46 protein-coding genes and 1 tRNA gene (2 of these 47 cut by a window edge) are annotated in these 57671 nt (G+C 37.2%); 28 read left to right on the top strand and 19 right to left on the bottom strand.

What is annotated here, in order from left to right:
* From B4F31_RS01870 to B4F31_RS01830, 9 genes are all read left to right on the top strand, one after another.
* A protein-coding gene (locus B4F31_RS01870) for a ribulokinase (protein ID WP_093303411.1) crosses the window boundary here: on the top strand, window positions 1-1276 show its 3' portion. It extends 416 nt beyond the left edge of the window; 1276 of the gene's 1692 nt are visible here — the last part of the coding sequence; its start codon lies beyond the left edge, outside the window; it ends in the stop codon at window positions 1274-1276.
* A complete protein-coding gene (locus B4F31_RS01865; RefSeq protein ID WP_286760479.1) occupies window positions 1266-1970 on the top strand; it encodes an L-ribulose-5-phosphate 4-epimerase in 705 nt (234 codons plus the stop codon). The genes B4F31_RS01870 and B4F31_RS01865 overlap by 11 nt, the downstream gene beginning before the upstream one ends.
* A gap of 77 nt (window positions 1971-2047) precedes the next feature.
* The gene (gene araA, locus B4F31_RS01860) at window positions 2048-3556 is read left to right on the top strand and encodes an L-arabinose isomerase (protein WP_093303409.1); all 1509 of its coding nucleotides are present in this window, start codon (window positions 2048-2050) and stop codon (window positions 3554-3556) included.
* A 23-nt stretch (window positions 3557-3579) separates the two neighbouring features.
* A complete protein-coding gene (locus B4F31_RS01855; RefSeq protein WP_075325815.1) occupies window positions 3580-4764 on the top strand; it encodes an aldose epimerase family protein in 1185 nt (394 codons plus the stop codon).
* Window positions 4765-4767: 3 nt separating this feature from the next.
* Window positions 4768-6387, top strand: coding sequence for a sodium:solute symporter (locus tag B4F31_RS01850; RefSeq protein ID WP_075325816.1), 1620 nt, complete (start codon window positions 4768-4770; stop codon window positions 6385-6387).
* Between the two features lie 155 nt (window positions 6388-6542).
* Complete coding sequence (locus B4F31_RS01845; protein WP_075325817.1) at window positions 6543-7490, top strand: alpha/beta hydrolase; 948 nt, start codon at window positions 6543-6545, stop codon at window positions 7488-7490.
* A gap of 190 nt (window positions 7491-7680) precedes the next feature.
* Entirely contained in the window at window positions 7681-9258 is a 1578-nt protein-coding gene (locus tag B4F31_RS01840) for an NADP-dependent glyceraldehyde-3-phosphate dehydrogenase (RefSeq protein ID WP_093303406.1), read from the top strand.
* Window positions 9259-9294: 36 nt separating this feature from the next.
* Window positions 9295-10281, top strand: a complete 987-nt coding sequence (locus B4F31_RS01835; RefSeq protein ID WP_075327901.1) for an aldo/keto reductase — start codon at window positions 9295-9297, stop codon at window positions 10279-10281.
* A 262-nt stretch (window positions 10282-10543) separates the two neighbouring features.
* Window positions 10544-11434 carry an SMP-30/gluconolactonase/LRE family protein gene (locus tag B4F31_RS01830; protein ID WP_286760478.1) on the top strand — a complete coding sequence of 297 codons (891 nt, stop codon included), beginning with the start codon at window positions 10544-10546 and terminating at the stop codon, window positions 11432-11434.
* Window positions 11435-11451: 17 nt separating this feature from the next.
* Here B4F31_RS01830 and B4F31_RS01825 read toward each other — a convergent pair whose 3' ends face one another.
* The 6 genes from B4F31_RS01825 to B4F31_RS01800 all read right to left on the bottom strand — a co-directional run bounded on the left by B4F31_RS01825 (window position 11452) and on the right by B4F31_RS01800 (window position 21127).
* The gene (locus B4F31_RS01825) at window positions 11452-12786 is read right to left on the bottom strand and encodes a Gfo/Idh/MocA family protein (protein WP_286760477.1); all 1335 of its coding nucleotides are present in this window, start codon (window positions 12784-12786) and stop codon (window positions 11452-11454) included.
* Window positions 12787-12882: 96 nt separating this feature from the next.
* A complete protein-coding gene (locus B4F31_RS01820) occupies window positions 12883-15735 on the bottom strand; it encodes a glycosyl hydrolase 115 family protein (protein ID WP_286760476.1) in 2853 nt (950 codons plus the stop codon).
* A gap of 2 nt (window positions 15736-15737) precedes the next feature.
* Complete coding sequence (locus tag B4F31_RS01815; RefSeq protein WP_286760475.1) at window positions 15738-16892, bottom strand: endo-1,4-beta-xylanase; 1155 nt, start codon at window positions 16890-16892, stop codon at window positions 15738-15740.
* Window positions 16893-17050: 158 nt separating this feature from the next.
* Entirely contained in the window at window positions 17051-18220 is a 1170-nt protein-coding gene (gene uxuA, locus B4F31_RS01810) for a mannonate dehydratase (RefSeq protein ID WP_349675912.1), read from the bottom strand.
* A 1-nt stretch (window position 18221) separates the two neighbouring features.
* Window positions 18222-18965, bottom strand: a complete 744-nt coding sequence (locus B4F31_RS01805; RefSeq protein WP_208224399.1) for an SDR family NAD(P)-dependent oxidoreductase — start codon at window positions 18963-18965, stop codon at window positions 18222-18224.
* A gap of 17 nt (window positions 18966-18982) precedes the next feature.
* Window positions 18983-21127 (bottom strand): alpha-glucuronidase family glycosyl hydrolase, encoded by a 2145-nt coding sequence (locus B4F31_RS01800; RefSeq protein WP_286760474.1) that lies wholly within the window; start codon window positions 21125-21127, stop codon window positions 18983-18985.
* Between the two features lie 169 nt (window positions 21128-21296).
* Between B4F31_RS01800 and B4F31_RS01795 the strand changes: the two genes are divergently transcribed.
* The 7 genes from B4F31_RS01795 to B4F31_RS01765 all read left to right on the top strand — a co-directional run bounded on the left by B4F31_RS01795 (window position 21297) and on the right by B4F31_RS01765 (window position 29442).
* Entirely contained in the window at window positions 21297-23498 is a 2202-nt protein-coding gene (locus tag B4F31_RS01795; RefSeq protein ID WP_286760473.1) for a glycoside hydrolase family 3 C-terminal domain-containing protein, read from the top strand.
* Window positions 23499-23519: 21 nt separating this feature from the next.
* Complete coding sequence (gene uxaC / locus B4F31_RS01790; RefSeq protein WP_075325825.1) at window positions 23520-24935, top strand: glucuronate isomerase; 1416 nt, start codon at window positions 23520-23522, stop codon at window positions 24933-24935.
* Between the two features lie 3 nt (window positions 24936-24938).
* Entirely contained in the window at window positions 24939-25937 is a 999-nt protein-coding gene (locus B4F31_RS01785; protein WP_075325826.1) for a sugar kinase, read from the top strand.
* 100 nt (window positions 25938-26037) lie between these two features.
* Window positions 26038-26709, top strand: coding sequence for a bifunctional 4-hydroxy-2-oxoglutarate aldolase/2-dehydro-3-deoxy-phosphogluconate aldolase (locus tag B4F31_RS01780; RefSeq protein ID WP_075325827.1), 672 nt, complete (start codon window positions 26038-26040; stop codon window positions 26707-26709).
* Window positions 26706-27686, top strand: coding sequence for a TRAP transporter substrate-binding protein (locus B4F31_RS01775; protein ID WP_075325828.1), 981 nt, complete (start codon window positions 26706-26708; stop codon window positions 27684-27686). Before B4F31_RS01780 ends, B4F31_RS01775 begins: the two co-directional genes overlap by 4 nt.
* Entirely contained in the window at window positions 27679-28155 is a 477-nt protein-coding gene (locus B4F31_RS01770; protein ID WP_075325829.1) for a TRAP transporter small permease, read from the top strand. Before B4F31_RS01775 ends, B4F31_RS01770 begins: the two co-directional genes overlap by 8 nt.
* Window positions 28156-29442 carry a TRAP transporter large permease gene (locus B4F31_RS01765; protein WP_075325830.1) on the top strand — a complete coding sequence of 429 codons (1287 nt, stop codon included), beginning with the start codon at window positions 28156-28158 and terminating at the stop codon, window positions 29440-29442. It begins immediately after the preceding gene.
* 11 nt (window positions 29443-29453) lie between these two features.
* Here the strand turns inward: B4F31_RS01765 and B4F31_RS01760 are convergent, their stop codons facing one another.
* The gene (locus tag B4F31_RS01760) at window positions 29454-30524 is read right to left on the bottom strand and encodes a LacI family DNA-binding transcriptional regulator (RefSeq protein ID WP_093303386.1); all 1071 of its coding nucleotides are present in this window, start codon (window positions 30522-30524) and stop codon (window positions 29454-29456) included.
* Between the two features lie 119 nt (window positions 30525-30643).
* Between B4F31_RS01760 and B4F31_RS01755 the strand changes: the two genes are divergently transcribed.
* Entirely contained in the window at window positions 30644-32302 is a 1659-nt protein-coding gene (locus B4F31_RS01755) for a glycoside hydrolase family 43 protein (RefSeq protein ID WP_286760472.1), read from the top strand.
* Window positions 32303-32459: 157 nt separating this feature from the next.
* On the opposite strand, the gene B4F31_RS01750 is transcribed toward B4F31_RS01755, so the two are convergent.
* From B4F31_RS01750 to B4F31_RS01735, 4 genes are all read right to left on the bottom strand, one after another.
* The gene (locus B4F31_RS01750; protein ID WP_075325833.1) at window positions 32460-33563 is read right to left on the bottom strand and encodes a glycoside hydrolase family 43 protein; all 1104 of its coding nucleotides are present in this window, start codon (window positions 33561-33563) and stop codon (window positions 32460-32462) included.
* 428 nt (window positions 33564-33991) lie between these two features.
* The gene (locus B4F31_RS01745; RefSeq protein ID WP_075325834.1) at window positions 33992-34657 is read right to left on the bottom strand and encodes a response regulator; all 666 of its coding nucleotides are present in this window, start codon (window positions 34655-34657) and stop codon (window positions 33992-33994) included.
* A gap of 8 nt (window positions 34658-34665) precedes the next feature.
* Window positions 34666-36588, bottom strand: a complete 1923-nt coding sequence (locus B4F31_RS01740; protein WP_286760471.1) for a tetratricopeptide repeat-containing sensor histidine kinase — start codon at window positions 36586-36588, stop codon at window positions 34666-34668.
* 524 nt (window positions 36589-37112) lie between these two features.
* Window positions 37113-37185 (bottom strand) — tRNA-Phe (locus tag B4F31_RS01735).
* 107 nt (window positions 37186-37292) lie between these two features.
* Here B4F31_RS01735 and B4F31_RS01730 point away from each other — a divergent pair.
* The 7 genes from B4F31_RS01730 (at window position 37293) to B4F31_RS01700 (ending at window position 44939) form a co-directional block, all read left to right on the top strand.
* Complete coding sequence (locus B4F31_RS01730) at window positions 37293-38024, top strand: type III pantothenate kinase (RefSeq protein ID WP_286760470.1); 732 nt, start codon at window positions 37293-37295, stop codon at window positions 38022-38024.
* Window positions 38021-39274: a hypothetical protein gene (locus tag B4F31_RS01725; protein WP_286760469.1), complete on the top strand. Its 1254-nt coding sequence runs from the start codon at window positions 38021-38023 to the stop codon at window positions 39272-39274. The genes B4F31_RS01730 and B4F31_RS01725 overlap by 4 nt, the downstream gene beginning before the upstream one ends.
* 21 nt (window positions 39275-39295) lie before the next feature.
* Window positions 39296-40669, top strand: coding sequence for a tetratricopeptide repeat protein (locus B4F31_RS01720; protein WP_075325838.1), 1374 nt, complete (start codon window positions 39296-39298; stop codon window positions 40667-40669).
* A 1-nt stretch (window position 40670) separates the two neighbouring features.
* A complete protein-coding gene (lptC, locus tag B4F31_RS01715; RefSeq protein ID WP_075325839.1) occupies window positions 40671-41243 on the top strand; it encodes an LPS export ABC transporter periplasmic protein LptC in 573 nt (190 codons plus the stop codon).
* Window positions 41236-41433: a hypothetical protein gene (locus B4F31_RS01710; RefSeq protein WP_075325840.1), complete on the top strand. Its 198-nt coding sequence runs from the start codon at window positions 41236-41238 to the stop codon at window positions 41431-41433. Before lptC ends, B4F31_RS01710 begins: the two co-directional genes overlap by 8 nt.
* Entirely contained in the window at window positions 41433-42722 is a 1290-nt protein-coding gene (locus B4F31_RS01705) for a hemolysin family protein (RefSeq protein ID WP_075325841.1), read from the top strand. Before B4F31_RS01710 ends, B4F31_RS01705 begins: the two co-directional genes overlap by 1 nt.
* 96 nt (window positions 42723-42818) lie before the next feature.
* The gene (locus tag B4F31_RS01700; RefSeq protein WP_286760468.1) at window positions 42819-44939 is read left to right on the top strand and encodes a peptidylprolyl isomerase; all 2121 of its coding nucleotides are present in this window, start codon (window positions 42819-42821) and stop codon (window positions 44937-44939) included.
* 121 nt (window positions 44940-45060) lie between these two features.
* Here the strand turns inward: B4F31_RS01700 and B4F31_RS01695 are convergent, their stop codons facing one another.
* Complete coding sequence (locus B4F31_RS01695) at window positions 45061-45978, bottom strand: GYDIA family GHMP kinase (protein ID WP_075325843.1); 918 nt, start codon at window positions 45976-45978, stop codon at window positions 45061-45063.
* On the bottom strand, window positions 45975-47294 hold the full coding sequence (locus tag B4F31_RS01690) for a hydroxymethylglutaryl-CoA reductase, degradative (protein ID WP_286760467.1): 1320 nt from the start codon (window positions 47292-47294) through the stop codon (window positions 45975-45977). Before B4F31_RS01690 ends, B4F31_RS01695 begins: the two co-directional genes overlap by 4 nt.
* Window positions 47295-47474: 180 nt before the next feature.
* Here B4F31_RS01690 and B4F31_RS01685 point away from each other — a divergent pair, with 180 nt between their 5' ends.
* From B4F31_RS01685 to B4F31_RS01675, 3 genes are all read left to right on the top strand, one after another.
* The gene (locus tag B4F31_RS01685; protein ID WP_286760466.1) at window positions 47475-49646 is read left to right on the top strand and encodes a S9 family peptidase; all 2172 of its coding nucleotides are present in this window, start codon (window positions 47475-47477) and stop codon (window positions 49644-49646) included.
* 5 nt (window positions 49647-49651) lie between these two features.
* Window positions 49652-51568: a peptide MFS transporter gene (locus B4F31_RS01680; RefSeq protein ID WP_075325846.1), complete on the top strand. Its 1917-nt coding sequence runs from the start codon at window positions 49652-49654 to the stop codon at window positions 51566-51568.
* 75 nt (window positions 51569-51643) lie between these two features.
* The gene (locus B4F31_RS01675) at window positions 51644-52183 is read left to right on the top strand and encodes a thioredoxin family protein (protein ID WP_075325847.1); all 540 of its coding nucleotides are present in this window, start codon (window positions 51644-51646) and stop codon (window positions 52181-52183) included.
* An 80-nt stretch (window positions 52184-52263) separates the two neighbouring features.
* On the opposite strand, the gene B4F31_RS01670 is transcribed toward B4F31_RS01675, so the two are convergent.
* The 6 genes from B4F31_RS01670 to surE all read right to left on the bottom strand — a co-directional run bounded on the left by B4F31_RS01670 (window position 52264) and on the right by surE (window position 57159).
* The gene (locus B4F31_RS01670; RefSeq protein WP_083634142.1) at window positions 52264-52620 is read right to left on the bottom strand and encodes a hypothetical protein; all 357 of its coding nucleotides are present in this window, start codon (window positions 52618-52620) and stop codon (window positions 52264-52266) included.
* Window positions 52583-54310 (bottom strand): ComEC/Rec2 family competence protein, encoded by a 1728-nt coding sequence (locus tag B4F31_RS01665; RefSeq protein WP_286760465.1) that lies wholly within the window; start codon window positions 54308-54310, stop codon window positions 52583-52585. The genes B4F31_RS01670 and B4F31_RS01665 overlap by 38 nt, the downstream gene beginning before the upstream one ends.
* 48 nt (window positions 54311-54358) lie before the next feature.
* Entirely contained in the window at window positions 54359-54898 is a 540-nt protein-coding gene (locus B4F31_RS01660; protein ID WP_093303364.1) for a C40 family peptidase, read from the bottom strand.
* 3 nt (window positions 54899-54901) lie between these two features.
* The gene (lpxB, locus tag B4F31_RS01655; RefSeq protein WP_286760464.1) at window positions 54902-56017 is read right to left on the bottom strand and encodes a lipid-A-disaccharide synthase; all 1116 of its coding nucleotides are present in this window, start codon (window positions 56015-56017) and stop codon (window positions 54902-54904) included.
* Window positions 56018-56102: 85 nt separating this feature from the next.
* A complete protein-coding gene (locus B4F31_RS01650; RefSeq protein ID WP_286760463.1) occupies window positions 56103-56384 on the bottom strand; it encodes a hypothetical protein in 282 nt (93 codons plus the stop codon).
* A complete protein-coding gene (gene surE / locus B4F31_RS01645; protein WP_075325851.1) occupies window positions 56377-57159 on the bottom strand; it encodes a 5'/3'-nucleotidase SurE in 783 nt (260 codons plus the stop codon). The genes B4F31_RS01650 and surE overlap by 8 nt, the downstream gene beginning before the upstream one ends.
* Before the next feature lie 146 nt (window positions 57160-57305).
* On the opposite strand from surE, the gene B4F31_RS01640 reads away from it, so the two are divergent.
* Window positions 57306-57671 carry the 5' portion of a carboxy terminal-processing peptidase gene (locus B4F31_RS01640; protein ID WP_093303519.1) on the top strand. Its footprint extends 1770 nt past the window's final position, so the window shows 366 of its 2136 coding nt (coding positions 1-366); it begins with the start codon at window positions 57306-57308; the stop codon falls past the right edge of the window.

Below are 57671 nucleotides of genomic sequence, written 5' to 3'. Positions count from 1 at the left end.
CGGGGAAGATTTTACCAAATACGAAGGTGGAATTTATTCTTCTGAATGGTTTTGGGCAAAAATTGCGCATGTTATTCGTGAAGATGAAGCCGTGAAAAACGCCGCCTATTCCTGGATGGAGCATTGCGATCTATTGACGTTTATGCTTATTGCAAATCAGGATTTAGCTTCTTTTAAACGAAGCCGTTGCGCTGCAGGTCACAAAGCGATGTGGCATGAAAGCTGGGGCGGGCTTCCTCCTAAAGATTTTCTAAATAAACTGGATCCTTATTTAGGTGAATTACGGGAAAGGCTATACACCGAGACCTATACTTCAGATGAAGTTGCCGGAAATTTAAGTGCAGTCTGGGCCGAAAAGCTTGGACTTTCTACCGATTGTGTAGTCGCGGTTGGAACCTTCGATGCCCATTCCGGGGCGGTTGGTGCAAAAATAGATAAGCATACCTTAGTTCGCGTTATGGGAACTTCTACCTGTGATATTATCGTTTCAGAACAGGAAAATGTTGGAGATAAAACCGTTCGCGGAATCTGCGGACAGGTAGATGGATCGGTAATTCCTAAAATGATCGGCTTGGAAGCCGGACAATCAGCTTTTGGCGATGTTCTCGCCTGGTTTAAAGATGTGCTAAACTGGCCTTTGGAGAATTTGGTTTTCAATTCAGCTATTATTTCCGAAGAACAAAAAGCAAAACTTAGAGATGAAATTGATAAAGATTTCATTAAAAAACTTTCTGAAGCAGCCGAAGAAATTCCGCTTTCAGAAAGTATTCCTATTGCGTTAGACTGGATAAACGGGAGAAGAACTCCAGATGCTAACCAAGAGTTAAAAAGTGCGATTACCAAACTTTCACTGGGTTCAAAAGCACCTCATATTTTTAAAGCGCTTATCAATGCCATTTGCTTTGGTTCCAAACAAATTGTAGATCGTTTTGAAGAAGAAGGAGTAAAAATAAATAGCGTAATTGGTATTGGGGGAGTAGCAAGAAAATCGCCCTTTATTATGCAAACCCTAGCCAACGTTTTAAATATGCCCATAAAAGTTGCTTCTTCAGATGAAGCTCCTGCTCTTGGTGCTGCAGTTTATGCAGCCGTTGCTGCGGGGCTTTATCCAAATGTAATCGAGGCCAGTAAAAAACTGGGCAGTGATTTTGAAGCCGAATATCATCCTGAACCGGAAGCTTTGGAAACTTACGCCGGTTTAATGGAAGAATATAAAGAATTGGGCGCTTTTGTTGAAAATAATATTAACCGAAAATCTACCGTGAATGAGCTCTAAATATAAAGCACTAAAACAGGAATGTTACGAGGCCAATATGGAACTTGATGCCTTAAACCTGGTGATCTATACTTTCGGAAATGTAAGTGCCGTAGATCGTAAAAAAAAGGTTTTTGCAATTAAGCCAAGTGGCGTTCCCTATGAAGAATTAAAACCGGAAGACATTGTAATCCTGGATTTTGATAATACTGTGATTGAAGGTGAAATGCGGCCTTCTTCTGATACCAAAACCCACGCTTTTCTTTATAAAAACTGGGAAAACATTGGTGGGATAGCCCATACTCACGCTACATATTCTGTAGCATGGGCACAGGCGCAATTAGATATTCCTATTTTTGGAACTACACACGCCGATCATCTTACCGCCGATATTCCCTGCGCACCGCCAATGCGTGATGAACTAATAGAAGGGAATTACGAACATAATACCGGGATCCAGATTTTAGATTGTTTTAAAGATAAAAACCTTTCTTATGAAGAAGTACCTATGGTGTTAATTGGTAATCACGGTCCCTTTACCTGGGGAAAAGACGCCGCCAAAGCTGTGTACAATAGTAAGGTGTTGGAAGAGGTGGCAAAAATGGCATTACTTACCAAACAAATTAATCCGGAAGCACCAAGAATGAAGGATTCCTTAATCAAAAAACATTACGAACGTAAACACGGCAAAAATGCCTATTACGGCCAAAATTAATATCTACCCTAATAATCACCTCACAGGCTTCAAAAACCTGTGGGGTTTTTTAAAAAACTAAATAATTCTGAATTCAAATGATAAATATAGAAGCAAAAGAAATATGGTTCGTCACCGGGAGCCAGCATTTATACGGCGATGAAACCTTAAACCAGGTTGCCGCCGATTCAAAGGCAATTGTAAACGGACTTAACGAGTCGAAACATCTTCCGCTGAAAATAGTATGGAAAGACACGGTAAAGACCGCAGATGAGATCACTGATATTTGTCAGGACGCCAATGCCAATAAAAATTGTATTGGAATCGTAGCCTGGATGCATACTTTTTCGCCTGCCAAAATGTGGATTAAGGGGCTAAGCTTACTTAAAAAGCCTCTTTGCCATTTACATACGCAATTTAATGCTGAAATTCCGTGGGGTAAAATTGATATGGATTATATGAATCTTCATCAGTCAGCGCACGGAGACAGGGAATTTGGTTTTATGATGAGCAGAATGCGTAAAAAGCGTAAAGTAATTGTTGGTCACTGGAAAACAGATCGCGTTCAGCAAAAACTTGGGATTTGGTCTCGAGTGGTTTTAGGTTGGGACGAACTGCAGCATCTAAAAGTAGCGCGTATTGGAGATAATATGCGCAATGTAGCCGTTACCGAAGGTGATAAAGTTGCTGCGGAAATGAAATTTGGAATGGCCGTAAACGGTTATGATTCTTCAGAAGTTGTAGCGCATATCGATAAAATTTCAGAAGAAAAAATAAATGAATTACTGAAGAAATATGAAGCTGATTATAACTTAAGCCAGGACCTGAAAGAGGGTGGTTCACAAAGAGATTCTTTGGTGGACGCCGCTAAAATTGAATTAGGATTAAGATCATTTTTAGACGAAGGTGGTTTCAAAGCTTTTACCGATACTTTTGAAAACCTTGGAAAGCTGAAACAACTTCCGGGTATTGCCGTACAACGGCTAATGGCAGATGGTTACGGTTTTGGCGCAGAAGGCGATTGGAAAACCGCAGCGCTTTTACGTGCTATGAAAGTTATGGCTGTTGGATTAGAAGAAGGGACTTCTTTTATGGAAGATTATACCTATCATTTCACCCCACAAAAATCTTATGTTTTAGGCTCGCATATGTTGGAAATTTGTCCTTCAATTGCTGATGCTAAGCCAACCTGTGAAGTTCATCCGCTTGGAATTGGTGGAAAAGAAGATCCGGTAAGACTGGTATTCAACGCTCCAAAGGGCGATGCTTTAAATGCATCGTTAATAGATATGGGCAATAGGTTTAGGTTAATTGTAAACGAAGTGGAAGCGGTAGCGCCGGAAGCCGATTTACCAAATTTACCGGTAGCGCGTGTGCTTTGGGATGCAAAACCCAATCTTGAAGTTGCCGCTACTTCCTGGATTTTAGCCGGGGGAGCACATCACACGGTGTATACACAGGCATTAACCACTGAGTTTTTGGAAGATTTTGCCGATATAGCCGGGATTGAACTACTAGTTATTGATGACAAAACCAGTATTAGGGAATTTAAAGATAAAATAAACGCTAATGAGGCGTATTACCATATGTTTCAACACGGAATGTAATTTCTAACCTAACGCATCTAATTATGAAAATTTCAAAAAATAATCTTTTCGGCTTCGGGATAGTTTTTCTGTCCTTGTTTTTTATTCAGTGTAAAAATAGCGACAAGGAAGCTGAAACTAAAGAAAATGAAATGAATACCGAAAAAAGCCAAAAAACGGAAATGCAAAAAGAAGACTACGGTACCACATCTGATGGTGAAAAAGTAGCGCAATATACGCTCACCAATGAAAATGGAATGGAAGTAAAAATCATCACTTATGGTGGTAGAATTACTTCTTTAAAAGCTCCCAATAAGAACGACGAATTTGAGAATGTGGTTTTAGGATTTGATTCTTTAGAGCAATACACCAAGGACAATCCGTTTTTTGGAGCTTTAATTGGCCGTTTTGGAAATCGCATTGCAAATGGAAAATTCACCTTAGACGGAGAAGAGTATACCCTGGCTCAAAATGACGGGCAAAATCATCTGCATGGTGGTGAAAAAGGTTTTGATAAAGTGGTTTGGACTGTTGATGATGCCAGTGCAAATTCTCTTAGCCTTTCTTATATAAGTGAAGATATGGAAGAAGGTTATCCTGGAACCCTGAAAACTACGGTGGTTTACACTTTAACTGAGGATAACGCCCTGGAAGTAGATTATAATGCTACAACCGATAAGAAAACAGTATTGAATTTAACCCAGCACGCTTATTTTAACCTTTCAGGAGATTTTTCTGAAACTATTTTAGATCATAAAATTGAAATAAATGCTGATGAATTTTTACCGGTAAACGAAACTTTGATCCCAACAGGAGAATTAAAGGATGTGGCAGGAACTCCTTTTGATTTTCGCGAAGCGAAAACCGTGGAACAGCATATTGAAGGAAAAAATGAACAACTGGAACGTGGCCAGGGTTACGATCATTGCTGGGTGTTAAATGAGCAGGATAGTGGAATGCGCTTTGCAGCTTCCGCTTATCACGAGGAAAGTGGTAGAATGCTGGAGGTTCACACCAATGAGCCGGGAATTCAGTTTTATTCTGGGAATTTTCTAGACGGGACACTTCCCCAGGCAGATGGCGAGGGAAACTACGGTCATAGAAGTGGCTTTTGTCTTGAAACGCAACATTACCCAGATTCTCCAAATCAGGAAGGTTTTCCTTCTGTAGTATTGGAGCCGGGAGAGACTTATTCTTCAAAAACCAGTTTTAAATTTTCAGTAAAATAAGTTATGAAAGCATTAGATATTTATGACTGGATTGCGATTAGCCTGTACTTTTTGGTGTTAGCAGGAATTGCCTTTTGGGTAATAAGAAAAAAACAGTCTAATACCGAAGATTATTTTCTTGCTGGGAGGAATGTGGGTTGGTTTGTTGTTGGAGCTTCTATTTTTGCATCCAATATTGGGTCAGAACACGTTGTTGGCCTTGCCGGTGCCGGTGCGGGGAATAAGCTGCCAATGCTTATTTATGAAATACAGGCCTGGGTAGTGCTTATTCTTGGCTGGGTATTTTTACCATTTTACGCCAGGAGTGGTGTTTTTACAATGCCCGAATTTCTCGAAAAACGATTTGATGCCAGGTCAAGATGGGTGTTATCTGTATTTTCTATAATCGCCTATGTACTTACAAAAATTTCGGTAACTATTTATGCGGGAGGTATTGTGGTTTCTGCTTTACTCGGAATCAATTTCTGGACCGGAGCACTTTCTACGGTAATCTTAACCGGTATTTATACCGTTTTAGGCGGAATGCGGGCAGTTGTTTATACGGAAACCCTGCAAGCTATTATTCTTGTGCTTGGTGCTGCCGCCCTTACGTTTATCGGCTTAGATGAAGTAGGAGGTTGGGCAAGTATGAAAGAAACCGTAACGCCCGAATATCTTAATATGTGGCGCTCTGCTTCAGATCCCGATTTTCCCTGGCCATCACTTTTAATTACCAGTACAATTGTTGGTATTTGGTATTGGTGTACAGACCAGTATATTGTACAACGTGCACTTACTGCAAAAAATATTAAAGAAGGAAGACGAGGAACTATTTTTGGCGCTTTACTAAAATTACTTCCGGTATTCTTATTCTTAATTCCGGGTATTATCGCCCTTACGCTTAAGATGCGTGGAGAATTACATTGGGATAGCCCAGATGAAGCTTTTCCTGTTTTGATGAGTAACTTATTACCTTCAGGATTACGCGGACTTGTAGCTGCCGGATTACTTGCTGCATTAATGAGTTCTTTAGCTTCAGTTTTTAATTCTTGTTCTACATTATTTACGGTAGATATTTATAAAAAATTGAGACCAAATACCCCGGAGAAAAAACTGGTGAGAACCGGGCAAATCGCAACTGTGATTATCGTGATCATCGGAATTATTTGGATCCCGATTATGGCGAATATTTCCGGAGTTTTATATGAATATTTACAGAAAGTACAATCATATATCGCACCTCCAATTACCGCTGTATTCTTACTGGGTATTTTCTATAAGCGTATAAACGCACAGGGTGCTTTTGTGACTTTAGTAGTTGGATTTATTGTAGGAGCTCTCAGGATTATCCTGGAATTATTTAAAGATTCCTTAGATCCAGACGGGTTCTTATTCCTGGTAGGAGATATTAACTTTTTAACTTTCGCGGCCTGGTTCTTCCTTTTCTGTGTAGTGCTAATTACCGTGGTAAGTTTCTTAACCAGTATTCCTTCAAAAATTAAAACCGATAATCTTACGTTCCAGACAATTTCTGAAGAAGAAAAGAAAAACAACAAAAACAGCTATAACTGGGTTGATATTGTAGTTTCTATTCTTGTAGTACTATTGGTTATTGGAGTGATGATTTTCTTTAACGGAAGATAACTGCTGAGTAAATAGTAGGCCTAAAATGGAACTTATATAGATATATTAAAATCGACCAGGTTGAGCAGGAAGTATTGGAGATGCGATTAATAATAAGTGAACCTTAAAATGTGAATTATATTTTTTTGAATAACTAACTTTAAAACTAATTTATTATGTCTAACACACCAATTAACTTAGCAAAGTCTGCCATTTGGTCGATTTTATTCCTCGTTGCTGCATCGGGAATGGCGCAAGACGGAACAATCTACCCTCTTGAAACTCCTCAAGAACCTAATGCTATTCCGTTAGAAACAGGTGGGGTTGAAGATCAACCCGCTTCAGAAACCTGGTTTCGCCAGTGGGGAGATCCCATGGCGAGAAATATAACCAAAGCGACTCTTACCCCATTTCTGCCCGATCCTGAAAAAGCCAACGGAACAACTGTAATTGTAGCTCCCGGTGGGGGCTTTAGGTGGCTTTCTTTAGGTAATGAAGGTTGGGAAGTTGCCGAAGCGCTTGCAGAACAGGGAATCACCGCTTTTGTACTAAAATATCGCTTACACCCAACTCCTAAATCTCTGGATGATTTTAGGGCGTCCATGGAAAGACCAGCCACTCCTCCAGCTGAATCTTCAGATGACACGCCGGAAACGCGCCTGGAAAGACCGCGTTCTAACCTTTCTAACCAACTCGAAGATGCCGAGGCTGCTTATGCTATGATCGTTGAGCGGGCTGAAGAATGGGGAGTTGATACAAACAATATAGGTATGATGGGATTTTCGGCCGGTGCCGGTCTTACCATGCATTCAACACTTAATTCCAAAACCATGGATCTGGCATTTATCGCTCCAATTTATGGAGGTTTAAATGAAGTAGAAGTTCCAGAAGATGCTCCTCCTATGTTCAACGTTATTGCTGCCGATGATTTTCTCTTCTACGGAGAATTTGGTTTAATCGAGTCCTGGCATAAGGCCGGAAAACCGGTGGAGTTTCATCTTTATCAAAATGGAGGCCATGGCTTCGGACTTGGAAATCCAGACCGTACCAGTAACCGCTGGTTTGATGCTTTTATTCACTGGTTGAAGGTTAATAAATTTCTTGTATCCAATACTGAAGAATAATGTGAGGTTTTTTTTGTGTAATTTTAAATGCTTGAAGACCTTTTCTTAACCAATTCTGGAGAAGAAAAAAAGTAATAAAACAACTATAACCGGGATGAAACTGTAGCTTTTGTCCCGGTAATTGTTTTTCTAAAAATCAGAAAATATTTTAAAACTAACTCTTATTAAACCAGCTTTTTAAACTTAAATTATGAAAATACCACAGGAATTTCAGATCACAAACTTGCTTCATCAACAACACTACCTTAGTAATGGGGAGTTGATTAAATGGAATGGCCAGACAGATGAGGTTTATTCCACTATTTCTTCCATAGAGAATTACAAACCAACTTTACTGGGTACTATTCCGCATATGGATAAAGATTCTGCGCTAGAAGTTTTAGATTCAGCTTGTAAAGCTTATGCAAAAGGGCAGGGCGATTGGCCTACTATGAAGGTTTCAGAGCGAATTTCCTGTATGCAGAATTTTGTGGCCGAAATGCAAACTAACCGGGAAGAAGTTGTAAAATATTTAATGTGGGAAATTGGTAAATCGCTCCCCGATTCTCGCAAAGAATTTGACCGCACAGTTGAATATATTAATGATACTATTGAAGATTATAAACAATTAGATCGTGATAGTGCGAAATTCTTTAAACGCGATGGTATTCACGCGCATATTCGCCGTGGTCCGCTTGGCGTGGTTTTATGTTTAGGACCGTATAACTATCCTTTAAATGAAACTTTTGCCTTGTTAATTCCCGCCCTTATTATGGGAAATACCGTAATTTTTAAACCGGCAAAAAATGGAGTTCTACTTATTTCTCCACTTCTTGAAGCATTCAAAAACAGTTTTCCACCTGGTGTGGTAAATGTAATTTATGGTCGTGGCAGGGAAGTAGCAGCACCTATAATGGCGGCAGGAAAAATTGATGTGTTAGCGCTTATTGGAAATAGTAAATCGGCTATCGCATTGCAGGATCAGCACCCATATAAAAACCGATTACGACTGGTTTTAGGTTTGGAAGCGAAAAATCCGGCCATTATTTTACCAGATGCCGACTTAGATCTGGCTATAGAAGAATGTATTTCGGGGTCTTTATCCTTTAACGGGCAACGATGTACCGCGCTTAAAATTATTTATGTTCACGAAGATGTCAGGGAGGAATTTAATAAGCGTTTTGCTAAAAAAGTAGATGCATTAAAATTCGGAAATCCCTGGGAAGATGGCGTAAAACTTACTCCTTTGCCTGAAGCCGATAAACCCGATTATATTAAAGAATTAATTGATGATGCCAGGGAAAAAGGTGCTGAAATCTTAAATGAAAAGGGCGGTGAAATTTCAGAAAATTATATCTATCCGGCAGTTCTTTTCCCGGTAAGCAAAAAAATGCGGGTTTACCAGGAAGAACAATTTGGTCCCGTGGTACCAATTAAACCTTTTACAGATATTCAGGAGATTTTAGATGAAATGGCTGATTCCAGCTATGGCCAGCAAGTTAGTTTATTTGGTAAGGATATTCAGGAAATCGCTCCGCTTATAGATACACTGGTAAATTTAGTGTGCCGGGTAAATCTTAATAGTTCCTGCCAGCGTGGGCCAGATGTTTTTCCTTTTACTGGAAGAAAAGATTCCGCGGTAAGTACGCTAAGTGTTCACGATGCCTTAAGATCTTTCTCAATTAGGACTTTTGTAGCTTCAAAAGATAATGATTACAATAATGAGATCTTACAGGAATTATTAAACTCAAAAACTTCCAATTTTGTAAGTACAGATTATATCTTGTAGTGAGGTTTTTGTAAATTGAAAGAAGAAAAAAATTATATGAATTATAGAAAATTAGGAAAAACAGGTTTTGAAATTTCAGAGATTTCCCTCGGAACCTGGCAAATAGGTGGAAAGTGGGGATCCGGTTTTAGTGATAAAACTGCTGAAAAAACCATTAATACCGCCATAGATAAAGGAATTAATTTTATTGATACGGCCGATGTTTACGAAGCCGGTTTAAGCGAAAAAGCTGTAGGCCGCGTGGTTAGATCCAGGTCTGAGCGTGTTTTTGTGGCTACTAAATGTGGAAGACAAATCAACCCGCATACGGCACAGAATTATACGCCTGAAGCACTGACCGCTTATGTAGAAGAAAGTCTTAAAAGAACCGGTTTTGAAGCGCTAGATCTAATCCAGTTGCACTGTCCACCCACCGATGTATATTATCGCCCCGAGATCTTTGAAACCTTTCAAAAATTAAAAGATCAGGGTAAAATATTGCATTTTGGTGTTAGTGTTGAAAAAGTTGAAGAAGCTTTAAAAGCGATTGAATATGATAATGTAGAAACCGTTCAAATTATATTTAATTTATTCAGGCAGCGACCTTCAGAGCTTTTCTTTGAACGAGCTAAAAAGAAGGATATCGGGATTATAGCCCGTGTGCCCCTTGCCAGCGGATTGTTAACCGGAAAGTTTGATAAAGATGCCAGTTTTGATAAAGAAGATCACCGGAATTTTAATCGAAATGGAGAAGCTTTCGATAAAGGAGAAACCTTTTCAGGAATAGACTTCGATCGCGGTCTAAAAGCCGTCGAAGAGCTTAAAAAGTTGTTCCCGGAAGTTCAAAATTTAGCTCCAATAGCTTTACAGTGGATTTTAAAATTCCCGGAAGTTAGTTGTACCATTCCCGGGGCTTCCAAAGAAGAACAATTGCTTTCAAATTTATCAATATATGATAGACCTGAACTTAGCAACGACAAAATTAAAGAAATGAATAAAATTTATGATGAATATCTAAAACAGGAAGTACATCACAGGTGGTAATTTTATTCCTGCAAAGTTTCTAAAACTTTATAGATTTATTTAGAATTTGGAAGGCCAGGGCTGAGGGTTCGTCAAGCTGAACTTGTTTCAGCTTCTAACTTGAAATAATTCTATGAAGCTTAGATTCTGAAATAAATTCAGAATGACGATAAATAACCTTGGAGAAAAGATTTCTACATAAATTTTGCCTTAAAATATAGCAGATTAAATTGCTTTTAAAAGCCTTTCTTTATCTTTAGAGAAAGGCTTTTTTATGGAAACTATGAAATTAAATTTGTTATCGTTTGTAATCCTCGGATTAGGATTTATTTCCTGTAGCTCACAAAAGAATTTGATTAAAGATGGGCAAAAACCCCAGCTTATTTCAAACGAGTTTGAGTTTACTGAGGGGCCAGCTTCAGATGCTGAGGGGAATGTATATTTTACCGATCAGCCGAACAACAGAATCCATAAATGGTCTGCAGAAGATGGTGCTGTTTCGGTTTTTATGGAAAATTCGGGCCGGGCAAACGGACTTTATTTTGATGATGCGGGAAATCTTCTAGCCGCTGCTGATAAAAATTCTGAAATGTGGAAAATTAATCCTGAACAAGAGGTTGAAGTTTTAGTTGATTCTTACCAGGGAAATCGGTTAAACGGTCCCAATGATTTATGGATTGGTCCGGATGGCGGACTTTACTTTACAGATCCTTATTATCAGAGGGATTACTGGGAACGTACCGAAAAGGAAATTGAAGAGGAGCGCGTTTATTATGTGAATCCGCAGGGCGAAATAAATATTGTAGTGGATGATCTGGTACAACCTAACGGAATTATTGGAACTCCTGATGGGAAAACCTTGTACATCGCCGATATAGGTGCTAATAAAACCTATTCTTATAAAATTAATCCTGATGGAAGCCTTTCAGATAAAAAACTTTTCACTGAATTAGGTTCAGATGGAATGACGATAGATAATAAGGGCAATATTTATCTTACCGGTAAGGGCGTGACAGTTTTCGATAAATCTGGAAATAAAATTCAGCATATTCCAATAGATAAAGATTGGACAGCCAATGTGACTTTTGGTGGTAAAAACCAACAAACCCTTTTTATCACTGCTCAACAGGCTCTTTACAGCCTGGAGATGAATGTAAAAGGGGTTCGCTGGTAATTTTGAGACGTGGATTTTTAAACTTTTGGGAGTTTCCAGCCGTTATGATAATTAGCTCTTACCAACGCATCTGCCTCAGCATCTTCGAATGATCCAGATTCAGCATTCCAGTACAGTTTTTTTCCGGTTTTATAGGCGATATTCCCCATATGAGCGGTTATTGCGGCAATACTTCCGGTTTCTACGCCGCAGGTGAGTTTTGAACTATCGTTTACTCGAATAGCTGATACAAAATTTTCGGCGTGATTTTCTAACGCATTTTCTTGTGGAGTAATTAGATCTATTCTTTTAGTTTTGGTCACCCATTCATCATTTTTATTTTCTCCTTCAGGAATAACTTCCCAGCCATCACGGTTTACTACTAAGGTGCCGTTATTTCCAATAAAAGCTATACCCTCGGTTCTTCCGTAGTTTCCGCCATCTATACCCGTGGCGTGCTCCCATAAGAGGTTAAAATCTTCAAATTCATAGACGGTTTGGAGATTGTCCGGGGTTTCAGAAGCATCATTAGGATAAGCAAATTTTCCGCCTGAAGCTAAAATTGATTTTGGTGCTTTTGCTCCCATAGCATAAAGTGCGATGTCTATCTCGTGGACGCCCCAATCGGTCATTAAGCCACCGGCGTAATCCCAAAACCATCTAAAATTAAAATGAAATCTATTTTCGTTAAACGGCCTATCTGGCGCGGGGCCTAACCACATCTGGTAATCTACACCATCCGGTGGAGTAGAATTGGGTTTAACCGGAACCGGATTCATCCAACCCTGGTAAGCCCAGCATTTAACTAATCGAATTTGCCCAAGTTCACCCGATTGCACATATTTTATGGCATCGTCATAATGTTTTCCGCTTCGTTGCCATTGGCCAACCTGAACCATTTTATTATACTTCCTGCCTGCATCAAGCATTACGTTACATTCTTCAATACTGTTAGCCAGAGGTTTTTCTACATATACGTGTTTATCAGCCTGCAGGGCATCTACCATATTTAAACAATGCCAATGGTCTGGCGTGCCTATAATTACCGCATCAATATCTTTGTTTTCTAACATTTTACGATAATCTTTATACTGTGTTGGTGCCTTGCCGCTTATTTCTTTTATCTGGGCAGATCTTTCATCTAAAACACGCTGGTCTATATCTGCCAGGGCTATACAATTTATATTAGGTAATTTTAAATGTGCCTGTATATTGGCCCAGCCCATACCTTTGCAACCAATTACCCCAAAATTAACCGTATCATTTGCTGAAAAAATAGAAATAGGATTTGCTAAAAGTGATCCAGATAAACTTAAACCGGCTGTGGCCAATGCCGTTTGTTGCAAAAATTTTCGTCTTGGGAGGTTGCTCATCTTGTTTTTAGTTAAATGGTTTTACACTGATGAATATACTATTTTTTAATTGGCTGGAATCAGGTTTTTAAAGCTGAAAATCTTCTTCAATTTTGTTTATTTAGCAGTTTTGCTCTCTGGTGGGCCTAAATAAGATTCTCCTATTTCTCCTTTTCTAATAATTATTTTCTGAAGCGCAATTCCAGAATCTATAGCCCAAATTTTCAACGTATGATTTCCTTTTTCTTCTAGATTTAATTCTGAAGTTACCCTGGTAATATTATTCCCTACCGAAGTACCCCAATCATCTTTAGTATCCTGATGCAAATTAATAATCTGCGGTTCTTTATCGTCAATAGAATACGCAAATCTTAACCCTCCCTTATTATGAAAATCGAGTGTAGGAGAAAGCAGGAATTCTATTTTCATATTTCCTGTGCTTAAATTATGAAAATCATATGCCAGGTATGGATTATTTTCTGACCATTCTCCGTGGGTTGGGGTTTTAGCAAAAGCAGTCATTGTTGAGCGTGTTTTTCCTAAATTCGGCACTAAAGTCCATCCTTTTTCGTTATTGCCTTTTTCGCTATAATTGGCAGCTTCTATAGCAATATAATTGTTGCTTTCTACAAAACCTTTTATGTTTCCAGGACTGATGTTATGGATTGGAACTTCAATTTTAACTGATTTTCTGCCCTGCTGAATACTAAAATTTCCTGTAGATTTTCCCTTTGGAACTTTGTTCCAATCAATACTAACTGAAATTCTCTTTTGATCTGAAACTGAACCAGATTCTTCTGAAACCTGAATCCATTTATCGTTTTTCTTTACTTTAAAATCGAAAGTTCCTTTTCCTTTATTAAAGATTTCAACATAATATTTTTGATCTGCTACAAAAGTAAATTCTGGCAGTCTTGCCGTTTCATTTGAAGCGGGCCAGGATTCTTTAGAACCTTCAATTGCAACACCCATTTCAGGTTTTTTAGCAACTTCAATGGTTTTAACCTCTGGCATAACCTGTTCTTCGGGTTGTTGCCAGTAAGTATAGCCAATATGATTTTGCGACATCATATGGTTCCATTTGCCATCGGCGATATTGTGATATTCTTCAGTTAATGCTGAATCTATGTTATATAATTCTTTTACTTTTTCAGCATAAGAATTTGCTATAGCACGACCTTGTTCTGCATACAATTGGTTTTTGGCGGTGTCCACATACAATTCATTTAAATTGGCCGATGCTTTTACCGGAAACAAAACCAATTGAAAATAGGCGTCTTTATATTCGGCAGGAAGTCTCTTGTATATTTCTTCTGCTTTTTTAACTAATTTATTATAATCTTTTACTACGTTTTCCGCTTCATTATAATGGATTAAACTATAAGTCTCCGGACTCAGCATTTCAGGTTTTCTGCGACTATTATACTTAGTGTATGTATCTAAGATTTCATCAATTTCCGAAGCATATTCCTCGCCGAATTGCTTTTTGGCCCAATCTTTCGAATAATCTTTAAGATCATTAGCATCTATAGCTTCCGGATCCCAGGCAAAATCTAAAAAGAAACTAATTGGAAATTCCATTGGTTTTAAATCGCCTACGTTTACCACCCATAATTCGGTAGCGTCGTATTGATACGCAAGATTCATTTGTTCCCAAACCCGCTCAATTTGCGTGGTATTTAGCCATTTATAATTCCGCGGCCCACCTACATAATCAAAATGATAGTAAATTCCGTAGCCGCCTTCCCGGGGTTCATCTTCCGGGTCTGGTAATTTTCGTATGTTTCCCCAATTATCATCAGCAAGGAGTAAAGTAACATCATCGGGAACGCGCATTCCCTGGTCGTAATAATCCTGGACTTCTTTATACAAAGCCCAAACCTGCGGGGTTTCACTTGCCGGTTTCCCGGTAACTTCTTCAATAATTTGGCGCTGATCTGCGACAATAGTTTCCAGTAATTCTATAGCGGTGCCCTCGGTCATTGGTTCGTCCCCGTCACCACGCATTCCTATGGTTACGAGATTTTCGTAATTCTGGTTTCTTTCAAAACCGTCTCTCCAAAAGTCGCGTAAACCTTCAGCATTAGTTTGGTAATCCCATTCACCGTTCCCGTAATTTTCGCGATGCGTGCCCCATTCTTTTTGCGCCCTAACCATAGGCTCGTGATGAGATGTTCCCATTACAATCCCATATTTATCGGCTAAGACCGGATTTTTAGGATCGTCTTCATTAAAAGCTTTTCCCCACATGGCAGGCCATAAATAATTTCCTTTTAAACGCAGAATAAGTTTAAAAACCTGTTCATACATTTTGCTATTTATGCCACCAAATTTTTCCCGGGCCCAATTTCCAAGTCCAGGTTCTTCATCATTTATAAAAATTCCGCGGTATTTAACTTTTGGGGTTCCCGATGTATAGCTTCCTGGTTTTACATATAATTGCTCTACTTTTTTAACCGGAACATCTGCCCACCAGTGCCACGGAGAAACTCCCATTTTTTCTGAAAGATCATACATTCCAAAAATAGTTCCTCGTTTATCGCTGCCAGCAATTACCAAAGCTTTTTCTACTCCCGGCGATGGATTTTTAACCACTTCAATTAAGAAGTTTTCCCATTTTCCTTCTATTTCAGAAACGTCCAACTTAGCGCTGGTAATTAACTCATCAATCAATTTACTTTTTCCAATAGTTCCAATAATTACCGGGTACTTTCCATTGATTTCTTCTGAATAAATTTCAGGCTCATTGCCGGTTACTTTTTTGAAATCTGTTTGTAGATCTTCAGCAACTAAATGAACTCCCTCGTGATCTTCTGAGTCTAAAAATAGCCTTACAGAATTTAATGGAAAAGCCTTTTCAACCTTCTCAAAACTTACATAATCCTTTTGCGCAAAAGCAATTTGGAGAAAGCCGAAACAAAGAAAAAGAGAGCAAACTTTTTGCAAATTGATAATTGATGGTTTTGGCATTTTTAAGGAGTTTTGGTTTCGGGTTGGGTTTCAAATTCAACCACTTTTTCGTATGCTTTTTTACGTTCAAAATTTTCATCGAATAAAAGCGGATAATTCTTTCGTCCCGCAACAGGGTAGGTGTCTAGCCACGAATATCTGTCTGAAATATTCCAGAAAGTCACCCCGGTAATTACGTCTTTGTAATCTCTAAAAACCCTAAAAAACATATCGTAAACTTCAATTTGTTTTTGTTCCAGTTCTGGAGTAAATTCATCTGATTCACCTTCTTTAAGTTCGCGGCGTTCCTTTTCCCAGGGATAAAGTGAAACATCAAGTTCGGTAATTTGAATTTCCAGGCCTAATGCTGAATACAAATCTAGGGCTTCTCTTAATTCTTCTTCTGAAGGTCCGTGAATAGACCAGTGAGCCTGAATTCCCACACCATCAATTGGAGCATTATTTTCCTGGAGATATTTTAATAATTCAATAATCCGGTCTCTTTTTTCAGGAATAATCGCATTGTAATCATTATAAAATAGCTTCACATTTGGATCTGCTTCGTGAGCATATTCAAAGGCTTTTACCAGGAAATCTTTTCCAGCAATTTTAAGCCATTCTGATTCTCGATATACTTTCGTAGAATCATCTGCCACGGCTTCGTTTACAACATCCCAGGCATAAATAATATCTGAATAACGCGGAACAACCGAATCTATATGATTTTTCATTCGTTTTAACAGCTCTTCTTTATTTACTTTGCCGCCATTTTCGTTTTCAAAAATCCAACCGCCGGTTTGTTGATGCCAAACCAGGGCGTGTCCTCTCATTTTTAAATTGTTTTCTTTTGCAAATTCGGCGAGTAGATCGGCGTCTTCCCAATAGAATTTATCTTTTTCGGGATGAATAGGTCCCATTTTCATCACATTTTCTGGCGTGATACTGTTGTATTCCTTTTTGATCAATTCAGCCGATTTTCCTTTGACAGAATTTGGCGCAACCGCCACACCCATTGGGAAATAGTCTTCATAATAATCTTTAAGTCCCATTTCTGAAGAATCTTCTGTTTGAGCTTTAACTTCTTTTTCTTCAGAATCGGTATTAGATTTGCAAGCGGTAAACGCTGCAGCAATTGCCAGAATAAAAACCGATTTTTTAAATATTTTTAGTGAATTCATAGTTTCTAATGTGTATAAACGTTTGTGTAAATCCTACAAGGTTTATAAAACCTTGTAGGTATGTCTTTTATTAAAACCTACGAGTTATAAAAAACCTCGCAGGATAGATATGTTCTCCGAAAATTCAGTTTTGTAGAAATATGGAAGCTTCATAGTAATTATTTAAATGATTCCTGTAATCCTAATTCGAGTCCGCGCAATTCAGCGAGCCCTTTTAACCTACCTATAAAAGAATAGCCGGCATAATAGTTTTTATTGGCTTCTAAAGTATGCAGGTAGCCGTGGTCTGGACGCATTGGGATACTTTGATTCCTTTTTTGCATTGTTTTTATAATGCGTTTCACCACTTCTAACATTGGAACATCACCATCCAGATGGTTAGATTCCATAAATACTCCGGTTACTTTCTTTTTTACATTTCTGAGGTGTAAAAAATGAATTCTTTCTTCAAATTCATCGTAAATCTCAAGAAGATCGTGAGCAGGATTTGCACCTAAAGACCCGGTGCAATAACAGAGTCCGTTGGATTTACTTTTTACGTTTTCAAAGATAAATTTCAGGTCTTCGTGGTTGCTCACTACACGTGGCAAGCCTAATACCGAAAACGGCGGATCGTCTGGATGAATAGCGAGGTTTACATTGCTTTCTTCAGCTGTTGGGGTAACTTTAGATAGAAATTTAACGAGGTTTTTGCGTAATTTTTCATCGTTAATATGTGAATATGATTCCAGGAGATCTTTAATAATTTCGGCTGTAAAATTTTCGGTACTTCCCGGTAATCCTAAAAGAATACTTTTAAAAAGTTCATCTTTTTCTTCAGAAGAAAGATTGTCACCTACTTTTTTGGCTGCGGTAATTTGCTCTTCGGTATAATCTTTTTCTGCATTTTTTCTTTTCAGTAGAAATAAGTCGAAATAGGCAAATTTTAAAGGATCGAATTTTAAAACTGCAGCACCTTCTTCATTTTCATGAAAATGATCTGTGCGAACCCAATCCAGAATTGGCATAAAATTATAAGCGACAACGCGAATACCGCATTTGCCAATATTTTGAAGGCTTACTTTATAATTTTCTATGTATTCTTTATAGTTTCCCGATTCTTTTTTTATGTCTTCATGCACCGGCAGGCTTTCTATCACGCTCCATTCCAGGCCGTGGCTTTCTATGAGATTTTTTCTTTCCAGAATAGCTTCTTTGGTCCAAATCTCACCTACGGGAATTTCGTGTAAAGCGGTAACTATTCCAGTTATACCGGCCTGTTTTAAATCTTTTAGCGATAGTACATCGTTAGGGCCGTACCATCGCATGGTTTGTTGCATTGCAATCATCCTAAAATCCTATTGAATTTCCACCGTCTACCGGTAGAATTGTTCCTGTAACAAATGATGATTCATTAGTAGCAAAATAGTAAACTGCATCAGCAATATCTGAAGGTTGCCCTAATTTACCCATTGGCGTTCTGGATAAAACCTTATTTTTTCTTTCAGGATCGTTGTTTAAAGCTTTTCGAGACATATTAGTCTCAATAAAACCGGGCGCCACCGCGTTTACACGAATTCCAAATTGCGCTAAATCTACAGCCATAGCACGCGTCATCCCATCAACTGCAGTTTTACTGGCAGAATAAGCAATAACTTTAGGAATACCATATTGGGCAGCCATCGAGCTAATATTGATGATACTACCCGAGTTTTGCTTCTTCATTATTTTTGCCACTTCCCGACTAATTGCGAAAAGTCCCAAAACATTGGTGTGTAAAATATTCTGAAATTCTTCATTGGTTACTTCCAGGAATTCTTTTTTCATATTAATCCCGGCATTATTAACCAGAATATCAATACTTTCGGCTTCCTGCCCAATCTTTTCTATCGCTGCGGGAATTTGATCTAAATTATTAAGATCCAGAATAAAGGGTATGGCATTTTCGCCTAATTCTTTACAGGCCTCTTCGGTCTTTTCTTTATTTCTTCCGTTTACGTAAGTTTTAATTCCTTTTTCACAGAATTTTTTGGCTGTTGCAAAACCTAGTCCAGCGTTTGCTCCCGTTACGATTGCTGTTAATTGTTTGGTCATTTTTATAAATTTTTGTGTTACCAGGAAGGATTTATACCTGGTGCATATGGACGTTCTATTGATTTATAATATTCTAAGTTATGTTCTGGTTCAGGTACTCCGGCAGGTAACTCCATTTCAGAGAATTTCTGAAAATAGCTCAGGCATGCATCTCGCCACCATTTTGCTTCTTTTAACTGAATTTCCAGTAACATGGAGGTTTTTTTAAATTCTGTTTCATTTACATATTGTTCCATTTTTTTCCAGGTAGCCTGCATTTCTTCAACCTGTTCTACACCTTTTTGATAATGTAGAGCCATATTATCCCAAAGCGTTTTACCATTATCCATTTTGTAGTCCCAGGGAAGATGATGAAACCACAGTAAGTATTTTTCAGGCGTGGTTTCAGGATTGCTATATTTTTCTTCAATAGGTTTAGCGTATTGGGCAAGTGCATTACTGCCAAAACTGGTTCTATCAAACCCTATCCCATTTTTATCAGCTTTATGATAATATACGGGGTTCCATTCTGGCCGGCCAAGATCGTCTACCCAGGGCCCCGGACCGTAATGGTGACTGGTGGCCATAATATGGTGTAGTCCCAAAGGTGTCATGTAATTTACTACCGCTTCGCGAGATTCTATTAAGAGATCGGTCATAGGTTTTATAAAGTCTTCTTCATTAGAAAAATTTATTTTTAACCATTCTTCTGCGATATCTTTAGAATCCATATAAGGATCCCAGGCCAATCTCCCAAAGCCATACCAGTTTGCCTGCCCAAAGGGGTGTCCTGTCCAGTTCTTTTCAGTACCAATATTGGCAACCCCAGCTATTCCGGTTAATTTTTTATTTGAATTTGTGCCGTCAATTACTTTGGCTACCGTAGAGTTTTCACCATCGGCATAAGTGTCTTCGTCTAAAACTTCCTCAAACAGTTTTGGAAGAAAAACCAGGTGAGAGCTGAAGCCTAAATATTCCTGAGTTATTTGAAATTCCATCATTAAAGGAGTATCTGGCATTGCCCCAAACATTGGGTGGAATGGTTCTCTAGGTTGAAAATCTATAGCACCATTTTTAACCTGTACCAAAACATTATCTGCAAATTTTCCATCATAAGGAATAAACTGGTCGTAAGCTTGTTTTGCGCGATCGTCAGGATCTTCTTCAGAATAAACAAAGGCTCGCCACATTATGATTCCGTTATGGGGAGCAACCGCTTCGGCCAACATATTGGCGCCGTCTACGTGGGTTCTATTATACTGAAAAGGTCCTGGTTGGCCTTCCGAATCAGCTTTAACTAGAAAACCTCCAAAATCGGGGATTTCAGCATATATTTCATCAGCAATGTTTTTCCACCACTGCTTCACATCTTCATTTAAAGGATCGGCAGTATCAAGATCGCCTAATTCAATTGGGGCAGAAAATCTTGCCGTTAGGTAAACCTGGATTCCGTAAGGTCGAAAAACTTTGGCCAGGGCTTTTACTTTTTCAATATAATGAGGGGTTAGAATTAGCGCGTTAGAATTTACATTGGTCAAGACCGTACCGTTAATTCCTATTGCAGCATTAGCTCGGGCGTAATCTTTATATTCGGGTTTTATAAGTTCGGATAAAAGATGCCAATCCCAAATTGAAAAACCGGCGTACCCACGTTCTACCGTGCGGTCTAAATTATCCCAGTGATTTAAAACACGCTTCTGGATTTCCGGTTTTTCTTCAATTTTTAAATCTGAAATATCATTTTTTTGCTGCATTTCGCGAAGCAAGCCGTAAGTTCCATAAAGAAGCGCTATCTCAGAATTTCCACTTACTACAATAGTCTTTCCATTATTAAGAGAAGTGATTTTATAACCTTCTTCTCCCAGGTTTTCAGTATTGACAATGTTTCTTATTGCCGTTGGCAGTTTACTTTGTATTCCAATAATTAATTTTGAATCATTACTGAGTTTTGAATTTTCAAAAGCAAAACCTTCTCGAGCTAGTTGTAACTCTTCCTTTATAGCCTGAATTGTAGAAGAATTACCAATTAATTCCACATTATTTAGAAAAGGTGCATATTTTTTTTCAACACCAGGATCCTGTATTTCTGTATAATCTAACCAGAGTTCATAACCTTTCTGGGCTTGAATATTGACTGCGAAAAGGCATAAAAAGGCCAGGGAAATAAATTTCTTTAAATTCATTATAATATTATCAAACGATTGTGAGCTGAAAATTAGACAAAAAAAGCTTGCCGACAAAATTTTGTATGCAATCGGTTGTGTTTATGATAAATTTATGTTTAATTTGTTAAGACATTTTTAAGAAAAAATCGTTTATTTAATGATTTATAAACTTTAAACTCATAAAATTATGAATTATAAAGTATTGGGAGCCTTTCTGTTGGTTTTTGTTTTCGGAAATCTGGGGTCAATTAATGCCCAGGAGAAAGGCATGGATTATGGTTTTAGGAACGAGTCATTAAGTGTAGATGAAAGAGTTGTTGATTTAATCAATCGATTGACTTTAGAAGAAAAGGCGATGCAAATGATGCACGATAGCCCGGCAATAGAGAGATTAAGTATCCCTGAATATAATTGGTGGAATGAAGCATTGCACGGAATTGGTCGTTCTGGTGTCGCCACGGTTTTTCCTCAGGCTATTGGGATGGGTGCTACTTTTGATGAAGATTTAATTTTTAAAGTTTCTTCGGCAATTTCAGATGAGGCCCGGGGAAATCATAATACCGCCGTTGAAAATGGATATAGAAGACAATACAGCGGACTAACATTTTGGACTCCGAATATTAATATTTTTCGTGATCCGCGGTGGGGAAGAGGACAGGAAACTTACGGGGAAGATCCTTTTCTTACTGCAAAATTGGGGGTGGCATTCGTAAAAGGCCTGCAGGGAGATGATGATAAATACCTTAAGACGGCAGCTGCAGCAAAACATTATGCGGTGCATAGCGGTCCAGAGAAATTAAGGCACGAATTTAATGCAATAGCCTCACAAAAAGATTTATGGGAAACTTACCTGCCAGCTTTTGAAGCTCTTGTAAATGCTGAGGTAGAGACTATTATGTGCGCTTATAATGCTACTAACGGGGAACCTTGTTGTGCAAATGAATATTTACTTACCGATGTGCTACGGGATAAGTGGGGTTTTAAAGGCCATGTGGTAAGCGATTGCTGGGCATTGGAAGATTTTTATGGAGGTCACAATGTTGTGGGAACTCCTGAAGAAGCTGCGGCTCTCGGCATAAAAAGCGGCGTTAACCTTAACTGTGGTAGCGTTTATCCTTCTTTGGTAGAAGCGGTAAATCAAGGCTTGGTGACCGAAAAAGAAATAGACAAGCAACTTGCCATTTTGATGAAAACCAAGTTTAAACTTGGTCTTTTTGATTCCCCTACAAATAATCCTTATTCTAAACTTTCTGCAAAAGATATTAATACAAGGGAGCACAGGGCATTGGCCAGGGAGACTGCCCAAAAGTCTATCGTGATGCTTAAAAATGATGATGTACTTCCTTTGAAAAATGACCTGACGAAATACTTTATTACCGGGCCAAATGCTACAAGTATTGAGATTTTATTAGGTAATTATCATGGTGTTAATCCTAATTTAGTAACTATTATTGAAGGAATTGCCGGGGCTATAGAACCTCAAAGTCAGTTGCAATACCGGCAGGGGACTTTGTTAGATCGTCCAAATGCTAACCCGCAGGATTGGGCTTCGCCGAATGCTGGAAATAGCGATGCTACTATTGCCGTGTTAGGGATTTCCGGCGTATTAGAAGGTGAAGAAGGGGAGTCTATAGCTTCAGAAACTTTTGGAGATAGGTTGGATTATAATCTTCCTGAAAATCAGCTGGATTATTTACGAAAATTGAATGAAGCTGCCGGCGATAACCCGGTAATTGCTGTAATTACGGGGGGAAGCCCAATGAACCTGGAAGAAGTACACGAACTAGCAGACGCGGTATTAATGGTTTGGTATCCCGGCCAGGAAGGTGGTAATGCGGTTGCAGATATTATTTTTGGAGAGGTTTCTCCATCAGGCAGATTGCCAATTACTTTTCCAAAATCCCTGGACGATTTGCCACCTTACGAAGATTACACGATGAAAGGAAGAACCTATAAATATATGGATGCAGAACCAATGTATCCTTTTGGTTATGGGTTGAGCTATTCAGATTTTGAATTTTCTGATATAAAATTATCTAAAGAAAAAATTCGAAAAGGGCAAAACCTGGAAGCTAGTTTAGAAGTATCTAATGTGGGAGATAGTGAAGCTGAAGAAGTGGTACAACTGTATGTTTCAGATTTAGAAACTTCTGTAGATGCGCCTAAATATCAACTTTACGGAATTAAAAGAGTAAATTTAAAAGCAGGAAGTTCCAAAGAAATAAAATTTGAAATTACCCCAGAGATGATGGAACTTGTAAACCATGATGGGGAAAGTGTAATCGAAAAAGGAGAATTTAAAATTTATATAGGAAGTTCCAGCCCTTCTGCCAGGAGCCTGGAATTAGGTGCAGCCCAGTTTAAAGAAGCCGTTTTTACCCTAAGATAACAACCGAAAAGAGTGAATTAAATGACGAATTTTATTGAAGAAGATTTTCTTCTGGAAAATAGCTTTGCTAAAGAGCTTTACGAGCGCTATGCTAAAGATATGCCTATTATAGATTATCACTGCCATTTGCCAGTTGAAGACATAGCTGAAGACAGGCAATTTAAAAACCTTACTGAAATCTGGATTGCCGGAGATCATTATAAATGGCGTGCTATGCGGGCGCTTGGTATTGAAGAAAAATATATTACGGGAAATAGCAGCGATGAGGAGAAATTTCAGAAATGGGCAGAAACCATTCCTTATACCATGCGAAATCCGCTTTATCATTGGACGCATTTAGAATTGCAACGCTATTTTGGTATTACCGATTTATTGACTGAGAAAAATGCCAAAAAGATCTACAATCAATGTAATTCTTTGCTTGCTACCCAGGCTTATTCTACCAGGAATTTGCTAAAGAAAATGAATGTAAAAGTGGTTTGCACCACAGATGATCCTGCTGATGATTTAAAGCATCATAAAAAGATCGCGGAAGATGGTTTTGAAGTAAAAGTGCTTCCCACTTTTAGGCCAGATGGTTTATTGAATATTGAAAATGATGATTTTGCAGCGTATTTAAAAAGAATAGGAAATCAAACTAAAATAGATATTAAAGATTTTGATTCCCTTATTAAAGCAGTAGCAAGTAGAATAGAATATTTTCATCAACACGGGTGCAGGCTTTCAGACCACGGCTTGGAAAGAATGCTGGCTGAAGATTTTTCTAAGGATGAAATAGATAATTTACTCAAGAAAAAATTAGCAGGAGAAAACCTTACTGTGAAAGAGTCTGATAAATATCAATCCGCTTTATTATTAAAATTAGGTAGTTTGTATGCTGCAAAGAACTGGACCATGCAATTACACCTGGGCCCGGTGCGAGATACCAATTCCAAATTACTCAACCAGATTGGTAAAGATGCAGGAGTAGATAGTATTGGAGATTTAAACCAGGCTAAGCCGCTGGCAAAATTTTTAGATACACTAAATAGAAATGAAGATTTGCCTAAAACCATTCTTTATAACGTGAATCCTTCAGATAATGAAGTGATGGCTACGATGGCCGGGAATTTTATGAGTGATTCCCGGAAGGGAAAAATTCAGCATGGCTCTGCCTGGTGGTTTTTAGATCAAAAAGATGGAATGGAAAAACAGTTGAATTCATTATCAAATATGGGTTTAATTAGCTGTTTTGTCGGAATGTTAACTGATAGTAGAAGTTTCTTATCTGTACCAAGGCACGAATATTTTAGACGCGTTTTATGTAATTTATTCGGAAAGGATATTGAAAACAAAGAACTTCCTGAAGATATAGAATGGATAGGTAAAATAATTCAGGATATATGTTATTACAATGCAGAATCGTATTTTGAATTTCCTGAAATGAACAAAAAGTAATTTATGAAAAAGCTGGTGAGCCTAGGGGAATTATTGATGCGCCTGTCTTGCGAAGATGCGCTAAGGTTTTCGCAGGTAAATAATTTTAAAGTTGTTTACGGCGGGAGTGAGGCAAATGTGCTTATAACTGCAGCAAACTTTGGTTTAAAAACCGAATTTTTAAGTGTCTTACCCGAAAACGATTTAGGGAAATCAGCCATAAATGATTTACGAAATAATAATGTGGGTTTAAATCACATAAAATTTGACGGAAAGCGATTAGGATTATATTTTTTGGAAACCGGGGCTATCAATCGTCCTGGGAAAATAATTTATGACCGGGAAAATTCAGCTTTTTCACAAATAGAACCCGAATGGTTTGATTGGGATGAGATTTTTGAAGATTGTAACTGGTTTCACTGGTCAGGCATTACTCCGGCAATTTCGGCAAAAGCTGCAAAAGTTTGTTTGCATGCAGTTGAGGTGGCCAAAAGTAAGGGGATTAAAATTTCCGGAGATCTTAATTTCCGCGGAAATCTTTGGCAATACGAAGGTGCAAATTCTGAAGGAACCATGACCAAACTAGTGGAACAAAGCGATGTTTTGCTTGCGGGAGCTTATGCCTGTAGTCAGTTTTTCAATATAAAAGATTTTCAGAATAATCACGAACTTTCTAAAGCCTTACAACAAAAATTTCCTTCCTTACAAAGAATCGCCATTACAAATCGTAAAGAATTAAACGCCTCTCATCACAAATGGTCGGCAGATATGTTTACAGGAGCAGAACTATTATCATCTACAGAATATGATATTTATCCAATAGTAGATCGTGTGGGGGCAGGAGATAGTTTTATGGGAGCACTTATTTATGGGCTTCAGCATTTTGAAGATCAAAAAACACTTGATTTTGCCACGGCGGCTTCCTGTTTAAAACATTCTATAGTGGGAGATTTTAATAGGGTAAGTAAAGAAGAAGTATTAGAATTAATTGAGGGTGATGGTTCAGGACGAATTATAAGATGAAATTATGAAACCGGCATGATGCTGGAGGTAATAATGTAGCACATATTGAATTCTTATAAACAAGTGACAATTTTACCCTTTGGGCATAAATTTTAAAAATATGAAAAAAATATCCAGACCAGAAATTGCGATAAAAATGAAAGAATTGGGGCTAGTACCTTTATTCTATCACCAGGACCAGGAATTAGTTAAGCAAGTGCTTAAAGCAGTATATCAAGGAGGAGCACGTTTTTTTGAATTTACACACAGGGGAGAATTTGCTCACGAAGTCTTTGCAAATCTCGTGAAATTTTCAAGAAAAGAATGTCCCGAAATGATTCTTGGCGTAGGTTCTGTAGTAGACGCCAGTACAGCCAGTCTTTATATGAATTTAGGTGCAGAATTCGTAGTGAGCCCGGTAATTAGAGAAGATGTTGCTAAAGTTTGTAACCGTAGAAAAGTGTTATACCTACCCGGTTGCGGTAGTCTAACCGAAATAAGCCAGGCTGAAGAATTAGGCTGCGAAGTAGTAAAATTGTTTCCGGCGGCTGTTTTAGGACCCGGTTTTGTAAAGGCTATAAAAGGCCCGCAACCCTGGACTTCAATTATGCCAAGTGGCGGAGTTAATCTTGAAGAAGAAAATATAACAGCATGGTTTAACGCTGGAGTTACTTGCGTTGGAATGGGGTCAGCACTTATTCCAAAGAATATGGTTGAAAATTCTGATTTTGAATCTATAAAAAACAATGTGGCCAAAGTGCTAAAAATAATTACTGAAATAAGATCTAAATGAGATCAGTTTTCAAACTTTTTATTGTCTTAATTCTTTTTGCTTCCTGTAGCCAGAAAGATGAAGTAAAATCTTTAAAACTTTCCCACGGGTTGAGTCTTGATCATCCTGTTCACCAGGCTTTAGCATTTTTTGCTCAGCGTGTTAAAGAAAAATCTAATGGAGAATTAATAATAGAGGTTTACCCCGGCGGGCAGTTAGGTTCAGAAAGGCAGAGTTTGGAACTTTTGCAACTGGGCGGTTTGGCTATGACCAAAGTGTCATCTGCCGTGATGGAAAATTTTTCCCCTAAACTTCGCGTTTTTGGTTATCCTTATATTTTTAAAGACCGCGAGCATCGTTATAAGCTTTATGATAGCGAGCTTGGAAATGAACTTCTTTTAGACGGCGAGAAATATTGGTTAAGGGGCTTAACCTATTTTGATGCGGGCAGCCGTTCATTTTATACAAAAGACACTCCTATTGAAACTCCGGAAGATTTAAAAGGTTTGAAAATTAGGGTAATGCAAAGTCCTACGGCAATTAATCTTGTGAAAACCCTTGGAGGTTCCCCAACACCGGTTTCCTGGGGAGAACTTTATACTTCACTACAGCAAGGAGTAGTAGAAGGAGCAGAAAATAATTTGCCCAGCTTTTACACGTCAAGACATTACGAAATTTGTAAAAATTTTTCATTAGATGAGCATTCGGCTGTACCCGATATTTTGGTGATAAGTACGCAGATTTATAACAAGCTTTCTTCCGAAGAAAAGAGATGGATCCAGGAAGCTGCTCAGGAAGCTTCAGTAAAGCAAAGGGAATTATGGGAGATTGCCGAAATAGAGGCATTGACGGCAATTAAGAAAGAAGGGGTGAAAGTCACTTACCCTGATAAAGAATTATTCAAAGAAAAAAGTAGCCATATAATTAAAGATTTAGAGAAAACAGAACCTGAATTATATAAAACCATTCAAGAAATTAAAAACTTAGGAAATGAGTAGAAAGCTTAATTGGTTTTTAGAATGGTTGGTTGTTTGCCTGGTAACGGTAATGTTGTTTAGCGTGTTATGGGGTGTTTGTAGTCGTTACCTCCTGGCAGATCAAAGCTCGTGGACAGATGAGCTGGCGCGTTTTATGCTAATTTGGGTTAGCCTTTTTGGGGCTGTTTATATTTCGGGTAGAAATACGCATATCACTATAGATTTACTTCCAAAATCGTTTAGTATCAGGACAAAATTAAAACTCGATCTCCTGGTGCAATTAATAATTATGCTTTTTACCGCTGCAGTTTTTATAATTGGCGGTGGTAGGTATGTGTATGTTTCCTTTAAGCTCGAACAAACTTCTGCAGCTTTAGGTTTACCTATGGGATTTGTATACCTGGTTTTACCTATTTCAGGCCTGATGATAATTTATTTTAAATGGATGCAAATGCGGCAAACCTTGCAGGAATTAAAAGCAAATCGGTAAATGGAAATATTTGTTTTAATATTTAGCTTTATAGTTTTGGTGGGAATTCGCGTTCCCATTGCCTGGAGCATTGGGATAGCTTCGGTACTAACATTGTTATTTAGTGTAGATACTATTCCTGCTTTTACTACTATTTCTCAAAGAGTGGCTACTGGTTTAGATAGTTTTTCCTTACTTGCTATTCCTTTTTTTATACTTGCCGGCCACATTATGAATAGTGGTGGAATAGCCAAAAGATTAATTGAATTTGCAAAATCCCTGGTGGGAGCTTTACCCGGTGGTTTGGCGCACGTAAACATTGTAGCTGCAATGATGTTTGGTGCAATTGCAGGTTCTGCCGGTGCTGCCGCTGCCGCTATAGGTAGTTTTATGTCTGAAAGGATGGAAAAAGAAGGTTATACCAAAGAATATGGTGTTGCTGTAAATGTAACTTCGGCCACCACGGGACTTTTAATTCCACCGAGTAATATTTTTATAATTTATTCTCTTGCCAGTGGTGGGGTGAGTATAGGGGCATTATTTTTAGCCGGTTATCTTCCCGGAATTCTTACTGGTTTAATTTTAATGGCCATTGCTTTAGTTTGGGCAAAAAAGAAAGGTTTCCCTACAGGAAAAAGAAGTTCGTTTAAACATATTCTGCGGTCTTTTTTTGATGCCCTTCCAAGTCTGCTTTTATTAATAATTATTATTGGAGGAATTGTTGGCGGAATTTTTACTGCTACTGAAGCTTCCTCTGTAGCTGTTGTCTATTGCCTCATTCTGGCTTTTCTATACAAAGAATTGAATTTCTCTAAACTTAAAACCGTACTGGTAGAATCAGTAGGGACCATTTCTTTGGTAATGCTGCTTATTGCGATGTCTATTGCAATGTCCTGGGTAATGTCTTACGAAAACATTCCGCAGGAAGTAACTTCAGCTTTATTAGGTTTTAGTGATAATCCTTTTGTAGTGATTATTTTAATAAACCTGATATTATTATTTGTGGGAATTTTTATGGATATGACTCCGGCGGTATTAATTTTCACCCCAATATTTCTTCCGGTTGCAGTAGCTATGGGAATAGATCCGGTACATTTTGGAGTAATAATGATCCTAAATTTATGTATAGGCCTTTGTACGCCGCCAGTAGGTTCCGTTTTATTTATAGGGGTAGGAGTTGCAAATACTACTATTCAAAAAGTGGTAAAACCTTTGCTACCACTTTTTGTGGGAATGTTGATTTCCTTAATATTGGTGATAATTTTCCCGTTTTTGAGCCTTTGGCTTCCTGAATTATTCGGATTCTAATTAAAATCTTTTTACTTTCTTTTACTGGAATTTCTTATAATAATTTCGGTATCTAACATTGTAATTTCTGAAACAGCAGCGTCAAGTTTGCGCGTGGAGTGTTCTAAAATTCTTTTTGTTGATATTTCTCCCATTTTTTGGGCGGGATGCGAAACGGTAGATAGCGTAGGTTCTACGATTCTGGAAATAGGATCATCGTTAAAGCCAATTATAGCGAGTTCCTCAGGAATTTTAACTCCTTTTTCTTTAGCATATAAAATTGCACTTACTGCAGCAGTATCGATAGCAGAAAAAATACCATCTGGAGGATTATCAAGTTTTAATAACTTTTCGGTTGCCTTCTTTCCTTCTTCAAAACTAAGGGTTTTCATATCCATTATGAGTTCTTCGTCAACCTGAAGTCCAGAGTCTATAAGAGCATCCACGTATCCTTTCTTTCTTAAATTATAAACATTAACGTGTTGAGCTCCAGCGAAATGTGCAATTCTTTTACATCCCTGTTCTATTAAGTGTTTTGTAGCCCTGTATCCAGCAGCGTGATTATCAATAATAACACGGTAAGAATTGAAATTTTCAGGTACCCGGTCTACAAATACTATAGGTATATTTTGTTTCACATATTGGTCAAAATGGCTGGTGTCTCTAGTTTCCATTCCTAAAGAAACAATTAAGCCTCCAACTCTAGCGTCGTATAAAGCTTTTACATTATCAACTTCATTTTTGTATTTATCATCAGATTGTGTGATAATTACATTATAGCCTGCTTTTCTGGCGGTTTTTTCAATTCCTGTAATCAAAGAAGCCTGAAATGGATGATTTATCTTAGGAATTGTTATCCCGATGGTTCTGGAAGTGTTATTTCTTAAACTGGCAGCTAAGGCATTAGGGCGGTAATTAAATTCTTCTGCAGTTTTTTGAATCTTTTTTATGGTTTTCTTTCCAATACTTTTATGGTTGTTCAAAGCTCTTGAAATAGTGGAAGGAGAATAGTTTAGCTCTTTTGCTAAATCATAAATTGTAACTTCTTTCTTTTTCATCAAATAGACACTAAAATTAGGTTGTGCAACAATATTACGAAACATTTTTTTATGGTTGCATAAAAACTATAGATTTCCGGTTGAATTCCTATTTTTTAGTCTTACTTAATTCTATTAATTTAAAAATAAACATATATTTGAGCTAACAATCGATTGCGTTTATTATGAGGAAATTATTATTTAGTTTATTGTTATTATTCATCGTATTCGGCAGGGGTGCCGCACAGGAAAATTTTTTAAATCCCATCCTGGCCGGGTGGTATCCTGACCCCGCAATTACCGATGATGGAGAGGGAAACTTTTATATGGTACATTCTACCTTTGCCTTTTACCCCGGCATCCCTGTTTTTCATAGTACAGATTTAGTTAATTGGAAGCAAGTGGGAAATGTGATTCAAAGGCCAGAGCAGGTAGATCTACATGGCTTTGGGACTTCCAGGGCAGTTTTTGCACCCGATATTAGTTACGATAATGGTACTTACTATTTAACCTGTACCATTGTTGACGGGAAAGGTAATTTTGTAATGACTGCAGAAGATCCTGCCGGCCCGTGGTCCGATCCGGTTTGGCTTCCGGAAGTTAGTGGAATAGATCCCGGATTATTCTTTGACGATAACGGTAAATCTTACCTGGTTTATAACAGTGAACCGCCAAATAACCAGGCTAAATACGAAGGACACCGTACCATTAGAATGATTGAGTTTGATAAAGAAAATCTAAAAACTATTGGTGAGAACCGAATTTTAGTAGATGGCGGGGTAGATATTTCTACTGAACCCGTTTGGGCTGAAGGTCCCAGGATTTATAAACTAAACGGCTATTATTATTTAATGACAGCTGAAGGTGGAACCGCGGTGAACCATTCTGAAATGATTTACCGAAACACAAATATTAATGATGAGTTTATTCCTTTTGAAGAAAATCCGATTCTAACCCAGCGTCATCTTGATCCAAATAGAGAAAATCCTATTACTTCTGCGGGCCATGCCGATATTGTACAACATCCAAATGGTGATTGGTACGGAGTTTTCCTTGCTGTGAGACCATATGAAGGCGATTTATATAATACGGGAAGGGAAACTTTCTTAACTCCGGTAAAATGGGAAAACGACTGGCCTATTTTCGATTTAGGGGGCGAAGAGATTAAATATTCTTATCCACTGCCAGAGGGAGTTGAACTTAAAAAGAATTTAATTCCGTTAAACGGTAACTTTTCTTTTAAAGAAACATTTGATAAAAAGGAGTTGCCGCTAAACTGGATGATGCTTAGAAACCCAAAAACTAACTGGTATGATCTAAAAAATGGAGCGGAAGGAATTATCCTTAAAACCCGTCCTGAAACTGTAGAAGGCGAGGCTAATCCTAGTTTCCTTGGTCATAGGCAGCAACATATAATTGGTGAAGTTTCTATTTCAGTTGAATTTGACGCAAAGGCTGAAAATGAGAAAGCCGGTTTGCTCGCTTTTCAAAAGGAAACCCATTATTATTACGCAGCGCTTTCTAAAAAGAATGAACAACCTGTTGTGCAATTATATAAGTCGAATGAATTAATAGAAAGCATTTCTTTAGACAATACAATATCTGAAGTTGAATTTAAACTGAAGTTTGAAGAAGATGAATATACTTTCTACTACAAAACCGAAGGTGAATGGCAGCAATTGGGAGAAACACAGGATGGGAAATTTCTTAGTACCCAGGTAGCCGGCGGATTTGTAGGTGTTAACTTAGGGCTGTACACCACTTCTAATGGAAAACCAGGTGATAATGAAGCCTTATTTAATTGGTTTCATTATTCTGGAAATGATGAAGTGTATAGGGACTAATAGTTATAGTTTTAAGGATATATTAAAACCGGTGCATCCAGGCATCGGTTTTTTAGTTTAGATTATTTCAGAAAGATATTCTTCGTTAAAATATGGAATAAAAAAAAAGCTGCTGATAGTTTGAATATCAGCAGCTTTTCAATAATAACAGCTTTCTTTAGTCTAATTCAGTATAAGACTGCATTGTTTTTATTTTACCATTTTCATCGTGTTCAATTTCCATCATTTTCATACTTCTTAAGTAGGTTTTCCCGTCTGAAAGTGAACTATCGTGGTAGAATAAATACCATTTTCCTTCGTATTCAACTATAGAATGGTGATTTGTCCAACCTACAACTGGTTCTAAAATTACTCCCTGATAAGTGAAAGGGCCATAAGGGCTATCGCCAATGGCGTACGCAATATTGTGGGTGTCTCCGGTAGAGTAAGAGAAATAATATTTACCATTATATTGGTGAACCCAGGCTGCTTCAAAGAATCTACGGTCGTTGTCACCTGTGGTAATAGGCTCTCCGTTTTCATCTAATATTTCAACATCTTTTGGTTCTTCAGCAAAACTCAATAGATCATCGCTCATTTTTGCGATTTTAGGGCTAAGTGCTGGTTCATCATCAGCAGGATATTCGTCTTCTTCAACAAATTCTCCCGTTTGCCAACGTTGTAACTGGCCACCCCAAATTCCCCCAAAATACATATAATATTCACCATCGGTATCTTTGTAAACCGCGGGATCTATACTATAGCTGCCTTCAATTGGTTTTTCTTCCGGGGTAAAAGGACCCTCTGGCTTATCAGATGTGGCTACTCCAATTCTAAAAATATCGTCTTTATCTTTTGCAGGGAAGAAAAGGTAGTATTTACCATCTTTTTCGGCCGCATCAGGTGCCCACATTTGACGTTTTGCCCAGGCTACGTCTTCTACGTGAAGAACTTCACCATGATCGGTTACTTCGCCATCAGGGTCTTCCATAGAATACACGTGATAATCTTTCATGTTAAAATGGTTTCCGTCGTCCATTTCAGGTTCTCCGGAATCCCAATCATGTGAAGGGTAAATAAATATTTTATCTTCAAATACGTGAGCGGAAGGGTCTGCAGTAAAATGATCGGTAATTAAAGGCTCTGAGTGATATTTAATAGTATCTTGTTGTGCTATAGAATCTTCAGATGTCTCATCTTTCTCCTCCTGTTTGTTGTTATCCTTACAACCAAAGGCGATAAGCGCCGGTAATAAAATTGGAAGGCTTTGTTTTAATTTCATATTAAAATTGGTTTTAATGTTTCGGGTAAAAATATAAAAAAAATCAATCGTATTCGTAAGTTAAATTAGATAATATCCCCTGTAAAATAGTTTTTTAAGCAAAATATGAGCTTTCAGAATAGGTTTTTTAACACAAACGGTTGCGTAATTAATTTAAAGTACCCTGAATTCTTAATGTAGACTTATTTTTTCCTCATTGCTGCTAAAGTTGCTTATCAAAATTTGGGATAATAATGTATATTTAAACTGCTACAAGTTTACTAATAAACCTATTAGCCAGTAGTTTAGTAAGTGTATGTTTGAGCCATCTGGTAGCAACGTGCACCGGATGGTTTTTTATTTGAAATAAGCTTGTGGAGTGGGGGAATCTTTTGGAAAGTAGGGAGTATTTTAAATTATCCTATGCTTTTTTATAAAGAGAGATTCTTTTAAATCAATTTAAGGTCTTTCATTATCCCAATGAGATGAGGATTGGTGTTTGCTTTAAATTCTTCGCGTAGCTCTTTTAAACGCTTTTCTATAGCGCTTCTACTGCTGGGTTTAATATTTTTTTTCTTCAACTCTCTTTCAATTTCATCCTGAGTGTAACCGTTGGAAAGATACTTTACAATACTTATCTCAAATTCGTTAAGGCTAAGCAGGTTTTTCTGTTTTAGGGCTTTTTCAATAGAAGGAGAATTGTATTTTTTGTTTTTACTTACAGCTTTAATCGCTTCCTTCAGATCTTTAAGTCCGTTACGGTCTTTACAAACATAAGCATCAATATTACCGGAATTCCATAAATCACGAACGGTTTGAGGATGATCTTCAATAGAGTTTACAATAACCTTTAGGTTGGGGTCTTCGTTTTTTAAGATTGAAATAAGCTCCTGGCCCGAAGTTATTTTTTCATCTCTATAATCCTGTTTAAAAGAGAGGTCGCAAATAAGTAAATCAAAGTGATTGTTGTCCTGGATAGCTCTTTTTGCCTTTAACCACGCCTGGTCACAATATTGAACATGAACAACTTCTGTAATTCCCAGATCTTTTAAAACAAGGGAAACAGCCTGGTTAATACTATCCATATCTTCTGCAACAAGGATCTTTTTAAACATAAGAAAATCTATAGCGGAATACAGATTATAATTTTTAATCCTTTTCCTTTTTCAGTTTCAAAAGTAAGTTTTCCATTTATGGAAAAAATACGGTTTTCCACATTTTGCAAACCATTTCCGGTTTTGATAGCTTGCATAGCACTCCCTTTCCCATTATCTGAATAATCTATTTTAAGCTTTTTTTCTTCTTCATTAAAAATCAAAGCAACAAGACTGGCGTTGCTGTGTTTCTTCATATTCACCATTATTTCCTGTAATACCCTGTAGATTATAAGTTTTTTTTCGGCTTTAATCTTACTCCAGATAATATTCTTTTCTCCGCTTATAATTAGCCGTGTATTTTCAGGACAAATGCTGGAGAGCGATGCAATTAGATGGTTTAGATATCCGGCACCGGTGGTGATATTGCTATTCTCCCTGGAGATATTTCTTGTGCGGTTGTAGATTTGCTCCAGTTTATCCATCGTTTCATTTGGAGCTATAGTCTCCATGCTGCTCATTACATTATAAACATCGTTCCCTAGTTCGTCGTGAATTACCTTTGAAATTCGGGTTTCAGTATTATAAATTTCTCTTATTTTTTCTTTTTTGTGCTTTTGCCTATTATAATAAATGATAAAAATAGCTATCCCAATTACTAAAATGGCAAAAAAGAGCAGCATGTAATTTCTTAGTTTTATTTCCTGGTTTTCCACTGCTTGTACTGCTGCAGAAGCTTCTAAACCTGATATTTGCTGCTGTTTCCTTTCTTCGTCGAACTTAATTTTGGCAAAAATATTTTTTGCCTGTAAATTTAATTTGTTCAAACTATCGTTTAACCGAATATATTCCGAAACGTAATTTGTTTCATCACCTTTATCGGAATTTAAGTTAATAAGCCTTTTTAGTGCATCTATTTGTGCTTGAAGCTTATTGTTTTTCTTACCGGTTTCTAACCATTTTTTAGCATAATCTATAGCTTTTATTTTATCTCGATTCTCATAAAACTGCGCTAAATTCTCATAGCTTGCTGTGATGCCTATATTATCATTTTGTTCTTTACGCCACCGTAGCGCCAGTAATAATTCTGATGAAATATCCTTTTCTGAATCCTGTAACCATTTATTAAAAGCGAAGTTATCAAGGTAGCGCGCTCTAGATTTATAGTCCTGTTCTGAAACTTTGGAAAGAATCTTTTCAAAAATAAACTCTGCTTTTTCATAATCTTCCTGATCCTCATAAACCAATGCAATATTATTTTGGTATGTGAGACTATCTTCCAGGTTTGTGGCATAGTGAAGTGCATTTTGATATTCTTTTAAAGCATCTTTATAAAAACCCTGGTTGCGATACGCAATAGCAATTATATTATAAGCACTACTGAGATATTGGGCATCTTTTTCTTTGTTAAGATAGCGTAAAGCTTCTGTAGCCGATTCCTGGCTGCCGGTATAATCTTGCATTCGACCTTGAGCAACGGCTATTTCGAGAGTTCTGCGTGCAGCTTTAATACTATCTCCTATTTGAAAATATCTTTTTCGGGATTCGAACGCGTTTTTAAAAACTCCTTCCTGATTTTCCAAATACCGATTAACAACCGCTTTTCGGTAGAAAGACAGGGCAATCCAGTTTGTGTCTTTTTGAAAATTTGCAACACGCTCAAGGCTATCGGCAAAAAAGAGGGCGCTGTCATATTCTTTTAATCGGTTGTGATAATAAATTTTATAGTCTAGCAATAAAGGCAATAAAGTATCAGATTTTTGTTGAACTTTTTGGAGCCCTTCATTCAAAAGAAATATTTTCCGCGGAATAGAATCGGTGGCTTGGGCTTTTTCAAGGAAATAAGAAACTGAATCTGCCGGATGTTTATTCTCCTGGGTATCCACCTCTTTATTTTGGCAGCCTAAGAGTAAAATGGCCAGACTTAAAAATAAGCAGTAATAGTGCTTCATATGCTCAAAATTATGAAAAGCTTACGGCCCAGGGCTGAAATCAAATATTTAATTTTTAAAAATATAAAATAAGTAATCCGGAAATTCCGAATTTGAACAGATAGAAAAATTGGAATTTTCACAAAAATAAACAGAGAATTTTTTTATTTGTTTAATAGAAAGAAGAAATTGTATATTTGCCAGCCCTCTTTTAAACCCTCCGGCTATTTTTAAAAGAGATAAACATTAGTAAATGAATTAAGTGTTTACTTATAAAAATAAATTTGGGTTTTAAAACCCAGTACTAAAGAGGATAATTGAACTTTAGTGTTAAAATTAAGTTGTGTTGTTTGCCTTGTTAATTCAGGGCGTGTAGTTAGCCAGTAATATCCTATGTTGTGTGGATTTGGCTAACCAATGAGAAGCTTTTTTCCGTGTATTCGGAAAGAGGCTTTTTTATTTTTAGGGAATTTTAGAATTTTAGGAAACAACCGAGACTAAAATTAAAAAAGCCCGAAAACACTATGTGTATCGGGCTTTTAAGGTGGTGCCTCCAGGAATCGAACCAGGGACACAAGGATTTTCAGTCCTTTGCTCTACCAACTGAGCTAAGGCACCAGTTGCTTATTGTTGTAAGCGGGTGCAAATATATATTCATTTTTATAATCTCGCAAAGGAAAATTTAAAAAAATGCTTTTGTAATTTAGCTGGCACAACTAATTATTATGAATTTAATTATTGATATTGGTAATTCTGCCGTAAAAAGTGCTGTATTTCAGGATGCTAAAATTTTGAGGTCTTATGTGTTTCCATTTGAAAATTTTTCAGAGAATTTTCAGAAAATTAAAAAAGACTACCCGCAAATAGCTTTTTCAATGCTTTCTTCAGTGATAAAAGATACTTTTGAGATCGAAAAAATACTGAAAAAAGAGACTAAACTTTTTGTTCTGGGAGAAAATACCAGGCTTCCGTTTAAAAATAATTATGCCTCTCCTCAAACTTTAGGGAAAGACCGTTTAGCACTTGTGGCAGCCGGTTCTTTAAAATATCAAAACATAAACCTTCTAATTATAGATGCAGGTACCTGTATTACTTTTGATTTTAAAAACGATAAAAATGAATATTTAGGTGGCGCTATTTCGCCGGGTTTACAAATGCGACTAAAAGCCCTTCATAATTTTACCGCCAAACTTCCGTTAGTTAAATTGGAAGAAAATATTACATTAATTGGTGATTCTACTAAAAATAGTATTCTATCTGGAGTATTAAACGGTGTAGCAGCCGAGCTTGATGGAATAATTGATCGGTACAAGGCTGATTATAAATATTTAACAATTATTTTAACAGGAGGGGATAGTCAAATTTTGTCAAAGCGGGTAAAAAATGGCATATTTGCCAACCCGAATTTTCTTTTAGAGGGATTAAACTACATTTTAGAATTTAACAAGACTCAATGATTAAACGATTTATAGTAATCGTAGCTGTTTTTTTTACAGTTGTTGCTACAGCTCAGGAGAATGTATCTTCACCCTATTCTTACTACGGAATTGGCCTTAACACTTTTAAAGGAACTGTAGAAAACAGATCTATGGGTGGCTTAAGTATGTTTTCAGATAGTATTCACCTTAACCTTAGAAACCCTGCAGGCTATGGTAGATTAAGAAGAACAACTTACGCCCTGGGAGGTTCCCACGAGCAATTAACCTTAAACTCAGATGCTGCAGAAGATAAAGCAAAAGTTTCTTCTTTAGATTATTTAGCAATTGGTATACCGGTGGGAGGAAATTTAGGTTTTGCTTTTGGCGTTTTACCTTATACCTCGGTAGGATATCAAATTCTGGATATTCGGGAAGATGTGGCTAGCAGGCTGGAAGGTCGTGGCGGGATGAATAAAGTTTTTCTTTCGGCAGGATATCAGGTAATTCCTTCTTTAAGCTTTGGGCTAGATGTTAATTATAACTTCGGAAACCTTCAAAATCGTAGAACGCTTATTAGAGATGAGGTTCAATTAGGTTCTCGTGATGTAAGCAGGTCAGATTTACTGGGTTTTAGCTATAATTTTGGTGCCGATTTTCAACAGCGATTAAAAAACGGACTTAAACTACACGCAGCGGCAACGTATTCACCAACTACAACTATAGATGCTGAAAATTCCAGACAATTAGCCACTATTGCTTTTTCGCCAAACGGGGGAGAGTCTGTAGTAGAGGAACGCGATCTAAATGTAGAAGACTCAGAGTTAACCCTGCCCGCTAAATATACAATTGGTTTAGGATTGGGAAGGCCCAATAAATGGTTCTTTGGTGGGGAATATGTAAGTACAGATGATAATTCATTTTTAAGTGTAAATGGTGCTGGCGGTGCAAATGCAAATTTTGCAAATGCGGCCCAGTATAAGTTTGGTGGGTATTTTATTCCACAATATAATTCAATCACCAACTATTTTAATCGTATTGTATACCGTGCAGGATTCAGGTTTGAAGAAACAGGTTTAAATATCAATAACCAGGACATTAATGAGTTTGGCATCACTTTTGGAGTTGGACTACCTGTAGGACCAGGATTTTCTAATATAAACCTTGGATTTGAGTATGGACAGCGCGGTACCACAGATTCAGGTTTAATTCAGGAAGATTACTTCAGGCTTTCAGTAGGGCTTTCCCTTACCGAAGCCAGGAGATGGTTTGAAAGAAGAAAATTTAATTAACCACAATAATAAAACAAGAAAATGAAAGCGAGATTTATAGCATTAATTACGGGAGCCGTTTTAGGTTCAAGTGTTCTAAGCGCACAGTCTAATGATTGTGCAACAATGGCTGCCCTGGCTTATGACGATGCCAAAGCCAAGAATTATGAGGCCGCTTACGAACCTTTAATGAAAGTAAGAGAAGAGTGTCCAAAATATAGTTTGGCTACTTTTCAATATGGTGAACGTGCTCTTAACTATAAAATTGAGAACGCTGAAGGTGCCGAAAAAGAACAATATATAGAAGAGCTTATTAGCCTTTGGGAAGAACGTTTGGAATTGTTTCCAAATAAAACTTCTAAAGGAAAAATCTATTCTGATATCGCTCAGTTAAGATATGACAATAAAATAGGTACTAAAGAAGAATTATATAACGCTTTTGATAAAGTGTATACCGAAGATCGAGAGAACTTTACCAGCCCAAAAGGTTTGTATGCTTATTTTGATCTAATGGTAGAAATGCAAGATGCAGGAGATAGAGAACTTCAGGATGTTTTTGATAATTACGATAAAGTAATGGAGAAGATTGAAGAAGAAGAAAATGATGCTGCAGAAAGATTGGCTCCTTTATTAAAAAAGCAGGAGGAAGGTGAAGAACTTACTTCAAAAGAGAAGAAGCAAATTGAATATGCTGAGATTAACCTGAAAAACTACAACCTTGTAAAAGGAAGTATTAATGCTAAATTAGGTGCTAGAGCAGATTGTGATAATTTAATTCCTCTTTACAAAAAAGATTTTGAAGCTAAGAAATCTGATGTTTCATGGTTGCAGAATGCTAACGCGAGATTATCTGCTAAAGATTGTACTGAAGATCCATTATTCTTCCAGGTTTCTGAAGCATTACACCAGTTAGAGCCTTCTGCAAACTCTGCTTACTCTCTAGGTCAGTTAGCTGAAGCCGATGGCGATAGGGCTAAAGCTTTAGAGTACTATAACGAAGCTGCAGAGTTAGAAGAAGATCCTAACGACCAGGCTAGAATTTACTATAGAATTGCTACTAACTATAAAGAAAGAGGTAGCTTTTCTCAAGCTAGAAATTACTATAGAAAAGCACTGGAAGCTAAGCCATCTTTAGGGAATGCATATTTACAAATTTCGAATATGATTGCTCAAAGTGCTAACAATTGTGGTGAAACTACTTTTGATAAAAGAGCTGTTTACTGGTTGGCTGCAGATTATGCTGCCAGAGCTGCAAGGGTAGACCCTTCTATTGCATCTAATGCAAATCAAACTGCTACTGCTTACAGAGGTAGAGCACCTCAAAAATCTGATGTATTTCAAGGCGGAAGAAGTGCGGGTGAAGCAATACAAATAGGATGTTGGATTGGGGAGACCGTGCGTATCCCACAAATGTAATATGAGATTAACATATAAGGAAATAATAACAGGCATTGTCACGCTAACCGGCGTGACAATGCTTTTTTCATGCCAGGGTAATCTTAATGAGATTAGGGCTCTGGAAATTGAGGGTGATGCACCGCAAGCTATTGCCGAAGGTATTAATCTAAAGTATACCGATTCTGGTAGGATGGTGGCTAATTTAAAAAGCCCTAGGATGATGGATTTTACAAACAAAGAATTTCCTTACCGCGAATTTCCCGAAGGTTTGGAACTGGAGATTTTTGACGAAAATAACGAGAAAAGTACGGTTACTTCAGACTACGGAATTATTTACGATGGTACCAACCTTATAGATTTACAGGGAAATGTGGTGATCTTTACAGCCGATAGTATGCGGCTGGAAGCTTCACAGTTGTTCTGGGATCAAAATATTAACTGGATTTTTACCGATAAACCTAATACCATTAAATTTCCAAATGGAGCGCTTAACGAAGGGGAGGGTTTTGATGCTAATCAAAATTTCGGTAATTTTCGCTCCAGAACTAATGTGGGAGTGCAAATTATAAAAGACAATAAATCAGATGAGTAAATATTTTAAATACTTTGAATACGCTTATTTGTTTATAGCGGTTTTCTTTCTGTACGAGAGTATTCGCATTTGGAATACCGAGCGTAGTAGGGCATATTTATTCATCTTTTTCGTGGTAATATCTATCTTTATGTTCTTCTTTAAAAGAAGATTTAGACGAAAAATAGAAGAGCGTAACAAGCAGGAATAATGGAAGTTGAAATTCTTATCATTGTCCTTTCCTTAATTTTATCTGCTTTCTTTTCCGGGATGGAAATCGCTTATATTTCTTCAAATAAAATCTATATAGAAATAGAAAAGCGCCAAAACGATTTTCTGGCGACCATTCTAAAAAGATTGACCAAAAAACCTTCAAAATTTATCGCTACCATGCTGGTAGGGAATAATATTGCCCTGGTGGTGTACGGTTTTTTTATGGGAGATTTACTTATGATTTGGCTTGAAGGGCTCCAACCTGTAAATAACGCTTTTCTAGAATATCTTATCGTAGATCTAAACTTATTTACCCAAACCGTAATTTCTACACTCGTAATTTTGCTTACTGCCGAGTTTCTTCCAAAGGTGTTTTTTCAAATCTACGCAAATACCATGTTGAAGTTTTTCGCAGTGCCGGCTTATATTTTTTACCTGGTTTTTAGCTTTATTTCCTCTTTCGTAATATGGATTTCTGATGTTATTCTAAAAAGATTTTTTAAAACCGAAGGAGACGAGGTACAACTCGCTTTTAGCAAAGTTGAGCTGGGAAATTTTATAAACGAGCAGATGGAAACCGTAGAAGATGATGATGAAGTAGATTCTGAAATCCAGATCTTTCAAAATGCACTTCAGTTTTCAGATATTAGAGCGCGGGAGGTGATGGTGCCAAGAACCGAAATCATTGCGGTAGACCAACACCAGGCGCCAAAAGATCTTGTAAATACTTTTACCGAAACCGGGCTTTCCAAACTCCTAATTTATAACGAAACCATAGACGATGTAATTGGTTATGTTCACTCCTTCGAACTTTTTAAAAAGCCCGAATCTATAAAATCTATATTGTTACCGGTGGTTTTTGTTCCCGAAACCATGTGGGTAAAAGATGTATTAAATAATCTTACTAAAAAACGAAAAAGTATAGCCGTGGTTATAGATGAGTACGGTGGTACAAGCGGGATGATTACTGTAGAAGATATAGTAGAAGAACTTTTTGGTGAAATTGAAGACGAGCATGATCCCGTTGTACTTACCGAAGAAGATTTAGGAGAAAATCATTATAAATTTTCAGCCCGTTTAGAAGTAGATTATCTAAATGAAAACTATAAATTCAGTATTCCTGAAGGAGAAAATTATGAAACCCTTGGAGGTTATATTGTGAATCACACCGAAGAAATTCCGCAGCAAAACGAAGAATTAGAGGTGGATAATTTTTCATTTAAAATCCTGGAAGTTTCCAATACCAAAATAGAATTGGTAGAGTTAAAAATAAAACCCGCAGATTAATTAGCGATTAGTTAATATTTTGCTAATTATAAGTTTTATAATTAGGTTAAAAACATTATTTTCGCCCACTATATTTCGATAAAATAACAACTACAAATGGCAGTATTAAATAAAATCAGACAACGTTCTGTTTTCTTAATCATCATCATTGCATTGGCACTTTTTTCTTTTGTGCTTGCAGATGTGATTCGTAACGGCGGTTTTTCTTCGCAAAAAGACCAGAATACCATCGCAACTATTAATGATGAAGAGGTGAGTAGGGAAGATTTTGCCCGGCAGGTAGAAGCTTACCAGCGTAACATGGGCTCCAATGCTAGCACTGCCCAGGCAGTAAACCAGGTTTGGGAACAAACCCTTCGTGAAACCATTCTTAAAGAAGAAATGGAAAAGCTTGGTATAAGAGCCGGTAAAGCTCAAATTAGAGAAGTAATGCGTATGCAAATGGGGAATAATCCTGCTTTTAGAAACGAAGCCGGGATGTTTGATGAGAACCGTGTACGTGAATATATTGCCAGCATTAGATCTACCCAGCCTCAAGCTTACGAGCAGTGGTTGCAAATGGAGAGCAATATGGGCGATATGGCCCGCCAGAATATGTATTTCTCTATGGTAACTGCAGGAATTGGTGCAACACTTACCGAGGCCGAGCAAGCTTATCGATTTGAGAATAACAGCGTAGACCTTCGCTTTGTACAATTGCCTTATTCTTCTATTCCAGATGAGGAAGTTGAGGTAAATAAAGATGAAATTAGAAATTATATAAAAGAAAATCCGTCACAATTTGAAACCGAAGCTTCAAGAAATATTAGATATGTTTATTTTGAAGAAAAAGCTTCAAATGAAGATGTGCAGGAAGCTGAAGATGCTTTAACTTCTTTACTGGACAGCCGTGTAGAATATAATGCGGTAACCAGCAGTAACGATACACTTCCAGGTTTCAATAATACTCAGGATTACGAAGATTTCGTAGAATCAAATTCAGACCTTCCTTACCAGGACAGGTTTATGTTTAAAAACGAATTACCTTCAGAATTTGCCGATGAGCTTTTTAATTTAGAAGAAGGAGAAACTTTTGGACCATATCAGCATAATGGATATTTCAAAATTTCAAAATTAGTTGAAACAAAGCAAATTCCAGATTCAACAAAAGCAAGTCATATTCTTGTAGCTTACCAGGGGCAACAGTTTGCTCCAGATGTTACCAGGAGTAAAGAAGAAGCTGAAGCTTTAGCCGATAGTCTTGTAAATGTGATAAGAGGAAACAAAGAAAAGTTTGCTGAGCTGGCTGCTGAATTCTCTTCAGACCGTTCGAATAGCGAAGACGGAGGAGATCTTGGATATTTTGGTCCTGGAACTATGGTGCCAGAATTTGACAGCTATGTATTTGAAAATAATGCTGGAGATGTTGGTGTTGTAGAAACCGATTTTGGTTACCACGTTATTCATATTGAAGAGCAAACCGAAAGAGAAAAAGCAGTAAAAATTGCGACTATCGCGAGAGAGTTAGAGGCTTCAGAACGTTCCAGAAACAACCTGTTCAACGAAACTACTAAGTTTGAAATCGCGGCAGGTGAAGGAGATTTCACAGAAGTTGCTAAAGAGGGCAATTATAACGTGAGAACCGTTAATAATGTGAAAGCCCTGGATGAAAACATTCCTGGTGTAGGAAACCAAAGAAGAATTGTGCAATGGGCTTTTGAAGATGATGCAAGCGTTGGAGACATAAGACGTTTTGATATTCCTTCAGGATATGTTGTGGCGCAACTTACTGCTAAGAATAAAGAAGGATTGATGACGGCTGAAAACGCTTCGTCTAAAGTAATTCCTATTCTTACTAAGCAAAAGAAAGCTGAAATCCTTAAAGAGAAAATTAATAGCAAGGATCTTCAGGAAATTGCTTCTGCCAACAATACTATGGTACAAACGGCCAATGCTGTAAACCTTTCAAGCCCAACTTTACCGGGAGCAGGAAGAGAGCCTGAAGTTGTAGGTTCGGTTTTCGCTTTAGAGCCCGGATCTGTAAGTAATCCAATTGCCGGAGAAAAAGGAGTTTATGTAGTAGAGCTTGAAAGTAAAAATGAAGCTCCTGCTATGAATTCTTACCGCGGAATTGCCGAACAGGAAACTACCAGCAGAAGACAAAACGCGTCCCAAAGACTTTTTGAGGCCTTGCGTAAAAAAGCAGATATTGAAGATAATAGAGCTAGATTCTATTAGTAGAATAAGCCATTAAATATAAAGCCCTGGTAAATTTTACCGGGGCTTTTTTATGTATAATTGTTTTTGAACAAATTTCCCGAAGAAAATTCGAGAGTTTAAGGTCTTTTAAAGTCGGTTTTTACAGAACAATATCTTCAAAAGCGAAAATAGTAGAGAAACCTTTATGGTTGAAATATTTAAAAACTTCTTCTCTTTTACCGGTAACCATTACAAAGTCGCCGCCCCATCCACCAAGGCTTTTAACAACTCCCAGGAAATCTGGAAAGCGCTCCTGTTTTACTTTTGGAGTTTGCAAAGCTTTTGAAAGTAATGTCTCGTGAATATTAATTAAAAGATCAAATTCGGTAAGACTGCTGCAGTTTATAAATTGCTCGGTAAGCGAGGAAATTTTTTCTGTAAGTCCGGTTTTATTTGCTTCGGGTAGCGCTTTATAATGTGCGATAGCCTCGCGGCTATTTTTTTTCTCATTTAAGTAAACAAAAAAAATATTTTCTGCAAATTCAGGATAAAAATTAGCCTTTAAAACCGAAGGACCATTTTCAGTAATTTGATAAGTTACCGGTTGATTGTTTTGCGCCGCAGCGATATCATACCCACTGCCTCCAAAAGTGTTTTTAAGCAGCTTGTAGGCATCGATTTCAAACCAGGAAGCAATGTTGTTAATTAAAGTTGAAGACGTCCCTAAACCCCAGTTTCTATTAAAATTCAATCGGGTGGTAATCTCAATCCCTATTTTTTCTTCTGAAAATATTTTAGGGTTTAATTGGTGTGCAACATTCAGTATTTGTACAAGTTTCTTTCCGATATTTTCTTCGCCCTGAATTAGTTCAATTTCTCCATTTTTAAAACCAAACTCGCCCTGAAACCAGAGTTTTTCGTTTTCATCAAAACTATTCCATTCAATATTCTTGCCTTCAGAAGTTTTTACTTCCAGCGACTGACCAAATTTTGTGGGTATGGCCAGTGCTTTTGCACCGTCCAAAACAGCATATTCTCCTGTGATTAAAAGTTTTCCGTTACTGTAAAACTCTTTCATGAATTTCGTAATTTTTTTAATTCTTCTACCGCGCTGCTATGGGTCACCGTATTGTTAGTGAAGTATTGAATAAGGATTTTCTTCTCGGCTTCAGTAGCTTTATGTTGATTTAAAATATTCATTAAATGCATTTTCATATGGCCTTGCTGAATTCCGGTAGTAGTAAGAGAATTAATTGCCGCAAAGTTTTGTGCCAGGCCGGCAACGGCTACAACTTTCATCAATTCCCTGGCGGTAGGCTGCTGTAAAATATCTAAAGCAAGTTTTACTAAGGGATGTAAACTTGTTAATCCGCCAACAGTTCCAAGTGCTAAAGGAATTTCAATCCAGAATTTAAAAATACCATTTTCAATACTGGCGTGAGTTAAACTTGAGTATTTTCCTTTACGTGAGGCATAAGCGTGAATACCGGCTTCTACAGCTCTAAAATCGTTTCCGGTAGCCAAAACTACAGCATCAATCCCATTCATAATTCCTTTATTATGGGTCACCGCACGATAAGGTTCTACTTCGGCAATATTCACGGCCTGTATAAATTTCTTTGCGAAATCTTCGGCGTTTAAATCTTTGTTTTCATTGAGCTCTTCTACCGGGCAGGAAACTTCAGCTCTCACTAAACATTCCGGCACATAGTTAGAAAGAATGCTCATTATAATTTCAATATTCCTTTCTTCCAAAGAAAAATCTTCATATTGCTGAGCTTCATTTTCAAAAACTTCTGCGAATTTTTCCAGGCAGGAATTTATAAAATTCGCTCCCATGGAATCTTTAGTTTCAAACTCGCAATGCAGCTGATGATAATTAGTGATTTCAGCAGTTTTATCTCTCAATTTTATATCTAAAACTCCACCGCCGCGTTTTTCCATATTACGGGTAATAGGTTTTACCGCTTCCAAAAGTTTAGGTTTGGTGGCTTGAAAGAACTGTTTTAGTTTTTCCTTATTTCCAAAGAAATTAAAATGAACCTGGCCTATTTTTTTGGTATCAATTACTTCAGCTTTAAATCCGCCTCGGGTTCTCCAGAATTTAGCGGCTTTACTCGCCGCTGCGATTACCGAGCTTTCTTCAATAGCCATAGGAATTGCGAGCAAATCTCCGTTAATCAGGAAATTAGGCGCCAGGCCAAAAGGCAGGTAGAAATTTGAAAGGGTATTTTCGGTAAATTCGTCGTGAAGTTGTTGTAACCTGGAATCTTCGTTCCAGTATTGTCTAAGAATAGCAACATCTTCGGGGCGGTCTTTCAGGTAGGTTTCAGCCAACCAGTCTATTTTTTCCTTCTTTGTAAGTTTGGAAAATCCGCTGATAGGTTTTATCATTTTCAAGCTAATTTATAGATCGCAAAGATACAATTGTTATTTAAGGGAAGCAGGTTTTAGGTTTTTAGAAAATACGGGGGAATATTTCTTTAACAAATCCTTAGTATTTAACACTCAAATCCTACTTTTTTTGCTGAAAATTTAGTAAACTTGGCAATCAAAATTCATTCTATAAATTTTATGAAGTTCTCCAAAATACTGGTTGGGTTGTTAATAGCGGCAACCTCAACAATTTACGCGCAGGATAAGGAAATTAGCCTCGAAGAAATCTACGACGGCACCTTTAGACAGGAACGTTTACAATCCCTACAATCTTTAGATAATGGTAAAGAATACCTGGTTTTAAATCGCGATCGCGAGGCAAATACCACGAGCATAGATGTGTATTCTTATAAAAGTGGCGAGAAAGTTAGAAGCCTCTTAAATAGTAAAGATCTTAGTGAAATTTCAGGTTTCCAGGGATTTGAGCTTAGTGAAAAGGAAGATAAGATTTTGCTTTCTACCAATATGGAGCAAATTTACCGCCGTTCTTCTCGCGGAATTTATTATATCTATGATGTAGAAGATAAAACGCTTACCAAATTAAGCGATAATAAAATTCAGGAGCCAACTTTTTCTCCAGATGCTTCTAAAGTAGCTTACGTTTTTGAAAATAATATTTACACTTACGATATCGCTACTGGCGAAGAAACCCAGGTGACTACAGATGGTAAGAAAAACAAGCTGATAAATGGAGTTACCGATTGGGTGTATGAAGAAGAATTTGCTTTTGTAAGGGCTTTCGATTGGAATAAAACCGGAACTCATTTAGCTTACCTTAAGTTTGATGAAACCGAAGTTCCTGAATTTTCAATGGATATTTTTGGGCAGGATCTTTACCCAAGTCAGCAGGTTTTTAAATATCCTAAAGCCGGAGAAACAAATTCTGAAGTATCCCTTTATACTTATGAATTAGCTGCTAAAGAAAGTGAAAAAGTTGAACTTGGAGATTATGAAGATTTTTATATTCCAAGAATTAAATGGACGCAGGATCCTGAGATTTTAAGCGTACAGGTTTTAAACAGGCACCAAAATAATCTGGATCTTATTTTCGTAGATGCTGAAGATAATGAAGCTGAAGTGGTGATGAATGAGACTGATGAAGCTTATATAGATATCACTAACAACCTTACTTTTCTTGAAGACAACAGTTTTATTTGGACTAGCGAAAAGGACGGTTGGAACCATATTTATCTGTATGATGAAGATGGTGAGCTAGAAAAACAGGTTACCGAAGGAAACTGGGAAGTAACTGACTATTATGGTTACGATAAAGATTCTAAGAAGATCTTTTATCAAAGTACAGAAAACGGAAGCGTTAATCGCGATGTATATTCTATAAAGATTAACGGTAAAAACAAAACCCGTTTAACTGAAAAAGAAGGAATGAATAGCGGAGATTTTAGCGCAGACTATACCTATTTCATCAATTCTTACACAAGCACCGAAACTCCTTATGAGTTCACCTTACATAATGCGAAAAACGGTAAACTGGTAAGAAAGATTAAAGATAATTCGGCTTTACTGGAAAAAGAAGCCGCTTATAATTTCGCTCCAAAAGAACTAAGCACTATTGAGGTGAATGGTAATGAGCTTAATATGTGGATGATTAAGCCAAACGATTTTGACGAGAATAAAGAATATCCATTATTAATGTTTCAATATTCAGGGCCAGGTTCACAGTCGGTTTCAAATTCTTACTTCGGCACAAACGATTACTGGTATCAGCTACTCGCTAACGAGGGATATATTATAGCAACCGTAGATGGGCGTGGTACAGGATTTAAAGGTGCAGACTTTAAAAAGGTTACTCAAAATGAATTGGGTAAATATGAAGTTGAAGATCAAATTGCCGCTGCCCAAAAACTTGGCGCAAGAGATTATATAGATGAAAACCGAATTGGAATTTGGGGCTGGAGTTATGGAGGTTTTATGTCTTCTAACGCCATTTTAAAAGGAAACGATACTTTCTCTATGGCAATAGCTGTAGCACCGGTAATTAGCTGGAGATTTTACGATACCATCTATACAGAAAGATATATGACTACGCCTCAGGAAAACCCTTCAGGGTATGATGAGAATTCACCTATAAACCACGCAGAAAAATTAAAAGGAGATTATCTTTTAATTCACGGTGGGGGAGACGATAATGTACACCTTCAAAATACCATGAGAATGGTGGAAGCTCTAGTACAGGCTAATAAGCAATTTGACTGGGCTATTTATCCAGATAGAAACCACGGAATTTACGGCGGAAATACAAGGTTACATCTATACACAATGATGACCGATTTTATAAAAGAAAAACTATAATCTAAATGGCAACAGTAACAAACAGAGCGCCTCAAAAAGAACTTTTTGGGCATCCGGTAGGACTTTATATTTTATTTTTCACCGAAATGTGGGAACGCTTTTCCTATTATGGAATGCGTGCTATTCTGGTTTTATATCTAGTAAGTGCCACAACCGGTGGAAACGCAGGTCTTGGATGGACAGGTGGAGAAGCTATTGCCCTTTATGGTTGGTATACTATGCTTGTTTATGTAGCCTCCATTCCCGGGGGAATTATAGCAGATAAACTTCTGGGCCAAAAGAAAACAGTTCTCTGGGGAGGAATAATCCTGGTAGCTGGTCACGGTATTTTGGCTGTAGAAGAAATGTGGGCATTTTATAGCGGACTAGCTTTAATTATTATTGGAGTTGGAATGCTGAAACCAAATATCTCAACAATGGTTGGAGGTTTATATAAACCCGGCGATATAAGAAGAGATAAAGGTTTTACCATCTTTTATATTGGGATTAACCTTGGTGCTTTTCTTTCCAGTTTAATTGTTGGTTATGTTGGTGAAAATATTGGCTGGCACTATGGTTTTGGTCTTGCCGGTATTGCTATGGCATTTGGACTCATAGTTTACTTATGGGGACAAAAATATTTGCTGAATGTTGGAAACCTATTATCTAAGGTTGAACGTAGTGAAGGAGCCTCTCTTAGCAATATGTTTAGTGAACTATTAAAGTCTCCACTACAACTTGCTATTACTTCAATTTTAATGATAGGTTCCATATATGTTCTTATTATGATGTCCGTTCCGTTTGGACTGCTGTATATATTCTTAACACTTGTAATCGCTTTGATGCTTATGGTGTACAAAGATCTTACTACGCAAGTTATGAAAGACAGGTATGTAGTAATGATCTTATCATTTTTACTTGTAGTTGTTTTCTGGGGAGCTTTTGAGCAAGCTGGAGGATTAATGAATATTTACGCGGCCGATAAAACTGATAGAACACTTTCGTTTAGCTTACCACTAATTGGAAATGAAGTGCCAGCCACCTGGTTTCAGTCCTTAAATGCCATGTTTATCATTATTTTTGGAGTAATAGTTGCAAATTTCTGGGCTAAAAGAAAATTGAAGAACAAAGAAGCTTCTTCAATCTTTAAAATGGCTACAGGGGTGATTATTATGGGGCTTGGCTTTCTATTTATGGCCATAGCTGCAAAAGAATATACCGCTTTTGAAAGTAAATCGGCTATGTATTGGTTAGTGCTTGCTTACTTGCTGCATACCATTGGAGAATTATGTTCTTCTCCGGTAGCGCTTTCTTTTATTACTAAGCTGGCACCGGTAAAATATGCCTCTCTTATGATGGGGGTTTATTTTGCTGCTACAGGACTTGGAAATAAAATGGCGGGACTTATTGGTGAATTCTCCCAGGGAGAACCCGCTACCGTTCAATTGAGCACAGAAGGCAGTGATGTAGCTAATAGATTGCAATTAAACGATACCATACTTCAAAATAAAAACGACTTTACGTTTAATGGTTTTGTTTACCTGGACAATAATGAGCTTGCGGTAACTAATATGGAAACTAAGGCACCGGTATTGGGGCTTATGAATTTTGAGAATAAAGATCAAAAGTCTGAGATCATAGCAAACCTCAAAGAAGAGGGTGTAACCGCCCAGGATCCCTATCATGTAATGCTTAATTTTAGGCAGGAGGAAGATAAAGTTGGATATTACGGAGATTTTGTGATCGAAGAAGTTCAAACCCAGTTGGAATTCAGAACTTTTATTGGAATTACTATATTCACAACCGTATTTGGACTAATTGTGATTTTTATGTTGAAACCTTTAAAGCGATTAACGCACGGTGCTGAAGACAACGAGCGGGAAATGCTGGAGCAGGAGCAATATGAAATTGCAGATACAGAAAGGGATAAGAAAAATTCTTAAAACAGTATTTGAAACAAAAAACGTTCTTTAATTTTAGGAACGTTTTTTGTTTTACAAACATTCTAAAAGCGATACATGATTAGAATAATTACCATATTTTTTCTGTTTATAGGAATTAATAGTCAAGCTCAGGAGATTAACTGGATGAGTATGAACGAGGCACTGGCAGCACAGGAAAAAGAACCAAAAAAGATATTTATGGATGCCTATACCGTATGGTGCGGCCCCTGTAAAATGTTAGATAAAAATACATTTACCAATTACGATGTAATCGAGTTTGTAAATGAAAATTATTACCCGGTAAAGTTTAATGCTGAAGGGCCTGAGGAAATTGATTTTAAAGGTCAGCTATTTAAAAATCCGCAATACGATCCTGAAAAGAAGACAAGAAGAAATTCTCCTCATCAATTGGCAAGGGCTTTAAAGATTACCGGCTATCCAAGCCTTGTTTTCTTTGATGAAGAAGCCAATTTAATTGCTCCTATTCCAGGGTATAGAACTCCACAACAGTTGGAGCTTTATTTAAAACTCTTTGCGGAAGATGAATATAAAAAAATGACTTCAAAAGAAGCTTTTGCAGATTACCAGGAGAATTTTGAAGGTTCTTTTGAGTAAAATATTTCGCTTCCGAGACTTTCACATCGTTTTAAGTCTCGATTACCGAGTAAAATTTAAGTGTTAGTTGATAGTGGGCCTTATGGTTCAGTAGAGATGCGAAAAGCCCCGTTTTTACCTGTATGGTGAAAACGGGTTTTTTGTTTTTTGGCGGTTTCTACCCAACGGGATACATAACTATGGTAGTTGCTTCCGTCGGCAACAATTATTTTTGGATTTAAACATCCAATTAGCCGTTCTAAATTGATTTTAGGAGAATTCCGAAGTAACACCAGGTCAGGCTTAAAATTGTTTAACTTGTAAACTCTAGTGCTATCGACAATTAAAACCATAGTTTCAGAAAATGCTAAAATATTCTGGATTTGCTTTTCTTCAATTTGATTGATATTCCGTCCGGTTTTATAATCTTTTAAACGGATTTTCCTCTTGAATTTCATTAGCTAAATTATGATATAAAATTAGCTTTTTATCTTTTTGAATACCTATCATAGTTTTTCTCGGCTTATGAAATACTATACTTTCTGAAGTTGAATTCTGCATTTTGCTATAGAGCATGCTGTTTTGAAATATTAGAATTCGGCAGAGAAAGAAAACAAGATTTCTGAAGCTTTTTTGATAGAGTAAAAGAATAAAAGAGATAATCAATAAATAGGCACTGAGGTTTTGCCAAATATTAAAGTGAATATCGGTAAACACAAACTCTTCTTTTCCCGCCACCCAGGATATAAATTGATTCATTAAACTGATGAGTTTTCCATAAGTTTCAGCGATAAAATTTGGCAGTAAATTCAGTAAAGAAAGTAGAATTACCAAAATGCTCAGTCCTAAAATAATTCCCAGTACCGGTAGCACAACCAAATTGGAAAGGAAAAATAAGCCCGGAAACTGATGAAAATAAAATAAACTTAAAGGTAAAACTCCAATTTGCGCTGCTATACTTACGCTTAATAATCCCCAGAAGTACTTTGTGATTTTAAATTTTGGTTGCCAGAGCTTAAATAATTTAGGCTGAATGGTAACAATTGCAAAAACCGCAAGATAACTCAGTTGAAAACCCACCTGAAATATGAAATAGGGATTTACAAGCAGTAAAATAAACAGCGAAATAAATAAACTGTTTAAAACACTGGTTTTTCGCCGCATTTGCATCCCGATAGCGATAAAAGAAAACATCGTTACGGCTCGAACCACTGATGGCGAAAGCCCGGCCAAAATTGCAAAGCCCCACATCAATATTATTAAAAGAATGGTTTTGAATATTAATCCGTTTTTGAAGTAATTGAAGGGTTTAAAAAGCCAGTTTAAAATGAGTAAAATAATCCCCACGTGAAGTCCCGAAACCGCTAGATTGTGAATGGCACCCGCGGCGGCATATTCTTCGTAGATTTCCTTTGAAATATCCTGTCTTTGCCCCAGCAATAAAGCCTGTATTATTGCAAGCTCATTTTTTTCTATTTTGGTTTCAGGGAGTTTTTTAATAATTTTTTCTCTCAATTTCGAGGCATAACTAACCGCAGATTCTTCCTTTTCGTTTATAATCTTTATTTCAGAATCGCCAACTTGTAACTGCTTTTCTACCCGTTGTTTCTGCATATAGTTTCGGTAATTGAAGCGATATGGATTTAGCGGTTCGGCAATATTTTTTAGTTTATAAGGAACAAGTAGTTTCATTCCCGGGACCAATTCTTTATTTATTGAATCTTTTGAAATACTCAATAGAATCTTTCCTTTTACTGCCCTTGAATTTTCTGTAGAAAAAATCTTTTCAACTTCAGCGAGATAGGGTTCGTTGTAAAGGTTTGGTTTAAGACTTTCGGTAATGCGAATTTGCATTATTCCAGCTTCAGAATCTTCAAGATGTATATAATGATTTGCCTGGTTATTGGGCTGGTGAAGAAAAGCTGTTGCAACTCCCAGGGTGAAAATTAAACTCCAGGTAATTATTCCGAAGAAAACATCATCAAATATTTGTTTACGTGCCCTTACAAAACCTGCAATGAAAAGAAGAAATAAACAACCAAAAAATGTAAAAAAAGCAGTGCCGGGAATTTTAAATGAAAATCCGGTGATTATTCCCAGGAATAGGAATAGAGAAAGTTTAATTATGGTGAAATTCAAAAATTGCATCCCTATTGTTTTTTGTAGGGCGGCAATTACTTTTGAAGATACTAAAAATTATAAAATTCGGCGAGCCATTACAAAAGTATCATTCCAATAAGGTTCTGAAAGTGAAGAAATAATAACTCCGCGAGAGGTGGAGGAGTGGATAAAATAAATATTGTCCCGTTCCTTTTCTACTACTAAACCAACGTGGTTAATTACTTTTCTGTTTTTGTTGGTTTCAAAAAACAATAAATCGCCGGGGGTTACCTCTTTTATATAAAGCCGTTCGCCTTCTAAAGACATGGCGCGGGAAGTTCTGGGAACAGCGATATCTTCTTCTAAAAACGCTGTAAATATGAGTCCGGAGCAATCCATTCCTCGTTTGGTAGTGCCGCCATACTTATAGCGCGTGCCTTCAAAAGTTTTGGCTTTAGATATGATGTTATAAACTTTTTTGTTTGCAGGTTCAATTTCAGTATTTCTTGAATCAGAAACTCTTTCAGAACGATTATCATCACTTTTAGTGGTAATAATCTTGGAGCGTGAGCTTCCGCAGGAAATAAGGCTTAGGATAAAAAAGCCTAAAAAAAGTGACTTAAAAACTTTCTGCATAGTTCAATTTTTAATCGCTTCTACAATAAGTTGAGCTGTTTTCTCGCTGGCGCCTTTTCCGCCCAGTTTTCTCTCCAGTTCAAAATAATCTTTAAAGATTCTCTTACGATTTTCTTCGTCCAGTATTTTCTTAAACTCTTTTTTTAGCGTTTTCGTATTAAAATCGTCCTGAATTAATTCTTTTACAACCTCCCGTTTCATAATAAGATTTACCAAAGAAATATAATCAAGGTTTACTATTCGGCGAGCAATTTGGTAAGAAATATAGTTGCCTTTATAGCAAACCACTTCAGGAATTTTAAATAATGCGGTTTCTAAGGTTGCCGTGCCCGAGGTTACCATAGCAGCGTGCGAGAGGCTAAGTATATCGTAAGTTCTGTTCATTATTAATTTTATATTTTTTTGCTTAATAAAGGGAGCGTAGAACTCTGCATCCTGGCTGGGAGCACCGGCAATTACAAATTGATATTGGGGAAAATCTGGGGTAATACTTAACATAACCTCCAGCATTTTTGAAATTTCCTGTTTTCGGCTTCCGGGTAATACTGCAATTATTGGCCTATCGTCTAATTGATATTCTTCTTTTACTGCCTTCACATCGGGAAGATCTTTTTGGCCAATGGCATCAATAAGCGGGTGGCCTACAAAATGAACGGGGAAATTATGTTTTTCTTCATAAAATTCTTTTTCAAAAGGCAGGATTACGTACATATAATCTATATCGCGCTTTATTGCCTGAATTCGGTTTTCTTTCCAGGCCCAAATTTGCGGAGAAATGTAGAAATGTGTCTGGTAACCCTCCTTTTTTGCCCATTTAGCAATTCTTAAATTGAAGCCGGGATAATCTATAAAAATAATGGCGTCTGGATTAAAAGCGCTAATATCTTTTTTGCAAAACGAAATATTACTTAAAATGGTTTTTAAGTTAAAAAGTACTTCGGCAAAACCCATAAAAGCAAGTTCCCGGTAATGTTTTACCAGTTCACCTCCCTGCGCCTGCATAAGATCACCACCCCAAAACCTAAATTCAGCTTCGGGATCGGTTTGTTTTAAAGCGCGCATTAGATTAGAAGCGTGAAGATCTCCAGAAGCTTCTCCTGCTATTATGTAATATTTCATATTTATAAAATTTATCCCAGTTTTGGCATTGAACACAAACTTATAATTATTACCAATTTTCGGGTTCAGTAGCAGCTGATTTCATTTAAACTATTTTTGTAATGAAAATGGTAATTGCTGCTATAATACTAGCCAAAAGTACACCTCTTGCGTGATAGATTTGTTTTTTTCTAAGGAAGACGAAAAAGGGTAGAAAATTTAAAATAGCTCCCAGAGCAATGAGCTTGCCAATATAACCTTCAGCAATTGCATCGTCTAGCGTTTCGTCTATTCCCATTTCTGAAAAAAGTAGGATATAAAGAAAAATGCCACCAATATTGGCAGAAATTCCGGTTAAGAATCCTATAAAAATATTTTGCTTAATCATTAAGTTCCCAATTATTTAAATCGTCTAAAAAGTGATGGGCCGTGAGATCAAATTGTACGGGAACTACCGATACATACCCTTTTTCAAGCGCCCATTCATCGGTGTCTTCGCCTTTATCTTTATTCACAAATTTCCCCGTAAGCCAGTAATATTCACGTCCCTGCGGATTGGTTCTTTTATCAAATTCTTCTTCCCATTGTGCGTTGGCCTGCCGGCAAACTTTCATTCCTTTAATTTCTGAAGCGGGAAGTTTTGGAATATTTACATTTAAAACTACCCCTTTTGGAAGTCCGTTTTTAATAACATTTCTGGTAATGGCTTTTACATATTTCCTGGCAGGTTCAAAATCGGCATTTAACGAGTAATCTAATAATGAAAATCCAATAGCGGGAATTCCTTCTACACCAGCTTCTACAGCAGCACTCATAGTCCCCGAATAAATTACGTTTATAGAAGAATTTGAACCATGGTTAATTCCGCTTACACAAAGATCTGGTTTCCTGTGCAAGATTTCCTGTGTAGCAATTTTCACACAGTCTGCGGGAGTGCCCGAGCAGCTGTATTCTTTATGCTTATAATTTTCCTTAATAGTAACCTGTTCGCAAAATAAAGTATCGCTAATGGTTATAGCGTGTCCCATTCCGCTTTGTGGGCTATCTGGTGCCACTACTACTACATCACCCAGTTCTTTCATTACCTCAATTAAAGTCCTTATTCCGGGAGCGGTAATACCATCGTCATTAGTAACCAGTATTAATGGTTTTTTCTTTGTCATAGCCTATTTTTTATAGGAGCTAAAATAGTAATTTCAAGAAGAAACCTTATCTTAGTAGTTTAACAAATTATTATTACCTGTTAGCTTTATTGGCACAATTTTTAATGTATTTTGGGGAGCTGTTAATGATGAAATTTATGTTATTTATGAAAAAGAATTTTAAAATCCTGGTGGTAGTGCTTTTAATGGCTGCTACTTCCTGTAGTTTTACTACTAAAAAATTCGACGATCCTAATAAAGACAAACTTCTTATAGATCTTATTACCTATGTGCTTAATGAAGGGCACTATGATGCAAGAGAGATTAATGATGAATTTTCTGAAGGGGTTTACGATAAGTACCTTGGTGGCCTGGATGGTTCTAAGCGCTTCTTCTATGCCAGTGATGTTGAAGAGTTTAATGAATACAGGGATAAAATAGACGACCAGATTAAGAAAAAGGAAATTGGCTTTTTTGATCTTACTTATAATAGACTTCAAAAACGGTCTGAAGAGGCACGAAAAATCTACAAA

This window comes from Salegentibacter sp. UBA1130 (assembly GCF_002311535.1).
In the GTDB taxonomy this organism is placed as follows: domain Bacteria; phylum Bacteroidota; class Bacteroidia; order Flavobacteriales; family Flavobacteriaceae; genus Salegentibacter; species Salegentibacter agarivorans.
This window is presented reverse-complemented; position numbering and strand designations above follow the sequence as displayed.

What these genes read in the sequence shown, in the direction of transcription:
- B4F31_RS01865 (WP_286760479.1), top strand. Translation starts at nt 1,266, where the DNA reads ATGAGCTCTAAATATAAAGCACTAAAACAGGAATGTTACGAGGCCAAT.
- araA (WP_093303409.1), top strand. Translation starts at nt 2,048, where the DNA reads ATGATAAATATAGAAGCAAAAGAAATATGGTTCGTCACCGGGAGCCAG.
- B4F31_RS01855 (WP_075325815.1), top strand. Translation starts at nt 3,580, where the DNA reads ATGAAAATTTCAAAAAATAATCTTTTCGGCTTCGGGATAGTTTTTCTG.
- B4F31_RS01850 (WP_075325816.1), top strand. Translation starts at nt 4,768, where the DNA reads ATGAAAGCATTAGATATTTATGACTGGATTGCGATTAGCCTGTACTTT.
- B4F31_RS01845 (WP_075325817.1), top strand. Translation starts at nt 6,543, where the DNA reads ATGTCTAACACACCAATTAACTTAGCAAAGTCTGCCATTTGGTCGATT.
- B4F31_RS01840 (WP_093303406.1), top strand. Translation starts at nt 7,681, where the DNA reads ATGAAAATACCACAGGAATTTCAGATCACAAACTTGCTTCATCAACAA.
- B4F31_RS01835 (WP_075327901.1), top strand. Translation starts at nt 9,295, where the DNA reads ATGAATTATAGAAAATTAGGAAAAACAGGTTTTGAAATTTCAGAGATT.
- B4F31_RS01830 (WP_286760478.1), top strand. Translation starts at nt 10,544, where the DNA reads ATGAAATTAAATTTGTTATCGTTTGTAATCCTCGGATTAGGATTTATT.
- B4F31_RS01825 (WP_286760477.1), bottom strand. Translation starts at nt 12,786, where the DNA reads ATGAGCAACCTCCCAAGACGAAAATTTTTGCAACAAACGGCATTGGCC.
- B4F31_RS01820 (WP_286760476.1), bottom strand. Translation starts at nt 15,735, where the DNA reads ATGCCAAAACCATCAATTATCAATTTGCAAAAAGTTTGCTCTCTTTTT.
- B4F31_RS01815 (WP_286760475.1), bottom strand. Translation starts at nt 16,892, where the DNA reads ATGAATTCACTAAAAATATTTAAAAAATCGGTTTTTATTCTGGCAATT.
- uxuA (WP_349675912.1), bottom strand. Translation starts at nt 18,220, where the DNA reads ATGATTGCAATGCAACAAACCATGCGATGGTACGGCCCTAACGATGTA.
- B4F31_RS01805 (WP_208224399.1), bottom strand. Translation starts at nt 18,965, where the DNA reads ATGACCAAACAATTAACAGCAATCGTAACGGGAGCAAACGCTGGACTA.
- B4F31_RS01800 (WP_286760474.1), bottom strand. Translation starts at nt 21,127, where the DNA reads ATGAATTTAAAGAAATTTATTTCCCTGGCCTTTTTATGCCTTTTCGCA.
- B4F31_RS01795 (WP_286760473.1), top strand. Translation starts at nt 21,297, where the DNA reads ATGAATTATAAAGTATTGGGAGCCTTTCTGTTGGTTTTTGTTTTCGGA.
- uxaC (WP_075325825.1), top strand. Translation starts at nt 23,520, where the DNA reads ATGACGAATTTTATTGAAGAAGATTTTCTTCTGGAAAATAGCTTTGCT.
- B4F31_RS01785 (WP_075325826.1), top strand. Translation starts at nt 24,939, where the DNA reads ATGAAAAAGCTGGTGAGCCTAGGGGAATTATTGATGCGCCTGTCTTGC.
- B4F31_RS01780 (WP_075325827.1), top strand. Translation starts at nt 26,038, where the DNA reads ATGAAAAAAATATCCAGACCAGAAATTGCGATAAAAATGAAAGAATTG.
- B4F31_RS01775 (WP_075325828.1), top strand. Translation starts at nt 26,706, where the DNA reads ATGAGATCAGTTTTCAAACTTTTTATTGTCTTAATTCTTTTTGCTTCC.
- B4F31_RS01770 (WP_075325829.1), top strand. Translation starts at nt 27,679, where the DNA reads ATGAGTAGAAAGCTTAATTGGTTTTTAGAATGGTTGGTTGTTTGCCTG.
- B4F31_RS01765 (WP_075325830.1), top strand. Translation starts at nt 28,156, where the DNA reads ATGGAAATATTTGTTTTAATATTTAGCTTTATAGTTTTGGTGGGAATT.
- B4F31_RS01760 (WP_093303386.1), bottom strand. Translation starts at nt 30,524, where the DNA reads ATGTTTCGTAATATTGTTGCACAACCTAATTTTAGTGTCTATTTGATG.
- B4F31_RS01755 (WP_286760472.1), top strand. Translation starts at nt 30,644, where the DNA reads ATGAGGAAATTATTATTTAGTTTATTGTTATTATTCATCGTATTCGGC.
- B4F31_RS01750 (WP_075325833.1), bottom strand. Translation starts at nt 33,563, where the DNA reads ATGAAATTAAAACAAAGCCTTCCAATTTTATTACCGGCGCTTATCGCC.
- B4F31_RS01745 (WP_075325834.1), bottom strand. Translation starts at nt 34,657, where the DNA reads ATGTTTAAAAAGATCCTTGTTGCAGAAGATATGGATAGTATTAACCAG.
- B4F31_RS01740 (WP_286760471.1), bottom strand. Translation starts at nt 36,588, where the DNA reads ATGAAGCACTATTACTGCTTATTTTTAAGTCTGGCCATTTTACTCTTA.
- B4F31_RS01730 (WP_286760470.1), top strand. Translation starts at nt 37,293, where the DNA reads ATGAATTTAATTATTGATATTGGTAATTCTGCCGTAAAAAGTGCTGTA.
- B4F31_RS01725 (WP_286760469.1), top strand. Translation starts at nt 38,021, where the DNA reads ATGATTAAACGATTTATAGTAATCGTAGCTGTTTTTTTTACAGTTGTT.
- B4F31_RS01720 (WP_075325838.1), top strand. Translation starts at nt 39,296, where the DNA reads ATGAAAGCGAGATTTATAGCATTAATTACGGGAGCCGTTTTAGGTTCA.
- lptC (WP_075325839.1), top strand. Translation starts at nt 40,671, where the DNA reads ATGAGATTAACATATAAGGAAATAATAACAGGCATTGTCACGCTAACC.
- B4F31_RS01710 (WP_075325840.1), top strand. Translation starts at nt 41,236, where the DNA reads ATGAGTAAATATTTTAAATACTTTGAATACGCTTATTTGTTTATAGCG.
- B4F31_RS01705 (WP_075325841.1), top strand. Translation starts at nt 41,433, where the DNA reads ATGGAAGTTGAAATTCTTATCATTGTCCTTTCCTTAATTTTATCTGCT.
- B4F31_RS01700 (WP_286760468.1), top strand. Translation starts at nt 42,819, where the DNA reads ATGGCAGTATTAAATAAAATCAGACAACGTTCTGTTTTCTTAATCATC.
- B4F31_RS01695 (WP_075325843.1), bottom strand. Translation starts at nt 45,978, where the DNA reads ATGAAAGAGTTTTACAGTAACGGAAAACTTTTAATCACAGGAGAATAT.
- B4F31_RS01690 (WP_286760467.1), bottom strand. Translation starts at nt 47,294, where the DNA reads ATGATAAAACCTATCAGCGGATTTTCCAAACTTACAAAGAAGGAAAAA.
- B4F31_RS01685 (WP_286760466.1), top strand. Translation starts at nt 47,475, where the DNA reads ATGAAGTTCTCCAAAATACTGGTTGGGTTGTTAATAGCGGCAACCTCA.
- B4F31_RS01680 (WP_075325846.1), top strand. Translation starts at nt 49,652, where the DNA reads ATGGCAACAGTAACAAACAGAGCGCCTCAAAAAGAACTTTTTGGGCAT.
- B4F31_RS01675 (WP_075325847.1), top strand. Translation starts at nt 51,644, where the DNA reads ATGATTAGAATAATTACCATATTTTTTCTGTTTATAGGAATTAATAGT.
- B4F31_RS01670 (WP_083634142.1), bottom strand. Translation starts at nt 52,620, where the DNA reads ATGAAATTCAAGAGGAAAATCCGTTTAAAAGATTATAAAACCGGACGG.
- B4F31_RS01665 (WP_286760465.1), bottom strand. Translation starts at nt 54,310, where the DNA reads ATGCAATTTTTGAATTTCACCATAATTAAACTTTCTCTATTCCTATTC.
- B4F31_RS01660 (WP_093303364.1), bottom strand. Translation starts at nt 54,898, where the DNA reads ATGCAGAAAGTTTTTAAGTCACTTTTTTTAGGCTTTTTTATCCTAAGC.
- lpxB (WP_286760464.1), bottom strand. Translation starts at nt 56,017, where the DNA reads ATGAAATATTACATAATAGCAGGAGAAGCTTCTGGAGATCTTCACGCT.
- B4F31_RS01650 (WP_286760463.1), bottom strand. Translation starts at nt 56,384, where the DNA reads ATGATTAAGCAAAATATTTTTATAGGATTCTTAACCGGAATTTCTGCC.
- surE (WP_075325851.1), bottom strand. Translation starts at nt 57,159, where the DNA reads ATGACAAAGAAAAAACCATTAATACTGGTTACTAATGACGATGGTATT.